Source organism: Paracoccus sp. PAMC 22219, from assembly GCF_000787695.1.
GTDB lineage: Bacteria > Pseudomonadota > Alphaproteobacteria > Rhodobacterales > Rhodobacteraceae > Paracoccus.
In genome coordinates, this window is the sequence record NZ_BBPH01000074.1 from 1 (window position 1) to 43225 (window position 43225).

Here is a 43225-nt window from a genome sequence, read left to right on the forward strand (position 1 = left end):
GGAACTCGCGCAGCGCGCGGTCCATGCGGCGGATCGCCTGGTCGGGCGTCTGCGCCCAGGCCGTGACCTTGACCAGCAGCGAATCATAGTATCGCGTGATGACCCCCCCCGAATAGGCCGTGCCGCCGTCCAGACGGATGCCCATGCCGGTCGCCGAGCGATAGGCGGTGATGCGCCCGTAATCGGGGATGAAGTTGTTCTGCGGATCCTCGGTCGTCACCCGGCATTGCAGGGCGTGGCCCGACAGGGTGATGTCGCCTTGTGTCGCGTGGCCGGTGGCGTCGGCCAGCGTCTCTCCCTCCGCGATGCGGATCTGGGACTGCACGATGTCGATGCCGGTGACCTCCTCGGTCACGGTATGCTCGACCTGGACGCGGGGGTTCACCTCGATGAAGTAGAACTGCTGGTTGTCCATATCCATCAGGAATTCGACGGTCCCGGCGTTCTGGTATCCCACCGCCTGCCCGATCTTCAGCGCCAAGCCGCAGACCTCGGCGCGCTGTTCCTCGGTCAGATAGGGGGCGGGGGCGCGTTCCACGACCTTCTGGTTGCGACGCTGGACGGTGCAGTCGCGCTCATACAGGTGATAGAGACCCCCATGCGCGTCGCCCAATAGCTGCACCTCGACATGGCGGGCGCGCAGGATCATCTTTTCCAGATAGCCCTCGCCATTGCCGAAGGCGGCCTCGGCCTCGCGGCGACCCTCGCGGACCTTCTCGACCAACTCGGCCTCGCTGTTGATCGGCCGCATGCCGCGCCCGCCGCCACCCCAGCTGGCCTTCAGCATCAGCGGATAGCCGACCTCGGCCGCCTCCTTCTTGATGGCGTCGAAATCCTCGCCCAGAACCTCGGTCGCGGGGATGACCGGCACGCCCGCCTCGATCGCCACGCGCCGCGCGCTGGCCTTGTCGCCAAGTGCGCGCATGGTGTCGGCGCGCGGGCCGATGAAGGTGATGCCCGCCGCGGTGCAGGCATCCACGAAATCGGGGTTTTCCGACAGCAGGCCGTATCCCGGATGGATCGCATCCGCGCCCGACAGTTTCGCCACGCGGATGATCTCGGGGATGGACAGATAGGCCGCGACCGGGCCCAGCCCCTCGCCGATGCGATAGGCCTCGTCCGCCTTGAAGCGGTGCAGGCCCAGCTTGTCCTCCTCGGCATAGACGGCGACGGTCTTCTTGCCCAGCTCGTTGGCCGCGCGCATCACCCGAATGGCAATCTCACCCCGGTTCGCGATCAGGATTTTCTTGAACATGGCCGGGGCTCCCTTGAATGTGATGGCGGCATCCTACGCGTGCCGCGTTGCAGCGCAAGTGGTGGCGATAACAGCCCGCGACATCGCATCCGGGCGATGTTCCGCCTTCGTTCCCAGATGGAACTTGCTTTCCGCCCAAGCGTCCCTATCTGTTGCAGTCGGTCAGAGGGGCACACATGGAACAGAAGTTCATCGAGGTGCGCGGCGCGCGCGAACACAACCTGAAAAACGTCGACATGGACATCCCCCGCGATCAGCTGGTGGTGATCACCGGCCTGTCGGGGTCGGGCAAGTCGTCCCTGGCCTTCGACACGGTCTATGCCGAGGGGCAGCGCCGCTATGTCGAAAGCCTGTCGGCCTATGCGCGCCAGTTCCTGGACATGATGGGCAAGCCCGATGTCGACCATATCAGCGGCCTGTCCCCCGCGATCAGCATCGAGCAGAAGACGACCTCCAAGAACCCCCGCTCGACCGTGGGCACGGTCACGGAAATCTACGACTATCTGCGCCTGCTGTTCGCGCGCGCCGGCACGCCATATTCCCCCGCGACCGGCCTGCCGATCGAGGCGCAGCAGGTCCAGGATATGGTCGACCGCACCATGGCCCTGCCCGAAGGCACGCGCGCCTATCTGCTGGCCCCCATCGTCCGCGACCGCAAGGGTGAGTACAAGAAGGAGCTGCTGGAGCTGCGCCGCCAGGGCTTTCAGCGGGTCAAGATCAACGGCACCTTCCACGACCTGGACGATGCGCCGACCCTGGATAAGAAGTTCCGCCACAACATCGACATCGTCGTCGACCGCATCGTCGTGCGCGAGGGGCTGGAGACGCGGCTGGCCGACAGCCTGCGCACCGCGCTGAACCTTGCCGACGGCATCGCGCATCTGGAACTGGCGCAGGAGGAGGGGTCCGAGGGCGAACCGGAACGCCTGACCTTCAGTGAGAAATTCGCCTGCCCCGTCAGCGGCTTCACCATCCCCGAGATCGAGCCGCGCCTGTTCAGCTTCAACGCGCCCTTCGGTGCCTGCCCGGTCTGCGACGGCCTTGGGGTGGAGCTGTTCTTCGACGACCGCCTGGTGGTCCCCGACGCCGCTCTGTCCGTGGACAAGGGCGCCATCGTGCCGTGGGCCAAGACCAAATCGGCCTATCTGACCCAGACGATCAACGCGCTGGCCAAGCATTACGGCTTCGACAAGAAGACCGCGTGGAAGGACCTGCCCGACAACGTCCAGCAGATGTTCCTGCGCGGGTCGGGCAAGGACGAGATCAAGTTCCGCTTCGACGACGCGGGCCGCGTGTATGAGATCAGCCGCGTCTTCGAAGGGGTGATTCCCAACATGGAACGCCGCCTGCGCGAGACCGACAGCGCCTGGGTCCGCGAGGAATTCGAGCGGTACCAGAACAACCGCCCCTGCGGCGCCTGCAATGGATACCGCCTTAAGCCCGAGGCCCTGGCGGTCAAGATCGCCGGCGACCACGTGGGCCGCGTGGTGCAGCTGTCGATCCAGGAGGCGCTGGACTGGGTCACCGACGCGCCCAACCACCTGTCGAAACAGAAGACCGAGATCGCCGCCGCGATCCTCAAGGAGATCCGCGAGCGTCTGGGCTTTCTGGTCAACGTCGGCCTGAACTATCTGACCCTGTCGCGCGCCGCGGGCACGCTGTCGGGCGGCGAAAGCCAGCGCATCCGTCTGGCGTCCCAGATCGGCAGCGGCCTGACCGGCGTGCTCTATGTGCTGGACGAACCCTCCATCGGTCTGCACCAGCGCGACAACGACCGCCTGCTGACCACGCTGATGAACCTGCGCGATCAGGGCAACTCTGTCCTGGTGGTCGAGCATGACGAGGATGCGATCCGCCACGCCGACTATGTCTTTGACATGGGGCCGGGGGCGGGGGTGCATGGCGGCACGGTCGTCAGCAAGGGCACGCCTGCGGAAATCGCCGCCGATCCGAACAGCCTGACCGGCCAGTACCTGTCGGGCAAGCGCGCGATCGAGGTCCCCGAGACCCGCCGCAAGGGCAACGGCAAGAAGATCACCGTGGTCAAGGCGACCGGCAACAACCTCAAGGACGTGACGGCGGAATTCCCGCTGGGCCGGTTCGTCTGCGTGTCGGGCGTGTCGGGCGGCGGCAAGTCGACCCTGACCATCGAGACGCTGTTCAAGACCGCATCCCTGCGCCTGAACGGTGCCCGACAGACCCCGGCACCCTGCGAGACGATCCGGGGGCTGGAACATCTGGACAAGGTCATCGACATCGACCAGCGCCCCATCGGCCGCACGCCGCGGTCGAACCCGGCGACCTATACCGGCGCCTTCACCCCCATCCGCGACTGGTTCGCGGGCCTGCCCGAGGCCAAGGCGCGCGGCTACAAGCCCGGCCGCTTCAGCTTCAACGTCAAGGGTGGCCGCTGCGAGGCGTGCCAGGGCGACGGCGTCATCAAGATCGAGATGCATTTCCTGCCCGACGTCTATGTCGAATGCGAGACCTGCAAGGGCAAGCGCTATAACCGCGAGACGCTGGAGGTGCAGTTCAAGGGCAAGTCCATCGCCGACGTGCTGGACATGACCGTGGAGGACGCGCAGGAATTCTTCAGCGCCGTGCCGCCCATCCGCGAAAAGATGGACGCGCTGATGCAGGTGGGCCTGGGCTATATCAAGGTCGGCCAGCAGGCCACGACCCTGTCGGGCGGCGAGGCGCAGCGGGTCAAGCTGTCCAAGGAGCTGTCGCGCCGGTCCACCGGCCGCACGCTGTACATCCTGGACGAACCCACGACCGGTCTGCATTTCGAGGATGTGCGCAAGCTGCTGGAGGTGCTGCACGAGCTGGTCGATCAGGGCAATTCGGTCATCGTGATCGAACACAACCTGGACGTCATCAAGACCGCGGACTGGATCATCGACATCGGCCCCGAAGGCGGCGACGGCGGCGGCGTGATCGTGGCCACCGGCACGCCGGAAGACGTGGCATTGGTCGAGGCCAGCCATACCGGGCGCTATCTGGGCCCCATGCTGAACCCCGCCCGCAGCCGCGCCGCGGAGTAGGGCGGGGGCTTTGAAAGAAAATCGCCGGGGGTGCGTTTTTTCCTCTTGCACCCCCCGGCGGGCTTTCGTAAATACCCGCTCACCGAAGGCGAGACGGTCAAACGGATCGCCGGAAGTACTGGAGTGCGGGCGTAGCTCAGGGGTAGAGCATAACCTTGCCAAGGTTAGGGTCGGGCGTTCGAATCGCCTCGCCCGCTCCAAAAACAAAAGGCCAGACCTTCGAGTCTGGCCTTTGTCATTTCAGCGCCGCGTCAGGCGATGCGTCCATAAATGGTCATCGACACTGCAAACGCTCGAGCTGTCGTCCGGCACCCGCGCCGATCCGTCCGCGCGTTCGGCAGGCCCGGATTGACCTGCGGACGCCGCAACGCCCAAACCGCATCACACGTGACATGCCCACCGGTGACCCCGGCGACGCCACCGTGCGGTCCGTCAGGGCGATCACAGTCACCCGGATACAGTCGGACCGCGGCAGTCATGGCGCAGGCGGTCACCCGGACCGCCTGCGCAACCACGCTAGCCGTCGATGCGGATGCGGGCGTTCTGCGGGTCGTGGGGGCTGTCCTCGGTCACCACGGCGTCATACAGCTCGCGGAACATCCGCACCTGCAGCCGGGTGCCCGGCGCGGTCAGGTCGGGGCGGACATAGCCCATGCCGATCTGCTTGCCGAAGGCGCCGAATACCCGCCCGAGGTCAGACGCCCGACCTTGACCCCGTCCAGGAACAGCGCCTCGCGGCCCCAGGGATCGGCATCCGCCGGCCCGTTGATCAGCAGCGTGACGCAGGCCGACCGGATGCCATTGGCCTGCATCGCCGCCTTGCCGCGGAAATCCTTGCCCAGATCGACGAACCGGTCCAGCCCCGCCTCCAGCGGCGTCGCATCGCGGCCCAGTTCCGTGCCGAACGCGCGGTACGACTTCTCCTGGCGCAGCCAGTTCTGCGCCCGCGCGCCGACCAGCTTCATCCCCGACGGTTCTCCGGCTTCGATCAGCTTGTCGAACAGGTGGTTCTGCATCTCGATCGGGTGGTGCAGCTCCCATCCCAGCTCGCCGGTATAGGCGACGCGGATGGCCATGACCGGCACCATGCCCAGCTCGATGGTGCGCATCGACAGCCACGGGAACCGCTTGTTCGACAACGCGGTCGCAGGCTCGGCATCGCGGATCATCCGCGCCAGGATCGCACGGCTTTCCGGCCCCGCCAGCGCGAAGACGCCCCATTGCGTGGTCACGTCCTGCACATGAACGTATGCGCCCCCGTCCGCCATGAAGTCCTGCGCCGATTTCAGCAGGTTGTCGCGGTCGTAATCGGTCCAGGCCCCGGCGCTGACCAGATAGTAATCCTGCTCTCCGCGCCGCACGATCGTGTATTCGGTCCGCACGGTCCCCGCATCGGTCAGCGCATAGGTCAGGTTGATCCGCCCTACCTTGGGCAGCTTGTTGGTGGTCAGCCAGTCCAGAAACGCCGTCGCCCCCGGCCCGGTGACGGTGTGCTTGGCGAATGCCGTCGCATCGACCAGCCCCGCCGTCTGGCGTACGGCCTCGGCCTCGGCTTTGGCGTATTGCCACCAGCCGCCACGACGGAAGCTGCGGCTGTCATGGTCGTCGAACCCTTCGGGCCCGTAGTAATTCGGGCGCTCCCATCCGTTCACACAGCCGAACTGCGCCCCATGCGCCGCCTGCCGGTCATAGGCAGGCGACGTCCGCAGCGGGCGGCAGGCGGGCCGTTCCTCGTCGGGATGGTGCAGGATGAAGACATGATCATAGGCCTCCTCGTTCTTGCGGGCGGCGTATTCCGTGGTCATCCACGACCCGAACCGGCGCGGGTCCAAGCTCGCCATGTCGATCTCGGCCTCGCCCTGGGTCATCATCTGCGCCAGGTAATGGCCCACGCCGCCGGCAGCGGTGATGCCAAAGCTGAACCCCTCGGCCAGCCACATGTTGCGCAGGCCCGGCGCGGGTCCGACCAGCGGGTTGCCGTCGGGGGTATAGCAGATCGGGCCGTTGAAATCGTCCTTCAGACCCACCGTCTCCGACGTTGGAATCCGGTGGATCATCGCCATGTACTCCTCCTCGATCCGCTCCAGATCCAGGGGGAACAGGTCGGCGCGGAAGCTGTCGGGCACACCGTATTCAAACCGCGCGGGCGCGCCCTTCTCGTACGGGCCCAGGATCCAGCCGCCGCGCTCCTCGCGGACATACCACTTGGCGTCCGCATCGCGCAGGACCGGATGTTCGGGGTTCCCCTCGGCGCGCCAGCGCATCAGCGCGGGGTCGGGCTCGGTCACGATGAACTGGTGCTCGACCGGGATGGCGGGGATCTTGATCCCCAGCAGGCCTGCCGTGCGCTGCGCATGGTTGCCGGTCGCGGTCACCACATGTTCGGCATGGATGTCATAGACCTCTCCGGACGGGATCAGGTTGCCGCCGCGATCGACCATCTTTTCCACCGTCACGACCCATTCGGACCCGGTCCAGCGATAGGCGTTCACCTGGATCTTGCGCTCGATCCGGGCGCCGGCCATGCGCGCGCCCTTGGCCATGGCCTGGGTCACGTCGGCGGGGTTGATATAGCCGTCGGTCGGGTGGAACAGCGCGCCCTTCAGATCCTCGGTGCGCACCAGCGGCCAGCGCTCCTTGATCTGCGACGGCGTCAGGAACTGATGCTCGATCCCGATGGTCTCGGCGGTGGCGGAATACAGCATGTATTCGTCCATGCGCGCATCCGTCTGCGCCATCCGCAGGTTGCCGCAGCGGGTAAAGCCCGCGTTCAGCCCCGTCTCGGCCTCCAGCCCCGCATACAGCTTGACCGAATAATCGTGGATGTGGCTGGTCGCGTAACCCATGTTGAACAGGGGCAGCAGCCCCGCCGCATGCCAGGTCGACCCGGCGGTCAGCTCGTCGCGCTCGACCAGCAGCGTGTCCCAGCCCGCGCGCGCCAGATGCAGCGCGATGCCGCATCCGACCGCGCCCCCGCCCACGACCAGAACCTTCACATGCGACGTCATCGCGCTCTCCTGTTGAACCCGTTTCGACTGTGATGCCCCATCGGTGAAACGCCGCGTCAAAGGCCCCCGACATCTGCGGGCGAAAAACGACATAGCCTTGCCCAGACCCGCCCCCGTCGCTAGGTTGCGGCCCACGCCAACAAGGGGGCACCATGGACATCTGCCGCAGCACCGACGCCATGCGCGCCTGGCGCCGGGACGCGGGCCGCACAGCCCTGGTCCCCACGATGGGCGCGCTGCATCAGGGCCACCTGACGCTGGTCGCGCGCGCCCGCGACTGGCTGGACGGGCAGGGCGGTGGCCGGGTCGTGACCTCGATCTTCGTGAACCCTGCGCAGTTCGGCCCGAACGAGGATCTGGACAAATACCCCCGGCAGGAGGCGCAGGACCTGGACCTGCTGCGCGATGCGGGCTGCGACGCGGTGTTCCTGCCGCAGGCCTCCGACATCTGGCGCCCCGGCGCGCAGACCCATGTGCAGGTGACCCAGCTGGGCGGCATCCTGATGGGCCGCCTGCGCCCCGGCCATTTCCGCGGCGTGGCGACCGTGGTGACCAAGCTGTTCAACATCGTCCAGCCCCAGGCCGCGGCCTTTGGCGAAAAGGACTATCAGCAGCTGACCCTGATCACCCGCATGGTCGACGATCTGGACATCCCCGTGACCATCCTGCCGGTGCCCACGGTGCGCGAACCCGACGGCCTGGCCATGTCCTCGCGCAACCAGCGCCTGACGCCCGAGGACCGCGCGGCGGCCACGGTGCTGGCCCGCGCGCTGGACCATCCCGCGGCCTCGGTCAGCATGGGCACGCCCGTCAGCCTGCTGCGCCGCCAGATCCGCGCGATCATCTCCTCGGAACCGCGCGCCGAGATCCGCTCCATCGACATCCGCGACGCGGGTGACCTGTCGCGCATCGCCGTCGTCGGCGGTCCGGTGGCGATCCTGCTGGCCGTCCGCTTCGGTGACGTGCTGCTGATCGACCAGCGCACCGCCCATCCCTGACCCGCGCGGCCCCGCGCAATTCCTGAAAGGCCGATCCATGTCCGCGCAAGCCCCCGTCCGCCGCGTCACCGTCCCCCAGATCGCCGACCGCAAGGGTGCTGTGCCCATCGTGGCGCTGACCGCCTATACCGCGCCGATGGCGGCGCTGGTCGATGCCCATGCCGACGTGATCCTGGTGGGCGATAGCCTGGGCATGGTGGTCCACGGCCTTCCCTCGACCATCGGCGTCACGCTGGAGATGATGATCCTGCACGGCCAGGCCGTCATGCGCGGATCGAACCGCGCCATGGTGGTGATCGACATGCCCTTCGGGAGTTACGAGGAATCGCCGGAACAGGCCTTTCGCAACGCCGCCCGCGTGATGGGCGACACCGGCGCCGGCGCCGTCAAGCTGGAGGGGGGGGCCCGCATGGCCCCCACCATCCGCTTTCTGGTCGAACGCGGCATCCCGGTCATGGCCCATATCGGCCTGACGCCGCAGGCCACGAACACGATGGGCGGCTTCAAGACCCAGGGCCGCGACCCCGCCACCTGGCCCGCCCATGTGGCCGACGCCCGTGCCGTGGCCGATGCCGGCGCCTTCAGCGTCGTGGTCGAAGGCGTGATGGAGGCGCTGGCCGACCAGATCACCGATGCGATCGGCGTGCCCACCATCGGCATCGGCGCCTCCGCCCGCTGCGACGGCCAGATCCTGGTGCTGGACGACATGCTGGGCCTGTCGGGGCGCGTCCCCCGCTTCGTGCGAAAGTTCGGCGATCTGGGCCCGCAGGCCGACCAGGCCATCGCCGCCTACGCCGCCGCCGTCCGCGACCGCAGCTTCCCGGCCGAGGCCGAGCTCTACCGCTAGGGCCTCTCCGTTGCCCAAATACCCCTGATCCGGCCCGCCCCGCCGCGCAACGCCCGCAAGCGGTGTACAGCCTGTGCACATGCGGTGTCTGCCCGGTGGACCCGCCGTGCGGCCGCATCGCCAGCAATCACTGGCCGATCCGGCCCCGGCGACCGCGCCCGTTGCGCGGTGCCGGGATGCAACGCCCGCTCAGCCGTTGCGCGCGTCGAAATCCGCGGTGGCGGCCAGGCGCGACAGCGCCAGCGGAATGACCAGCAGCACCGCCAGCGCGACATAGATGCTTCCCAGGCTGAAGTGCTCGGCCAGGAAACCGATGCTGCCCGGTGCCAGCAGGATGCCGGAATAGCCCATCATCGTGACCACCGACAGGCCCATGCCCGCGGCCAGCCCCGGCACATTCCCCGCCGCCGAAAAGGCGATCGGCACCATGTTCGCGATGCCGATGCCCGCCAAGGCAAACCCCGCGATCGCAGGTCCCGGCGCGCTGGAGATGCCCGCCAGCGCCAGCCCGGCCATCGCCACGGCGGCACTGACGCGCAGCGTGGTGACCGCGCCGTACCGCCGCCGCAGCCCGTCGCCGAGGAACCGCATCGCCGCCATCGTGCCCGCGCAGGCCGCGAAGCCCAGGCCCGCGACGCTCAGCGATGCGCCCATCTCGCGTTGCAGATAGACGGCGGCCCAATCCAGGATCGCGCCTTCGGGGATCATCGCCGCCAGCGCCATCAGGCCGATCAGCCAGGGCAGGGGGCTGCGCGGCAGGCGCAGCGGCGCCTTGGGCGCGCCCACTTCGGGTGCGTCCTCCAGCAGGCGGGACAGCGCCCAGACCAGCACCAGCGCAAAGACCGCGGTGATGACTGCGGCATGGGCCAGTTCCCCGAATCGCTGGATCAGCCAGCCGCCCGCGGCGGCCCCCGCGAATGCCCCAAGGCTCCAGAACCCGTGACAGGACGACATGATCGCCCGGCCGCGCGCGCGTTCCACGCGACCGCATTGGCGTTCATCGCCACATCCATGCCGCCGACCATGCCGCCGAACAGAACCACCGTCGCCGCGACCGCCCAGTAGCTCGGCGCAAGCGAGATCCAGATCATCGACGGCGCCGCCAGCCATGCCGCCAGCCGCACTGCACGGGCGGACCCGGCCCGCGCGACCATCGCGCCGAACAGGGGCATCACGCAGATCGAGCCAAGGCCCAGCCCCAGCACGATCACCCCGGCACTGGCCTCGGTGATACCAAGCCGTTCCATCAGCACCGGAATTTTCGGCGCCCAGCTGCCCACCAGCAAGCCGTTCACGAAGAACAGGGCCGACACGGCCCACCGCATCGTCATCACAGCATCGACGGCACGACCAAGTCGGGCGGGCGATGCCCGTCGGCAAAGGTCTTGATATTGATGATGACTTTCTCGCCCATCTCGGCTCGGCCCTCGACCGTGGCCGACCCCATATGCGGCAGCAGGACGACGTTGGGCAGCTCGCGCAGGCGGGGGTTGATCTCGTGCCCATGCTCGAACACGTCCAGACCGGCACCGGCTATCTCTCCGGCGCGCAGCATGCGGGTCAGGGCGTTCTCGTCGATGACCTCTCCGCGCGATGTGTTCACGATCACGGCGGACGGCTTCATCAGCTTCAGCCGGCGGGCGTTCAGCAGGTGAAAGGTCGACGGCGTGTGCGGGGCGTTCACGCTGACGATGTCCATGCGCGCCAGCATCTGGTCCAGGCTTTCCCACCAGGTCGCGCCCAGGGCTTCCTCGATCTCGGGGCGCAGGCGCTTTCTGTTGTGGTAATGAACCTGCATGCCGAAGGCGTTGGCGCGGCGCGCGACCGCCTGGCCGATGCGGCCCATGCCCAGAATGCCAAGCCGCCGACCGCCCACGCGCCCGCCCAGATGGGCGGTGGGCGACCAGCCCTGCCAGCGCCCGGCCTGCATCTCGGCCAGGCCTTCGGGGATCTTGCGCGTCACGGCCAGGATCAGCGCCAGCGTCATGTCGGCGGTATCCTCGGTCACGACGCCGGGGGTGTTGCTGACCAGCACGCCGCGCTGTCGGGCCGACAGCACGTCGATATGATCCACGCCGGCGCCGAAATTGGCGATCAGCTTCAGCCGTTCGCCCGCGCGGGCCAGCATGGCGGCGGTGATCTGGTCGGTCACAGTGGGCACCAGCACGTCGGCATCCTGCATCAGCGACACCAACTGATCGGAGGTCATCTTGCGGTCGTCGTCGCGCAGGACCACGTCGAACAGTTCGGACATGCGGGTCTCGACGGCCTCGGGCAGGCGGCGCGTCACGGCGACGCGCAATCTGCTGCGGGGGGCTGCGGGGGTGGCGGGCATGGTCACCTCACTGTGTCAAAGCCTTGATCGGGCGCGTGCAGGCACGCCCTTCCCATCGGCGGACGCTTTTGGCAAACTGCCCGCGTTGAGGGGCAGGCACAAGACCCCAGAAGGGGCGTCGGCGCCCCGCACAGGACAGGAACGGACAACGCATGACGGCACGGCCAGGCAGGACGGGCGCAAGGGTGGCACTTGCGCTTGTGGCGATGATGGGGGCTGCCGCCCCGCAGGCGATGGCCCAAAGCGAACCGCAACAAAGCCAGGGCATGGCCGAACAGCGGGGTCCGGTGACCAATCTGCCGCTGCCCCGCTATGTCAGCCTGAAGGGAAACGAGGGCAATGCCCGCCGCGGCCCCAGCCTGTCGCACCGCATCGACTGGGTGTTTCGGCACGCGGGCATGCCGCTGCGCGTCGTCGCCGAATTCGGCCATTGGCGCCGGGTCGAGGACAAGGACGGGGCAGGCGGCTGGATCCACTATGCGCTGCTGTCGGGGGTCCGCACCGCCCTGGTCACCCAGGACATGCTGGAGCTGCGCGGCCGGCCGCATGTCGATGCCGACATCGTGGCGCGGGCCGAGGCCGGGGCCATCCTGCGGCTGAACGAATGCGAACCCGAATGGTGCCGCGTATCGGGCGGCGGTCAGCGGGGCTGGGTGCCCAAGTCGACGATCTGGGGCGTGGACGCGGGCGAAATCCGCGACTGATCCACAGGCCATTGCAACAATTCGCCGCGCTTTCGGTCCCCCGCGCCCGTTGACCCCGGACGGTCACGGGTCTAAACCGCACTCAGCCAACCCGTCGCGGGGTCAGCCGTGATCCCCGCGACCGACAAGGGGATCGTCACCCGTGCAAAACATTACGCAGGATTATCTGCCCGTCCTGGTCTTCGCGGCGATGGCATCGGCCCTTGCGCTGATCCTGCTGCTCTCCGCGTTCGTCATCGCCGTGCGCAACCCCGACCCCGAAAAGGTCAGCGCCTATGAATCGGGCTTCAACCCGTTCGATGATGCGCGGATGAAATTCGACGTGCGATTCTATCTGGTGTCGATCCTGTTCATCATCTTCGACCTCGAGGTCGCGTTCCTGTTCCCCTGGGCTGTCAGCTTCCAGGGGATCAGCGAGACCGCATTCTGGTCGATGATGGTGTTCCTGGGCGTGCTGACCGTGGGCTTTGCCTACGAGTGGAAGAAAGGAGCCTTGGAATGGGCGTGATGGCAGGGGCGAACACCGCCGGACCCGATCGCGAATACGCGACCAAGGCCCTGAACGCGGAACTGCAGGACAAGGGCTTCCTGCTGACGACGACCGAAGACATCATCAACTGGGCGCGCAACGGCTCGCTGCACTGGATGACCTTCGGTCTGGCCTGCTGCGCGGTCGAGATGATGCAGACCTCGATGCCGCGCTATGACCTGGAACGGTTCGGGACGGCGCCGCGCGCCTCTCCGCGCCAGTCGGACCTGATGATCGTCGCCGGTACGCTGACCAACAAGATGGCCCCGGCGCTGCGCAAGGTCTATGACCAGATGCCCGAGCCGCGTTACGTCATCAGCATGGGCAGCTGCGCCAATGGCGGCGGCTATTACCATTACAGCTATTCCGTGGTGCGCGGCTGCGACCGGATCGTGCCCGTGGACATCTATGTCCCCGGCTGCCCGCCGACCGCCGAGGCGCTGCTGTACGGCATCCTGCAACTTCAGCGCCGCATCCGGCGCACCGGCACGCTGGTGAGGTGACCATGGCGACCTATACCGATCCCGACGCGCTGGACCAGCTGGCCGAGCACATCAAGCTGCGCCGCCCGAACGAGGTCATCGGCACCGACGTGGCCTTTGGCGAATTGACCGTGACCGCCACGGCCAGCGGCGTCCTGGACCTGCTGGACTTTCTGCGCAGCGACAGCAGCTGCCGGTTCTCGACGCTGGTCGACATCACCGCCGTCGATTACCCGTCGCGCCAGCAGCGTTTCGACGTGGTCTGGCACTTCCTGTCGATGTACCAGAACCACCGCATCCGCGTGAAGGTCGCCATCCGCGAGGATGAGATGCTGCCGACGCTGACCGCGATCTATCCCGCCGCCAACTGGTTCGAGCGCGAGATCTTCGACATGTTTGGGATCCTGTTCACCGGTCACCCGGACCTGCGCCGCATCCTGACCGACTATGGCTTTTCCGGCCATCCGCTGCGCAAGGATTTCCCGACCACCGGCTATGTCGAGGTTCGCTATGATGACGCCGAGAAGCGCGTGATCTATGAACCCGTGTCGCTGGTGCAGGAATACCGGCAGTTCGATTTCCTGTCGCCTTGGGAAGGCGTGCAATACGCCCTGCCCGGCGACGAAAAGGGGCCCGCGAAATGATGGACGGCGATATCCGCGCGAACAGCTATGACGACGGCAGCCACGACTTGGTGACCGGCGAACAGCGCATCCGCAACTTCAACATCAACTTTGGCCCGCAACACCCTGCCGCGCATGGCGTTCTTCGCATGGTGCTGGAGCTGGACGGCGAGGTCGTGGAACGCGCCGACCCGCATATCGGCCTGCTGCATCGCGGCACCGAAAAGCTGATGGAAAGCCGGACCTATCTGCAGAACCTGCCGTATTTCGACCGGCTGGATTACGTGTCGCCGATGAACCAGGAACATGCCTGGTGCCTGGCGATAGAACGTCTGACCGGCACCGTCGTGCCGCGTCGTGCCAGCCTAATCCGGGTGCTGTTCTGCGAGGTGGGGCGTATCCTGAACCACCTGCTGGGCCTGACGACCGGCGCGCTGGACGTGGGCGCCCTGACGCCGCCGCTGTGGGGTTTCGAGGCGCGCGAGGATCTGATGATCTTCTATGAACGCGCATCGGGTGCGCGCCTGCACGCGGCCTATTTCCGGCCGGGCGGCGTCCATCAGGACCTGACCCCGGACCTGCTGGACGACATGGAGAAGTGGTGCGACCATTTCCCCAACGTGCTGGATGATCTGGACACGCTGCTGACGGAAAACCGCATCTTCAAGCAGCGACTGGTCGATATCGGCATCGTGTCTGAACAGGACGCGCTGGACTGGGGCTTTTCGGGCGTGATGGTGCGCGGATCGGGCATGGCCTGGGACCTGCGCCGCAGCCAGCCCTATGAATGCTATGACGAATTCGACTTCAAGATCCCGGTCGGCACCAACGGCGATTGCTATGACCGCTTCCTGTGCCGGATGCAGGAGATGCGGGAATCGACCCGCATCATGCAGCAGGCGATCACCAAGCTGCGCGCCGAGGGTCCCGGAGAGGTCCTGGCCCGCGGCAAGCTGACCCCGCCCAAGCGCGGCGACATGAAGCGTGACATGGAAAGCCTGATCCACCACTTCAAGCTGTACACCGAAGGCTTCCGCGTTCCCGCCGGAGAGGTCTATGCCGCCGTCGAGGCGCCGAAGGGCGAATTCGGCGTCTATCTGGTCAGCGACGGCACCAACAAACCCTATCGCGCCAAACTGCGCGCGCCGGGGTTCCTGCACCTTCAATCCATGGACTGGATGTCCAAGGGCCATCTGCTGGCCGACGTCCCGGCCCTGATCGCCACCCAGGATATCGTCTTCGGAGAGGTTGACCGCTGATGCTGCGCCGCCTGCACCCCGTCCAGCCGGACAGTTTCGAATTCACGCCTGCGAACCTGGAATGGGCCCAGGCGCAGATCACCAAGTACCCCGAAGGTCGCCAGCAATCGGCGATCATTCCCGTCCTGTGGCGTGCCCAGGAACAGGAAGGCTGGCTGTCGCGTCCCGCCATCGAATATTGCGCCGGCCTGCTGGGCATGGCCTATATCCGGGCGCTGGAGGTGGCGACATTCTACTTCATGTTCCAGCTGCAACCCGTTGGGACTGTTGCGAACATCCAGATCTGCGGCACCACGACCTGCATGATCTGCGGGGCGGAAGACCTGGTCGCGGTCTGCAAGCGCAAGATCGCGCCGACGCCGCACACCCTGTCCGCCGACGGCAAGTTCAGCTGGGAAGAGGTCGAGTGCCTGGGCGCCTGCGCCAACGCGCCGATGGCCCAGATCGGCAAGGATTACTATGAGGACCTGACGCCAGAAAGCCTCGAGGCGCTGATCGACCGCATGTCCGCCGGAGAAGTTCCGGTGCCCGGATCCCAGACCGGCCGCTTTGCGTCCGAACCCGTCAGCGGCCTGACCAGTCTTGCCGACCTGAAAGGGCAGGAGGGGCACAACGCAAGCGTCCAGCTGGCCTCCGATCTGGGCGAGACGCTGAAGCGCATCGACGGGACTGAGGTGCCGATCCTGACCAGGTGGCGCCGGAAACCGCAGGCTGCTGTCGATGACCAGACCGGCATCGATACCGCACCCGAACACGAACCGCGCCCCTCGGACGGCACGCCTGTCGATTCGACCGGCGTGACCGAGCAGGAGGCGCAGGCCAGTTCCGCCGCACGCCCGGTTTCCAAGCGTGAACCTGCGGACGTGCGCCAGGACGACAAGGACCGCGACTGACCGCAACCGAACGACCCGCAGAAAGGACGCCCGCCATGACACCCGCCAGCAGAACCACCGGAGCCGTCACGGCGCTGCTGGTCTTTCTGGGCATCGGCCTGTTCGGGCAGGTGGGCTGGCTGGCCGCGCTTGTGCTGGCGCTGATCGCGGGCGGGCTGCTGGGCCTGATGCTGGGCTGGCTGGGTGACGACGGCGGCGTTGTCATGGACGGATCGGGATGGGATGCGATGCCGCTGCCGCCCCGGCCGGTCCCGCAGGCCCCCGTCCCGATGGCCGCGCCCGAGATCGCGCCGTCCGGGGACGCCGTTCCGCCGGTCGCCGTCCGGGAGATGCCCGATGCCACGCGCAGCATCTATGCGGGCGGGCCGGACGATCTGCAGGCCATCAAGGGCATCGGGCCCAAGGTTCGGCAGGCCCTGGAACAGGCCGGCGTGACGCGTTTCGCGCAGATCGCCGCGTGGGACGATGCCGACGTCGATCGCATGGCGGCCGGGATCGGTCGCGCCGCGTCGCGCATCCGGAACGATGACTGGGTGGGGCAGGCGCGCGCGCTGGCCGCACGCCGGCAGGAGGCGGGGTGATGGCAGACCCCGCGCAGGACGCCCGCCAGATGCGGTTGGTCGCGATCGTGATCGCGGTCGCCATGCTGGGCTGGCTCGCCATTCAGGCGATCGGGCGGCACTATGACTGGGCGGCGCAATGGGCCTTTCTGGCCGACCTTGCCGCCATTGGCGCTTTTGTCTGGTCGCTGATCGTGACCTGGCGTATCTGGCGGCGCAGGAATGCGTGACGCCGGGAATAAAGGACGTATCGGATGCTGAAAGACCAGGATCGCATTTTCACCAACCTTTATGGCATGGGCGACCGCAGCCTGGCCGGCGCGCAGAAGCGCGGCCACTGGGACGGGACCGGCGACATCATCGGCCGCGGGCGCGACAAGATCATCGAACAGGTCAAGGCCTCGGGGCTGCGCGGGCGCGGCGGCGCGGGTTTTCCGACCGGTCTGAAATGGTCCTTCATGCCCAAGGAATCGGACGGGCGGCCCAGCTATCTGGTGATCAACGCCGACGAATCCGAACCGGCGACCTGCAAGGACCGCGAGATCATGCGCCATGATCCGCACACCCTGATCGAGGGGGCGCTGATCGCCGCCTTCGCGATGAACGCGCATGTCTGCTACATCTACCTGCGCGGTGAATACATCCGCGAGAAGGAGGCCCTGCAGGCCGCCATCGACGAATGCTATGATGCGGGGCTGTTGGGCGCGAATGCGGCCGGGTCGGGCTGGGATTTCGACCTGTACCTGCATCACGGTGCCGGTGCCTATATCTGCGGCGAGGAGACCGCGCTTCTGGAAAGCCTTGAGGGCAAGAAGGGGATGCCGCGGATGAAGCCGCCGTTCCCGGCTGGCGCGGGCCTTTACGGCTGTCCGACCACGGTGAACAACGTTGAATCGATCGCGGTCGTGCCCACGATCCTGCGGCGTGGCGCGGAATGGTTCGCGGGCTTTGGCCGTCCTAACAACGCCGGCGTCAAGCTGTTCGGTCTGACCGGCCACCTGAACGCCCCCTGCGTGATCGAGGAAGCCATGTCGATCAGCATGAAGGAGCTGATCGAGAAGCATGGCGGCGGCGTGCGCGGCGGCTGGAAGAACCTCAAGGCGGTGATTCCCGGCGGCGCCTCCTGCCCGGTGCTGACCGCCGAGCAGTGCGAGAATGCCATCATGGATTATGACGGCATGCGCGAGCTGAAATCCAGTTTCGGCACCGGCTGCATGATCGTGATGGATCAGTCGACCGACATCATCAAGGCGATCTGGCGGCTGTCGGCGTTCTTCAAGCACGAAAGCTGCGGGCAGTGCACGCCCTGCCGCGAAGGCACCGGCTGGATGATGCGCGTCATGGCGCGCCTGGTGTCCGGCGAGGCCGAGGTCGAAGAGATCGACATGCTGCTGGACGTGACCAAGCAGGTCGAGGGTCACACCATCTGCGCCCTGGGCGACGCGGCCGCCTGGCCGATCCAGGGCCTGATCCGCAATTTCCGCGGAGAGATCGAGGATCGCCTGATCGCCAAGAAGACCGGGCGCATGGGCGCGCTGGCCGCGGAATGATCGCAGGCGCGGCATATCACGATCCCCGCACGGGGTCGTGTCGGGCATTGCGCCCGGCGGGTGATTACGTGGGGACACGTGATCACCGAAAGGATGCCGTGATGAAACGACCCCTGCTTGCCGCCATCGCCCTGACTCTTCTGGCCGCCCCCGCCGCCGCGCAGGCGCCGCTGAGCCAGGAGACCTATATCAACGACCGGCTGGTCCAGGCCCGCGTGGCCGACATGCTGCGCCGGGGATGCCCCGACATCAGCGCCCGCATGATCCGCGCCTTCAGCGAGGCGCGGGCGCTGAAACGCTATGCCCTGGATCAGGGCTATTCCGAGACCGAGATCGAGACCTTTCTGGACAGCCGCGAGGATCGCCGACGCATCTATGCCGAGGCAGACCGCTATATGGTCCAGAATGGCGTCGTGAACGGACAGCCGGAAACCTTTTGCCGCCTTGGGCGGGACGAAATCGCACGGCAGACGGTCGCAGGATCGCTGCTGAGTGCCAGATAAGGAAGTCATCATGGCCGAATTGCGGACAATCAAGATCGACGGAACCGAGATCCAGGTCGATCCCAACCTGACCTTGATCCAGGCCTGCGAGCAGGCCGGGATCGAGATCCCGCGCTTCTGCTATCACGAACGGCTGTCCATCGCGGGCAACTGCCGGATGTGCCTGGTCGAGGTCGTGGGCGGCCCGCCCAAGCCTGCCGCCTCCTGCGCGATGCAGGTCAAGGACATGCGCCCCGGTCCCGACGGCGCACCGTCCGAGATCCGCACCAACAGCCCGATGGTCAAGAAGGCCCGCGAGGGCGTGATGGAGTTCCTGCTGATCAACCATCCGCTGGATTGCCCGATCTGCGATCAGGGCGGCGAATGCGACCTGCAGGACCAGGCGATGGCGTATGGCGTCGACTTCAGCCGCTATCGCGAGCCCAAGCGCGCGTCCGAGGAGCTGAACCTGGGTCCGCTGGTGGAAACCCACATGACCCGCTGCATCAGCTGCACCCGCTGCGTGCGCTTCACGACCGAGGTCGCGGGCATCACCCAGATGGGCCAGACCGGCCGCGGCGAGGACAGCGAGATCACCAGCTATCTGAACCAGACGCTGGCCTCGAACCTGCAGGGCAACATCATCGACCTGTGCCCGGTGGGCGCGCTGGTGTCCAAGCCCTATGCCTTTACCGCCCGCCCGTGGGAGCTGACCAAGACCGAGACGATCGACGTCATGGACGCGCTTGGCAGCGCGATCCGCGTAGACACCAAGGGCCGCGAAGTGATGCGCATCCTGCCGCGCAACCATGACGCCGTGAACGAGGAGTGGATCAGCGACAAGACCCGCTTTGTCTGGGACGGCCTGCGCCGCCAGCGTCTGGACACGCCCTATCTGCGCGAGAACGGACGCCTGCGCGCCGCCACCTGGCCCGAGGCGCTGACCGCTGCGGCCCGTGCGATGCAGGGCGGCAAGGTCGCGGGTCTGGTCGGCGATCTGGCCTCGGTCGAGGCGGCCTACAGCCTCAAGACGCTGGTCGAAGGTCTGGGCGGTTCGGTCGAATGCCGCACCGACGGCGCGCGCCTGCCGGCTGGCAACCGCTCGGCCTATGTCGGAAATGCGGTGATCGAGGATATCGATACTGCCGCATCAATCCTGCTGATCGGCACCAACCCGCGCGACGAGGCGGCCGTTCTGAACGCCCGCCTGCGCCGGGCCTGGGCGCGCGGCGCGCAGGTCACGGTGGTGGGTCCGGCGGTCGATCTGACCTTCGACTACGACCATGCGGGCACCGACCGCGCGGCGCTGTCCGCGCTGCTGGACAAGGCCGAACAGTCTGACGATGCCGGCGTGATCATCATCGGCCAGGGCGCCCTGCGCGAGGCCGACGGAGAGGCCGTGCTGGCCACCGCGCAAGCGCTGGCACAGGCGACCGGGGCCCGTCTGCTGGTCCTGCACACCGCCGCCGCCCGCGTGGGCGCGATGGATGTGGGTGCCGTGACCGAGGGCGGACTGTCCGCCGCGATCGACGGGGCGCAGGTCGTCTTCAACCTGGGCGCCGACGAGGTCGAGATCGCCGCGGGTCCGGTGGTCATCTATCAGGGCAGCCATGGCGACCGGGGCGCGCACCGCGCCGACATCATCCTGCCCGCCGCCTGCTATACCGAGGAGATGGGCCTGTTCGTGAACACCGAAGGCCGTCCCCAGCTGGCCATGCGCGCGAATTTCGCGCCGGGCGAGGCCAAGGAGAACTGGGCGATCCTGCGCGCCCTGTCGGCGGAACTGGGCCAGACCCTGCCTTGGGACAGCCTGGCGCAGCTGCGTCGCGCGCTGGTCGAGGCGGTGCCGCATCTGGGCCAGGTCGATCAGGTCGTCGAAAGCGACTGGCAGCCCTTGCCGATGCGCGACCTGGGCCAGGCGGCCTTCGTGAACCCGGTCCGCGATTTCTACCTGACGAACCCGATCGCACGTAGCTCTCCGCTGATGGGAGAGCTGTCGCGCATGGCTGCGGCGCGCCATATGCCCGCGTTGGCTGCGGAGTAAACGGATGACCCCCACTGTTCGGACAAGCGTTTCGATGGCGGCCCTGATCGGGGCTACCCTGGCCCTGTCGGGCTGCATGCAGACCTCGACCGGTGGGGGCACGGAGGCACGCTCTCCGAAGGCGGCGTCCGTTGCGGGCGGCGACAGGCTGGGCCGCGCCCGGATCTCGACCCAATCGGGAGAGATCCTCATCCTGGAGGAGGACGGGACCATCACCACGATGGATCTGGACAGCCAGGGTGGCCGCGACGCCTTCGCCGTGACCGAGGCCGATCTGGCGGCGCTGAACCAGAACCTGGACCTGGATTTCGCGGGCCTTGTCGCCCCGAACCGCCCGCGCGAAAAGACCGCCCAGCAGAAGGCGCTGGAGGAATTCGCCGCCCGGACCCAGCCCGCACTGCCGGTGCTGGCCGCAGGCACAGAGATCGCGCCCGAGTCCTTCATCGCCGTTCAGGTCGTGCCGCTGAACCAGGGCGCGGGCGCCGATCTGGTCGAGGTGACCGCCAATCTTCAGCAAGGGGTGGACGCCGATATCGCGTTCTCGTATGCCACCTGCGCATTGGCCGGTTGGGCCCGCGACAACGGCAACCCCTACGGTCGGCACGTCCGCACGCTGCAGGCCGAACGGAACGGCAAGCTGCTGATCGGATCGGCCTTCCTGCTGTCGGACAGCAAGCCGATGGGATTGCGGGTGATGGAAACGGAAGAGACCTTGCGCGAATGCGACGCACGCGGCATTCCAACGGCGTAAGGCAAAGGGACTGGCATCATGGCTGATTTTTGGGCATCCTCCTGGGGCATCGCGCTGATCCTGCTGGCGCAGGGCCTGGCGCTGATCGTCTTCGTGATGCTGTCGCTGGTCTACATGGTCTATGGCGACCGCAAGATCTGGGCGGCGGTGCAGATGCGCCGCGGCCCGAACGTGGTCGGTCCCTGGGGCATCCTGCAGACCTTTGCCGACGCGCTGAAATTCGTCGTCAAGGAGATCGTCGTTCCGGCGGGCGCGGACAAGTTCGTGTTCTTCCTGGCGCCGTTCCTGTCGATGATGCTGGCCCTGCTGGCCTTCGTGGCGATTCCCTTCGCGCCGGGCTGGGTGATGGCCGACATCAACGTGGGCGTCCTGTTCATCTTTGCGGTCTCCTCGCTGGAGGTGTACGGCGTGATCATGGGCGGATGGGCGTCCAACTCGAAATTCCCGTTCCTGGGTTCGCTGCGTTCGGCCGCGCAGATGATCAGCTATGAGGTCAGCTTGGGTCTGATCATCATCGGCATCATCATCTCGGCCGGATCGATGAACCTGACCGATATCGTCAACGCGCAAGCGGGCGCGGGCCTTTTGTCGTGGTTCTGGCTGCCGCATTTCCCGATGCTGGTGCTGTTCTTCATCAGCGCGCTGGCGGAAACCAACCGCCCGCCGTTCGATCTGCCCGAGGCGGAATCGGAACTGGTCGCAGGTTTCATGACCGAATATTCCTCGACCCCCTATCTGCTGTTCATGGCCGGCGAATACATCGCCATGTGGCTGATGTGCGCGCTGATCAGCCTGCTGTTCTTCGGTGGCTGGCTGTCGCCCATCCCGGGCCTGCCGGACGGGGCGATCTGGATGTTCCTGAAGATGGTCTTCTGGTTCTTCATGTTCGCCATGGTGAAGGCCATCGTGCCACGGTACCGCTATGATCAGCTGATGCGCATCGGTTGGAAGGTGTTCCTGCCGCTGTCCCTGGGCTGGGTCGTGATCGTGGCTTTCCTTGCGAAATTCGAAGTCTTCGGGACCTTCTGGGCCCGTTGGGCAGGAGTGTAAAAGATGGCTTTCGACGTCGTCCGCGCCACCAAGTACTTCCTGATGGTGGATTTCATCAAAGGCTTCGGCTTGGGCATGCGCTATTTCTTCGCGCCCAAGGCGACCATCAACTATCCGCATGAAAAGGGTCCGCTGTCGCCGCGTTTCCGCGGCGAGCATGCGCTGCGCCGCTATCCCAACGGCGAGGAACGCTGCATCGCCTGCAAGCTGTGCGAGGCGATCTGCCCCGCACAGGCGATCACGATCGATGCCGAACCGCGCGACGACGGTTCGCGCCGCACCACGCGCTATGACATCGACATGACCAAGTGCATCTATTGCGGCTTCTGCCAGGAGGCCTGCCCGGTCGACGCCATCGTCGAGGGGCCGAATTTCGAGTTCGCCACCGAAACCCGCGAGGAGCTGTTCTACGACAAGGAAAAGCTGCTGGACAACGGCGCCCGGTGGGAATCGGAAATCGCGCGCAACCTCGCGATGGACGCGCCCTACAGATGACCGATCCCTTCACCAAGATGTTCCAGCAGATGCTGGCCCAGGGACAGGAGATGGCGCGGACCTTCAATCCCGCGCTGGAGCATTTCGACCTCAAGGCGGTCGAGAAGATGTTCCCGACCATGCCCGCCGACATGCTGGAAATGTGGTTTGGCAAGACCTTCAACCGCGACGGTCTGGATGCGCGCACCCGCCTGCTGGTGACGATCGCCGCGATGACCGTTCAGGGCGCCCTGGCCGAACCGCAGATGCGCATGACCATCCGCCACGCGATCGAAGCCGGCGCCACCCCGCGTGAGATAGCCGAGGTGATCTATCAGATGGGCATGTTCGGCGGCCTGCCCGCGATGCAGAAGGCGCTTGAGATCGCCCAGGGCGTCTTTACCGAATCCGAGGGGAGCCCCCAGCCATGATGACATTCGCATTCTACCTGTTCGCCATCTCTGTCTGCACGGCGGGCTTCATGGTGGTGCTGGCGCGCAACCCGGTGCATTCGGTGCTGTGGCTGATCTTGGCCTTCCTGTCGGCGGCGGGCCTGTTCGTCCTGCTGGGCGCGGAATTCGTGGCGATGCTGTTGATCATCGTCTATGTCGGCGCGGTCGCGGTGCTGTTCCTGTTCGTCGTCATGATGCTGGACGTGGACTTTGCCCAGCTGAAGGGCGAATTCGCGCGCTATCTGCCGCTGGCGGGTCTGATCGCCATCGTCCTGCTGGCGCAGCTGGCCATCGCCTATGGCGCATGGGAAAGCAGCGACCAGTCGGCGACCCTGCGGTCCGTGCCGATGTCGGCAGAGGTCCAGAACACCAACGCCATCGGCCTGCTGCTGTATGACCGCTACATCCTGCCGTTCCAGCTGTCGGGACTGATCCTGCTGGTCGCGATGATCGGGGCGATCACGCTGACCATGCGGCACCGCACCAACGTCAAGCGCCAGGACGTGATCGCGCAGATGCACCGCGACCCGGCCAAGGCCATGCAGCTGCGCGACGTCAAGCCGGGGCAGGGGCTGTAAGCCTCCGCCCCAGCCAACGGAATATCAACGGGTGAGAGAGCCCGGAGGGACTGAACTGATGATCGGATTGACACATTACCTGGTCGTGGGCGCGATATTGTTCGTCGCCGGGATCTTCGGCATCTTCGTGAACCGCAAGAACGTCATCGTCATCCTGATGTCGATCGAGCTGATGCTGCTGGCGGTCAACATCAACTTCGTCGCCTTTTCGGCCCATCTGGGCGATCTGGGCGGCCAGATCTTCACCATGTTCATCCTGACCGTCGCCGCCGCCGAGGCGGCCATCGGCCTGGCCATCCTGGTCGTCTTCTTCCGCAACCGTGGCACGATCGCGGTGGAAGATGTCAACGTGATGAAGGGGTAGGGTCATGGCTCAGTTCATTCTTTTCGCGCCCCTGCTGGGTGCGCTGATCGCGGGCTTCGGCTGGCGCCTGATCGGAGAGCGCGGCGCGCAGATCCTGACGACCGCCATCCTGTTCGCCGCAGCGGCCCTGTCCTGGGTCGTCTTCCTGACCCTGGGCGAGCCGCAGAGCATCCCGGTCATGGACTGGATCGTCTCGGGCGACTTCACCAGCGAATGGGCGATCCGGCTGGACCGCCTGACCGCGATCATGCTGATCGTGATCAACTCGGTCTCGGCGCTGGTCCACCTCTACAGCTTCGGCTACATGGCCCATGACGAGAATTTCGGCGACGACGAGCCCTATCGGGCGCGCTTCTTCGCCTATCTGTCGTTCTTCACCTTCTCGATGCTGATGCTGGTGACGTCCGACAATCTGCTGCAGATGTTCTTTGGCTGGGAAGGCGTGGGCGTCGCGTCCTATCTGCTGATTGGTTTCTACTTCAAGAAACAGTCGGCGGGCGCGGCCGCAATGAAGGCGTTCATCGTCAACCGCGTCGGCGACTTCGGTTTCCTGCTGGGCATCTTCGGCATCTGGTGGCTGACCGGATCGATCCAGTTCGACGAGATCTTCGCCCAGGTCCCGATGCTGGCCCAGACCGAGATGACCTTCCTGTGGCGCGACTGGAACGCGGCCAACGTGCTGGCGATCCTGCTGTTCATCGGCGCGATGGGCAAGTCGGCCCAGCTGTTCCTGCACACCTGGCTGCCTGACGCGATGGAAGGCCCGACCCCTGTGTCGGCGCTGATCCACGCCGCGACGATGGTCACGGCAGGCGTCTTTCTGGTCTGCCGGATGTCGCCGCTGTTCGAATTCGCGCCCGAAGCCAAGATGTTCATCGTCTATATCGGCGCGACCACCGCATTCTTCGCGGCGACCGTCGGTCTGGTCCAGAACGACATCAAGCGCGTGATCGCCTATTCGACCTGTTCGCAGCTGGGCTACATGTTCGTGGCGGCGGGCGTCGGCGTCTATTCGGTCGCCATGTTCCACCTGTTCACGCATGCCTTCTTCAAGGCGATGCTGTTCCTGGGGGCCGGTTCGGTGATCCACGCGATGCACCATGAACAGGACATGCGGAACTATGGCGGGTTGCGGAAGAAGATCCCGCTGACCTTCGCCGCGATGCTGATCGGCACGCTGGCCATCACGGGCGTCGGCATCCCGCTGACCCATATCGGCTTTGCGGGCTTCCTGTCCAAGGATGCCGTGATCGAAAGCGCCTTTGTCGGCAGCACCTATGCCTTCTGGATGCTGGTGATCGCGGCGCTGATGACCAGCTTCTATTCCTGGCGGCTGATGTTCATGACCTTCTTCGGCACGCCGCGGGGCGATCATCATGCGCATGACCACGCGCATGAAAGCCCCCGCGTGATGACCGCGCCGCTGGTCGTGCTGGCCTTTGGTTCGATCTTCGCGGGCATGATCTGGTACAACAGCTTCTTCGAGGAAGAGGGCGTCCAGCAGTTCTTCGGCATGCCCGTCGTCGAGGCCAGCCATGAGGCAGCCGAGCCCGATGCTGCTGGCACGGCGACGGCCGAGGCCGCCCCGGCGGAGGCCGGCCATGCCGCGGCAGAGCCCGGCGAGGGCATCCGCACCGAAGGTGTCGTCGTGGGGCAGGGCGCGATCTACATGCACCCCGACAACCACGTGATGCACGATGCCCACTATGTCCCGGCCTGGGTCAAGGTGTCGCCGTTCGTCGCGATGCTGATCGGGTTCGGGCTGGCCTGGCTTATGTACATCCGCCGTCCCGAGCTGCCCGGCCAATTGGCCGCCCAGCAGCGGGGCCTGTACCAGTTCCTGCTGAACAAGTGGTATTTCGATCAGGCATATGACGCGATCTTCGTGCGTCCGGCCCGCTGGATCGGCCGCAAGCTGTGGACGGCCGGTGACGGAGCCGTTATCGACGGCGCCATCAACGGACTGGCCCTGGGAATCATCCCGCGCCTGACCCGGTTCGCTGGACGGGTGCAGTCGGGCTATCTGTTCCACTACGCCTTCGCGATGGTTCTGGGCATCGTGGGCTTGCTGATCTGGGTGATGATGCGGGGCGCGCAATAACATGACGAACCTTCTTTCGATCATCACCTTCCTGCCCATCGTGGCGGCGGGCATTCTGGCCCTGTTCCTGCGCGGCGACGACGCCGCATCGCAGAAGAACGCCAAGTGGCTGGCCCTGATCGCGACCAGCGCGACGTTCCTGGTGTCGCTGTTCCTGCTGTCGGGGTTCGACCCGGCGAACACGGGCTTCCAGTTCGTCGAGGATCACGCCTGGATCATGGGCCTGCGCTACAAGATGGGCGTGGACGGGATCTCGGTCCTGTTCATCATGCTGACCACCTTCCTGATGCCGCTGACCATCCTGTCTGCGTGGGACGTCAAGGTGCGGGTCAAGGAATACATGATCGCCTTCCTGGTGCTGGAAGGGCTGATGATCGGCGTCTTTGCGGCGCTGGACCTGATCCTGTTCTACCTGTTCTTCGAGGCCGGCCTGATCCCGATGTTCCTGATCATCGGTATCTGGGGCGGCAAGAACCGCATCTATGCGTCGTTCAAGTTCTTCCTGTATACCTTCATCGGATCGGTTCTGATGCTGGTCGCGATGATCGCGATGGCACGCACCGCGGGCACGACCGACATCACCGAGCTGCTGGCCTTCGACTTCCCGTCGCAGACCATGGCGGTGATGGGCTTCAGCGTCGTCGGCGGCATGCAGACGCTGCTGTTCCTGGCCTTCTTTGCCAGCTTCGCGGTCAAGATGCCGATGTGGCCGGTCCACACCTGGCTGCCCGACGCGCACGTGCAGGCGCCGACCGCGGGGTCCGTGGTGCTGGCGGCGGTGCTGCTGAAGATGGGCGGCTATGGCTTCCTGCGCTTCAGCCTGCCGATGTTCCCGGTCGCGTCGGACCTGCTGCAGCCGCTGGTGCTGTGGATGTCGGCCATCGCCATCGTCTATACCTCGTTGGTGGCGCTGGCGCAGTCGGACATGAAAAAGCTGATCGCCTATTCGTCGGTGGCCCACATGGGCTATGTGACGATGGGCATCTTTGCCGCGAACCAGCAGGGGCTGGACGGGGCGATCTTCCAGATGCTGTCGCACGGCTTCATCTCGGGCGCGTTGTTCCTGTGCGTGGGCGTCATCTATGACCGCATGCACACGCGGGAAATCGATGCCTATGGCGGGTTGGTGAATCGGATGCCGGTCTATGCGCTGGTGTTCATGTTCTTCACCATGGCGAACGTCGGCCTGCCGGGAACCTCCGGGTTCGTGGGCGAATTCCTGACCCTGATGGGCGCGTTCCACGCCAACACCTGGGTGGCCTTCGTCGCGGCGACCGGCGTGATTCTGTCTGCGGCCTATGCGCTGTGGCTGTACCGCCGCGTCACCATGGGCGCGCTGATCAAGGAAAGCCTGCGCACGATCACCGACATGACCCCGCGCGAGCGCTGGATCTTTGCGCCGCTGATCGCCATGACCCTGATCCTGGGCGTCTATCCGCGCCTGGTCACCGACATCACCGGCCCCTCGGTCCAGGCGCTGCTGGTGAATTACAACGACGCGCTGCCTGCTGATGCGGCGACGGGCGACCTGGCCTCGGCCACCGCCAGCCATTGAGGAACGCACGATGACCGGTTTGGATATCTCCACCATTCTGCCCGAGCTGCTGCTGGCGATCTATGCGCTGGCGGCGCTGCTGGCGGGGGCCTATCTGGGCAAGGACCGGATCGCGCGGCAGATCCTGTGGGCCAGCGTCGCGGCCCTGCTGGTCGCGGCGATGGTCGTCGGCATGGCCGACCGCCCGCAGCAGAGCGCGTTCTTCGGGATGTTCATGGACGACGCCTTCGGCCGCTTTGCCAAGGTCACGATCCTGCTGTCCGGCGCCGCCGTCCTGGCGATGAGCGCCGAGTATATGGAACGCCATCGCCTGATGCGTTTCGAATACCCGATCCTGATCGTGCTGGCGACGATCGGCATGATGGTGATGGTGTCGGCGGGCGACCTGCTGTCGCTGTACATGGGGCTGGAGCTGCAGTCGCTGGCGCTTTATGTCGTGGCCGCCATGCGCCGCGAAAGCGTCAAGTCGTCCGAGGCCGGGTTGAAGTATTTCGTGCTGGGCGCGCTCAGCTCGGGTCTGCTGCTCTATGGCGCGTCGCTGGTCTACGGCTTTGCCGGCACGACGCAGTTCGCGGGCATCCTGCAGGCCGTTCAGGCGGGCAGCCTGCCCTTGGGCCTGCTGTTCGGTCTGGTCTTCCTGCTGGTCGGTCTGGCGTTCAAGGTATCGGCCGTGCCGTTCCACATGTGGACGCCCGACGTCTATGAAGGCTCTCCGTCGCCGGTGACCGCGTTCCTCGCGACCGCGCCCAAGGTCGCGGCGATGGCGCTGATCGCGCGGCTTATGTTCGACGCCTTCGGCAACGTGCCGGGCGATTGGGGCCAGATCATTGCGGCCTTGGCGGTGATGTCGATGTTCCTGGGTTCGATCGCGGGCATCGGTCAGCGCAACATCAAGCGTCTCATGGCCTATTCGTCCATCGCGCATATGGGTTTCGCATTGGTCGGCTTGGCCGCGGGCACCGCCTATGGCGTGCAGGCGATGCTGATCTACATGGCGATCTATGCGGTCATGAATGTCGGCAGCTTTGCCTTCATCCTGTCGCTGGAGCGTGACGGCCGCCCGATTACCGATCTGGAAAGCCTGAACCGCTTTGCCAGCGCCGAGCCGCTGAAGGCGATGGCCGTCCTGCTGCTGATGTTCAGCCTTGCGGGCGTGCCGCCGCTGGTCGGCTTCTGGGCCAAGTACGGCGTGCTGACGGCGGCCGTCGACGGTGGCATGGCGTGGCTGGCGATCGCCGGGGTGATCGCGTCGGTGATCGGCGCGTTCTATTACCTGCGCATCGTCTTCTACATGTATTTCGGCGCCGAGACCGAGGGCGTGACCAGCCGCATGGGTGGCGTGCAATACGCCGCCCTGCTGGTGCCGGCCTTTGCCCTGCTGCTGGGGTCGATCACGCTGCTGGGCATCGACGACGCCGCGGCGCTGGCCGCGCAGTCGCTGGTCGGTGAAGCCACGGTTGCGGGTGAATAACCCGCCGGCCACATGGCCCCAGGGCGTGGCGCGCCACGTTCTGGACCGCGTGGACAGCACCAACGCCGAAGCCTTTCGGCTGGCCCCGGCCCTGACCGGGCCGGCCTGGATCATGGCCCGCGAACAGCAGGCCGGTCGCGGCCGTCGTGGCCGCGCCTGGACCGACCCTCCGGGAAACTTTGCCGCAACGCTGGTCATGCGCCCGCAGGGGGCGGCGGCCGATGCAGCGCGGTTGTCCTTTGTCGCGGCGTTGGCGGTGCATGATGCGCTGCGCGATCTGTGCGGGCCGGCACTGAACCTGTCGCTGAAATGGCCCAACGACGTGCTGCTGAACGGAGGCAAGCTGTCGGGCATCCTGCTGGAAAGCAGTGGGGCAGGCGGCCAGGTCGCGGTCTTGGCCATCGGCATCGGCGTCAATCTGGCGCAGGCGCCAGAGGCGGCGCAGGTCGAACCCGGCGCGCTGCGTCCGGTTAGTCTGGCCGGGGAGACCGGCCTGACCGTCACCCCTGACGACCTGCTGGACGCGCTGGCCGTGCGGTTCGACGAGGGCGTGCGGCAGATGGCGGCCTATGGCTTTGCGCCCATCCGGGCCGCTTGGCTGACCCGCGCCGCAAAGCTGGGAGAGACGATCACCGCCCGCACCGGCACCGCCGAGATCACCGGACGGTTCGACGGCATCGACGAGACCGGCGCCCTGATCCTGACCGGCCCGCGCGGCCGTCAGGCGATCTCCGCCGCAGACATCCATTTCGGGGGCTAGACCCATGCTGCTGTGCATCGATACCGGCAACACGAACACCGTCTTTTCGATCTGGGAAGGCACGCGGTTCCTGGCCCATTGGCGCATCCGCACCGATCACCGTCGCACGGCGGATGAATACTATGTCTGGCTGTCCACGCTGATCGCGGTGCAGAAATTCGAGTTGCAGATCGATGCCTGCATCATCAGCGCCACGGCGCCGCGTGTGGTCTTCAACCTGCGGGTGCTGTGCAACCGCTATTTCGATACGCGGCCGCTGGTGGTGGGCAAGCCCGACTGCCTGCTGCCGGTGGCGCCGCGCGTCGACGCGGGCACGACGGTCGGGCCGGACCGGCTGGTGAACACGGTCGGCGCCTATGACCGGCACGGGCCGGACCTGATCGTGGTCGATTTCGGCACCGCCACCACCTTCGACGTGGTGGCCGTGGACGGCGCCTATATCGGCGGCGTCATCGCGCCGGGCGTGAACCTGTCGCTGGAGGCGCTGCACATGGGGGCCGCGTCCCTGCCGCATGTCGATGTGACCATGCCCGCGACGGTGATCGGCACGAATACGGTTGCATGTATCCAGTCAGGCGTGTTCTGGGGATATGTGGGGTTGGTCGACGGTATCGTGGGAAAGATCCGCGCCGAGCGCGACCGCCCGATGAAAGTCATAGCCACTGGCGGGCTTGCGCCACTGTTCGATCAGGGGTTCGACCTGTTCGATGCGATTGAAGACGATTTGACGATGCACGGGCTTCGGCTCATTCACGACTTTAACAAGGAGATGGGAAATGGCTGAACGCCTGATCTATCTGCCGCTCGGCGGAGCGGGCGAAATTGGTATGAACGCCTATGTCTACGGATACGGCCTGCCCGGCAAGGAGCGGTTGATCCTGGTGGACCTGGGTGTCACCTTTGGCGACATGGAGGGCAGCCCGGGGATCGACCTGATCATGCCCGACCTGACCTGGCTGGAAAAGAACCGCCACCGTCTGGAGGCGATCTTCGTCACCCACGGGCACGAGGACCACATCGGTGCCATCGCGCATCTGTGGAAACGGTTGGACGTGCCGATCTATGCCCGCCGCTTTACCGGGACGTTGGTGCGCCTGAAGATGGAGGAGCACGGCCTGCCGACTGAGGTGGTCAACATCACCGAGCCGCGCCCCGCCGTGACCAATATCGGCCCGTTCAGCGTGCAGTTCGTGCCGATCAGCCACTCGATCCCGGAAAGCAGCGCGCTGATCATCGACACGCCCGCGGGCCGTGTCGTGCATACGGGCGACTTCAAGATGGACGTGACCCCGGTGGTGGGCGACGCCTTCGACCCGGTCGGCCTGTCCCAGATCGCGGCCGAGGGCAAGGGCGTCAAGGTCCTGGCCTGTGACAGCACCAACATCTTCTCGACCCATCCCGGTCGGTCCGAGGCGGTTCTGGCGACCCCGATCCTGGAATGGGTCATGGCGCAGCAGAACATGGTCGTGGCCACGACATTCGCCAGCAACATCGCGCGTCTGAAGACGCTGGCCGATGCGGCCCGCGCGTCGGGACGCAAGGTCTGCCTGCTGGGCCGCGCGATGCGGCGGATGGTCAGTGTAGGCTTTGATTCGGGCATCCTGAAGGATTTCCCCGACACGATCGGTCCCGAGGAAGCCGCCAAGCTGCCCCGCAACAAGGTCCTGCTGCTGGTCACCGGCAGCCAAGGCGAACGCCGTGCCGCCAGCGCGCAGCTGTCGCGCGGCCGGTATCTGGGTCTGTCGCTGAAGGAAGGCGACAGCTTCCTGTTCAGCTCCAAGACCATTCCCGGCAACGAGAAGTCGGTCGGCCGGATCATGAACGCCTTTAGCGAGGCGGGCGTGGACGTTTGGGACGCCGATGACGGTCTGTACCACGTGTCGGGCCATGCGAACCGTCCCGACATCGAGGCGATGCACGATCTGCTGAAGCCCAAGGTCGTGATCCCGATGCATGGCGAGCACCTGCACCTGCGCGAGCACGTGATGCTGGCCCGTGCCAAGGGCATGACGGCAGAGATCGTGACCAACGGCACGATGCTGGACTTGACGGGCGATCGTCCCAAGGTTTGCGACCAGGTCGAGACGGGTCGTCTGTACTTGGACGGCAACCAGCTGATCGGCGCGATGGACGGGGTCGTGCGCGACCGCATCCGCATGGCGCTGAACGGCCACGCGATGGTCAGCGTGATCGTGGACGAGGACGACAATGTCCTGCCCGATGCTTGGGTCGAGCTGATGGGCCTGTCCGAGCGCACTCGCTCGGGCGGCGAGTTGGCCCGTCAGATCGAGGCCGAGCTGTCCGAGTTCCTGGAGCGTGCCGATGCCCGCACCGTGCGCGACGACGGCAAGATGGATGAGGCGATCCGCAAGATCACCCGCCAGGTCGCGATGGAGGAGATCGGCAAGAAGCCCGAGGTCACCGTCAGCATCAGCCGCCTGATGGCCGACTGACCACGACCCGGCTTGCGTCCCGCGACGGGCCGGGGGGCCAGCCCCCCGGACCCCCCGTCGTCCCAAGGGACCGCAGCGCAGGCTTGGCCATATCGCAGGGGGTCCGGGGGGTGCGAAGCCACCCGGGCACCGCGGGACGCAAAGCGGCGCAGGGGGCTTGAAACCGCGGCGCGCTTGCGGCAATGCCCAGCATCATGAACGACACATCCGAATCCGGCTTTGATCCGAACCCGCCCCGCCGCAACTTCTATGGTCGGCGGCACGGTAAGACCCTGCGGCAAAGCCAGAAGGGCTATCTGTCCGAGGACCTGGGCGAGTTGCGTCCCCGCGGCATCACCCTGCAGGACAATCCGGACCGCGCACAGGTCGATCCGGCGACGATCTTCGGCAATGACCGCCCGGTCTGGCTGGAGGTCGGCTTTGGCGGCGGCGAACACATGGTCCACATGGCCGCCACCTATCCCGACATCAACATCATCGGCTGCGAGCCGTTCATCAACGGCGTCGCGATGCTGTTGGGCAAGATCCGTGCGGCCGGCGTCACGAATGTCAGCGTCCATCCGGGCGATGCGCGCGACCTGATGGATGTGCTGCCCGATGCCAGTATCCAGCGCGCCTTCCTGATGTATCCCGACCCCTGGCCCAAGGCCCGGCACCACCGGCGACGGTTCGTCACGCCCGAACATCTGCGGCCGTTGGCACGGGTGATGCAGCCGGGCGGGATCTTTCGCGTGGCCAGCGACATCCCCGACTATATCCGCCAGACCCGCGAGGAGGTGCCGCCCGCAGGGTTCGAGACGGTCGACGACACGAACCAGGCCTGGGACGACTGGATCAGCACCCGGTATGAGAAAAAGGCCCTGCGCGAGGGGCGCCCGCCCCATTACGTCACCTTTCGCCGCCTGTAGCAGAAGGCCCGCCGAAGCGGGCCTTTCTTATTCCACGGTGACGGATTTTGCCAGGTTCCGGGGCTGGTCGACATCAGTGCCCTTGGCGACGGCCGTGTGGTAGGCAAGGTACTGCATCGGCACCGCATAGAGGATCGGCTGGAACACCCCGCCGCCCGTGGGCAGGGCCAGGCTTGCAGTGATGCCGTCGCCCGCAGCAGCGATCCCCGCCGCGTCCGAGATCAGCAGCACCTGGCCATGGCGCGCCATCACCTCCTGCATGTTCGAGATGGTCTTGTCGAACAGCGCGTCATGCGGCGCCAGTACCACCACCGGCACGTCGCCGTCGATCAGCGCGATGGGGCCGTGCTTCAGCTCTCCGGACGCATAGCCCTCGGCGTGGATATAGCTCAGTTCCTTGAGCTTGAGCGCACCTTCCAGCGCGACCGGGTACAGCGCGCCGCGGCCCAGATACAGCACGTCGCGGGCCTGGGCCAGCCAGTCGGCCTGGTCGCGGCAGGCATCCGACAGGGCCAGCGCCTGCGCCAGCAGGCCCGGAATGGCGCGCAGATCGCGCAGATGGGCGTCCAGCCCCGCATCGTCGATCCGGCCGCGATCATGCGCCGCCTTGAGCGCCAGCACGGCCAGTACGGCCAACTGACAGGTGAAGGCCTTGGAGGACGCCACGCTGACCTCGATCCCGGCCAGCGTGGGCAGGGCCATGTCGGCGTCCCGCGCGATGGCGGACGTGCCCACGTTCACCAGCCCCACGGTCCGCGCAACCTTGCCGCGGGCATAGTGCAGGGCGGCCAGCGTGTCCGCGGTTTCACCGGACTGGCTGACGGCGACGAACAGGCTGCGATCCGACAAAGGCGGCTCGCGATAGCGGAACTCGGACGCGACATCGATGTCGCAGGGCAGGCCCGCCAGCTGTTCGAACCAGTATTTCGCGACATGGCCCGCCAGATGCGCGGTACCGCAGCCGACCAGGGTCACCCGGTCGATGGCGGCAAAATCCAGCCCGTCGGACAGCACGATCCGGTCACCCTTGATGTAATGGGTCAGCACGTCGCCGATCACCACGGGCTGTTCGGCGATCTCCTTGGCCATGAAATGGCGGTGGCCGGCGCGGTCGATCACCGTTGCGCCGACATCAATGCGGGCGGTGGGGCGGTGCGCCTGGTGGCCTTCGGCGTCCCAAATCTGCACGCCCGCGCGGGTCAGGACGGCGTGATCGCCATCCTCCAGATAGGTGATGCGGTCGGTGAAGGGCGCCAGCGCGACCGCGTCGGAACCCAGGAACATCTCTCCATCGCCATGGCCGATGGCCAGCGGGCTGCCCTTGCGGGCCGCGATCAGCAGGTCGGGTTGATCCTGGAACAGGAAGGCCAGCGCAAAGGCACCGTGCAGGCAGGCCAGCGTGGCGCGCGCGGCCTCCAGCGGCGACAGGCCCTGGTCCAGGTGATGCGCGGTCCACAGCGCCACGGTTTCCGTGTCGGTCTGCGATTCGGGCGTGATGCCCAGGTCGGCCAGTTCGGCGCGCAGTTCGCGGAAATTCTCGATGATGCCGTTATGGACGACGGCGACGGGGCCGGACTGGTGGGGATGGGCGTTGACCTCGGTCGCGGCGCCATGGGTGGCCCACCGGGTGTGGCCGATGCCCGCGTGTCCGGTCAGCGGCTGGTGGACCAGCCGGTCCGACAGGTTCACCAGCTTGCCGACCGCGCGCCTGCGGTCCAGCCGCCCCGCGCTGTCGACGGTCGCCACACCGGCGCTGTCATAGCCGCGATATTCCAGGCGCTTGAGCGCATCGACCAACTGCGGAGAGACCTCGTGGTTGCCCAGGATTCCGATGATGCCGCACATCAGCGCGCCTCCTTCTTCAGCCGCAGCGCCGCCATCAGGCGGGCCGCCAGACCCGGTTTCGTGACCTGACGCGCCCGGCCGATGGCCAGCGCGCCGTCGGGGATGTCCTCGGTGATGGTGCTGCCCGACCCGGTCATCGCATCCGCGCCGACATGGACGGGCGCCACCAGCATGGTGTCGCTGCCGATGAAGGCGCGCGGGCCGATGGTGGTGCGATGCTTGGACACGCCGTCATAGTTGCAGGTGATCGTCCCTGCGCCGATGTTCGTGTGCTCGCCCACATGGGCGTCGCCCAGATAGGTCAGGTGGCCGACCTTGACGCCTTCGTCCAGGACAGCGTTCTTGATCTCGACGAAGTTGCCGACATGCACATCCGCGCCCAATTCGGCGCCGGGGCGCAGGCGGGCAAAGGGTCCGACGGTCGCGCCCTCGCTGACATGACAACCCTCGAGGTGGCAGAAGGGCAGGATCTCGGCCCCCGATTCCACCGTCACGCCGGGACCGAAGACCACGTTCGGCCCGATCACCGCATCGCGCCCGATGACCGTGTCCAACGCCAGAAAGACGCTGCCGGGATCGGTCAGGGTCACCCCGTCCTCCATCAGGCTTGCGCGGGCGCGGGCCTGAAAGGCGGCTTCGGCGGCGGCCAGTTCGGCGCGGGTGTTGATGCCAAGCGTCTCGGCCTCGTCGCAGATCACCACGTCGGCGCGGCGTCCCTCGGCACGGGCCAGGGCCACCAGGTCGGTCAGATAGTACTCGCCAGCGGCATTGTCGTTGCCCAGGCCCGCGATCAGACGGCGCAGCAGGTCGGCCTGCAGCGCCATGACGCCGGAATTGCACAGCGCGATGTCGCGGGTCGCGGCGTCGGCGTCCTTGAACTCGACGATGCGTTCCAGCCCGCGGTCGGTCACGACCAGCCGGCCATAGCGGCCCGGATCATCGGCCTCAAAGCCCAGCACGACCAGGTCGGCGGGGTGGGCGGCCAGTTCGTCCAGCGTATCCTGGGCGATGAAGGGGGTGTCGCCGTAAAGGATGATCACCCGACCCTCGAACCCCTCAAGGCTGGGCAGGGCCTGGCGCACGGCGTGGCCGGTGCCCAGCTGTTCGGCCTGCAGGACGGTCGCGGCCTCCGGGTCCAGCTTTGCCACCGCGCGGGCAACGGCCTCTGATCCGTGGCCGGTCACGACGACGATCTGTTCCGGCTGCAGGTTGCGCGCCGAACGCAGCGCGTGGCCGACCAGCGGCACCCCGCCAAGCCGGTGCAGGACCTTGGGCAGGTCCGACTGCATCCGGCTGCCCTGTCCTGCCGCCAGAACCACCACCGCCACTGCGCTTTCCGACATGCCCGACCCCATCGCCTGTTTGCTTTTTCTATCCGGCGTTCTAATCGGGGCGGGACGCGCTGGAAAGGCCCGGCGCGGTCACCTTTGTTTTCCAAACGTTTCCACAGGGGATGGCGCATGGCGGGTACGGTGGTCTTCGATCTGGACGGAACGCTGGCGGACACGTCCGGCGATCTGGTCGCGGCGGCGAATGCGTGCTTTCGCGCACGGGGCCTGGGCGACCTGCTGGACCCGGTCGCGGATGCGCTGATCGCATTCCACGGCGGGCGGGCGATGCTGCGGGCGGGTTACGGCCGGATGTCGGGCGACACGCTGCTGCCGCCCGGCGCCGAGGATGAGGATTTCGACAGCCTGCTGGGCCACTATGGGGCGGCCATCGCGGTTTACACGCGGCTGTATCCGGGGGTGGAGACGGCGCTGGACCGGCTTGCCGCCGACGGGCACCGCCTGGCCGTGTGCACCAACAAGCCCGAAGCGCTTGCCGAGACATTGCTGCGCGAACTGGGCATCCGCGATCGTTTCGGCGCGATGATCGGTGCCGACACGCTGCCGGTGCGCAAGCCCGATCCGCGGCCCTATCAGGCCGCGGTCGAGGGCGCCGGCGGGACCGTCGCGCGGTCGTTCCTGGTGGGCGATACCGAAACGGACCGCAAGACGGCGGCGGCGGCGGGGGTGCGCGTGGCGCTGGTCAGCTTCGGCCCCGAGGGCGAGGCGATCTCTCGCCTGGCGCCCGAGGTTCTGCTGGCCCATTTCGACCAGCTGCCGGCGATTGCCCGCGACTGGCTGAGCTGAGGGCCTACTCGGCCTCGTCGGCGGATTTCGCGTTCAGCTGGCCATAGTTCTGGGCGCCGATCGTTTCGAACAGGTGGATCTGCGTCTCCAGGAAGTCGATATGACCTTCCTCATCCTGGATCAGCTCCTCGAACAGCATCTTGCTGGGATAATCGCCGACGCTTTCGCAATGGTCGCGCGCCTCGATGTACAGCGTGCGGGCGTCATGTTCCGCGGCCAGATCGCTGTCCAGCGTCTCGCGCAGGTTCTGGCCGATTCGCAGCGGGTCCAGCCGCTGCAGGTTGGGATGACCTTCCAGAAAGATGATCCGCTGGATCAGCTTGTCGGCGTGGTTCATCTCCTCGATGGATTCGGCGCGCGACTTGGCCGCGATCTTGCCGAAGCCCCAATCCTCCTGCAGGCGATAGTGCAGCCAGTATTGGCTGACCGCCGTCAGCTCAGAGCGCAGTGCGGCGTTGAGATACTCGATGACCTTGGCGTCGCCCTTCATGGGTGGCATCCTTCTTGCTGTCTGTTCTGGCGCGCAAAATCGGCGGCGCGACGCCCAGCTTATCGCACGCGCGCATGGTGTCCAGAAACAGCGGCATGCAGCCCCCGCAATCAGCCCGCTTTCCCAACGCGTGATAGATCTTGCCCGGCGTGATGATGGTCTGGGCGTCCGCCGCCCGCATCCAGTCGATGGCGGCGCGGATGTCGTGATCCGAGATCATGGTGCAGTGGCAGACGATCATGGCGGGCTCCTGTCGGGCGGAGACTTACCAAATCGCTCGGACTTGTAAAGTCCGACGTTTTCGCTTTGGCATCACGCCTGCTTGACGCGGACGCGGGCGGGCCGCAAAACCCCGGCCATGAAGCTGTCCGATTTCGATTTCGACCTGCCCGCCCATCTGATCGCCACGCGGCCCGCCAAGCCGCGCAGTTCCGCACGCCTGCTGCTGGCAGAGGGTGGCACGATCGCTGATCGCCACGTGGGCGATCTGCCGCAGATCCTGCGCCCCGGCGACCTGCTGGTTCTGAACGACACCAAGGTCATTCCCGCCCGCCTGACCGGCACCCGCGCCCGCCAGACCCCGCAGGGCGAGGCCGTGGCCCGGATCGAGATCACGCTGCTGGAGCCCGCCGCCGACGGCTGGCAGGCGCTGGCCAAGCCCCTGCGCAAGCTGCGCGTGGGCGAGGTGATCCGGTTCGGCGACGCCCTGTCCGCCACCGTGGTCGAGATGACGGCAACCGGCCTGCGGCTGGTCTTCGACGCCACGGGCGATGCCTTCGACGCGGCGCTGCAGCAGGTGGGCGCCATGCCGCTGCCGCCCTATATCGCCGCGCTGCGGGCGCCCGACGATCAGGACCGCGACGACTATCAGACGGTCTGGGCCGCGCGGCAGGGTGCCGTGGCCGCCCCCACCGCCAGCCTGCATTTCAATGCCCCCCTGCTGCAGGCGCTGTCCGCGCAGGGCGTTCAGTTCGTGCACGTGACGCTGCATGTGGGGGCGGGGACGTTCCTGCCGGTCAAGGTCGACGACGTCACCACCCACCGCATGCATGCCGAATGGGGAGAGGTCTCGCCCGAGGCCGCCGCGGCGATCAATCGCGCCAAGGCCGAAGGCCGCCGGGTGATCCCGGTCGGCACCACCGCCCTGCGCCTGATCGAATCGGCCGCCCCCCAGGCCGGACGCATCGCGCCGTTCCAGGGCACGACCGACATCTTCATCTATCCCGGCTATCAATTCCGGGTGACCGACGGGCTGATGACGAACTTTCACCTGCCCAAATCCACGCTGCTGATGCTGGTCTCGGCGCTGATGGGGCCGGAAAAGATCAGGGAAATCTATGGACATGCGGTCCAAGGGGGCTATCGTTTCTTCAGCTATGGCGACGCGTCGCTGCTGATCCCCTGACGTCGCATTCCGGCTGGCAACGGGGCCCTGTCGGGCATAGGTCGGACATTCCGCCCCCACGCCCCTGAACAAGACGAGACCCGCGATGATTTCGGTGTTGCGCACCACTTGGCCGCTGCTGCTTGGCATCCTTCTGCTGATGGTCGGCAACGGCATGCAAGGCACCCTGCTGGGTATCCGCGGCGGGATCGAGGGCATCCCGACCTTCCAGATGTCCATCGTCATGGCCAGCTATTACGGCGGGTTCCTGCTGGGCAGCCTGACCGTCCCGGACCTGATCAAGAACGTGGGCCATGTGCGGGTCTTTGCAGCCTTGGGGTCGCTGATCAGCGCCGTGCTGGTCCTGTTCGCGGTCGAGCCACACTGGATCAGCTGGACGGTCCTGCGGTTCCTGATCGGGTTCTGCTTCTGCGGGGTCTATGTCACGGCGGAAAGCTGGCTGAACGCGGGCTCGACGAACGAGAACCGGGGGCAGGCGCTGTCGCTCTACATGATCGTGCAGCTGCTGGGGATCGTTATCGCCCAAGCCCTGCTGAACGTCAGCAGCCCCGCAGGCTATCTGCTGTTCATCATTCCGTCGGTGCTGGTGTCGCTGGCCTTCACGCCGATCCTGCTGTCGGCCCAGCCCGCGCCGCAGTTCCAGACGATCAAGCGGATGTCGTTCGCGAAACTGTACCGCGCCTCGCCCTTGGGCTGCGTGGGGATCTTCCTGATCGGGGGGGTATTCTCGGTCCTGTCGGGGATGTCGTCGGTCTGGGGCGCGCAGATCGGGCTGTCGGTGGCGCAGATCAGCCTGTTCGTGGCCGCGATCTATGCCGGGGGCCTGGTCCTGCAATATCCGATCGGGTGGATTTCCGACCGCTATGACCGGCGCAAGCTGGTGCTGGGCATGTCGGCGATCGGGGGCCTTTGCGGGCTGATCACCGTCGCGGCGCAGCCTGGCACCCTTGGCCTGGTCATCGCGGGGGCGATCATGGGCGGGGTCGCGAACCCGGTCTATGCGCTGCTGCTAGCTTATACCAACGACTATCTGGACCAGTCCGACATGGCGTCGCGTCGGCGGGCCTGCTGTTCATCTATGGCATCGGCAGCATGGGCGGTCCGATCATCACCGGCTGGTTGATGGGCGTCATCGGGCCGGACGGGTACTGGGTGTATATGGGCGTCCTGCTGGCGCTGCTGACGGCCTATGCCGGCTGGCGCACCACGCAGCGCCGCGCGCTGACCCCGGACGAACAGGGCAGCTTTGCCGTCATCACCCCCAACGCCACCCCCCTGGCCGTCGATGCGGTGCTGGAGGAGGCCCAGTCCGACGACCCTCAGCAGCAGCAGGCCAGCGCCTGACCGGCGGCTTGCTGCCTTGGGGCAAATGGTTTAACGCTGAACTATAATTCATCAGCGGGGGACCCGATGGCCCAGAATTTCGACTTGGTGGTGATCGGCGCAGGGCCGGGCGGCTATGTGGCCGCGATCCGGGGCGCGCAGCTGGGCCTCAAGGTGGCCTGTATCGAACGCGAGCATCTGGGCGGCATCTGCCTGAACTGGGGCTGCATCCCGACCAAGGCCATGCTGCGGTCCGCCGAGGTGTACCACCTGATGCATCGCGCCAAGGAATTCGGGCTGAAGGCCGACAGCATCGGCTATGACCTGGACGCGGTCGTGAAGCGGTCGCGCGGCGTCGCCAAGCAGCTGTCCGGCGGCATCGGCCACCTGTTCAAGAAGAACAAGGTGACGGTCATCATGGGCGAGGCCAAGCTGGCCGGCAAAGGCCGCGTGACCGTCAAGACCGACAAGGGGACCGAGGAGATCACCGCGAAATCCATCGTTCTGGCCACCGGCGCGCGGGCGCGCGAGCTGCCGGGGCTGGAGCCGGACGGCAAGCTGGTCTGGAACTACAAGCATGCGCTGGTGCCGCCGCACATGCCGAAAAAGCTGCTGGTCATCGGATCGGGCGCCATCGGCATCGAATTCGCCAGCTTCTTCAACACGCTTGGCGCCAAGACGACCGTCGTCGAGGTCATGGACCGCGTCCTGCCCGTCGAGGATGCCGAGATCAGCGCATTCGCCAAGAAGCAGTTCGTCAAGCAGGGCATGACGATCATGGAAAAGGCCGCGGTCAAGAAGCTGGACCGCAAGGGCGACATCGTCACGGCCCATATCGAGGTCGGCGGCAAGACCGAGACGCATGATTTCGACACGGTGATCTCTGCCGTTGGCATCGTCGGCAACACCGAAGGGCTGGGCCTGGAGGAGGCGGGGATCAAGGTCGACCGCACCCATGTCATCACCGACGAATACTGCCGCACCGGGGTCGAGGGCGTCTATGCCATCGGCGACCTGGCCGGCGCGCCCTGGCTGGCGCACAAGGCCAGCCACGAGGGCGTCATGGTGGCCGAACTGATCGCCGGCGGTCATCCGCACGCGATCAAGCCGGGATCCATCGCGGGCTGCACCTATTGCCACCCCCAGATCGCATCGGTCGGCCTGACCGAGGCCAAGGCCAAGGAACAGGGGCTGGACATCAAGGTCGGCCGCTTCCCCTTCATGGGCAACGGCAAGGCCATCGCCCTGGGCGAGCCCGAGGGCATGATCAAGACGATCTTCGACGCCAAGACGGGCGAGCTGCTGGGCGCGCACATGGTCGGCGCCGAGGTGACCGAGCTAATCCAGGGTTACGTCATCGGCCGCCAACTGGAGACGACCGAACAGGACCTGATGGAGACGGTGTTCCCGCATCCCACCCTGTCCGAGATGATGCACGAATCCGTGCTGGACGCATACGGGCGTGCCATCCACTTCTGATCGCGACGCGATCACGGTGACACAGGGGGGCGGTTTCGCCCCCCTTTCGCGTCAGTCGGCAGGGGTCAGCGTGGTGACACCCGCAGCGGCGGCACGGGCCAGGCCGGGGTCCAGCGACATGCCGATATATTCCCCACGACGCCACAGCCCCGCCAGATCGTCGTAATGCCGCGACAGCGGGTGGCCCGACTGCCCGGTCGAGGTGATGAACACCGAACTGTCCGGGTCCGCCAGGTCGATCACGCTGCGATAGCCCGCTCCGCCGACGGCCTGGAACGGGTCGTTGCCGGTGCCGATCATGCCGGTTCGGGCCACGGTGAACTCTCCGCCCGAGATCGACTGCGTGATGTTCATGATCCAGCCAAGCGCGGGCAGCGCGCCCAGGCCCGGATGCATGTGCTGTGCCTGATGCGCGTCGCCCCACCGCCAGCTGGTCACGTCGGGACCGTATTTGGCGGTCAGGTCCAGGATGGCGCGGTCCAGCGACTGGCGGGCGATGGTCGCGCAATCCTCGGTCGCGGCACTTTGGACCACGTCGCACCAGGCGGCGGCGCCGTCGCGGTCGCGGAACACCGCGTCGATGAAATGCGGCTGCAGGCGGATCAGGTCGTCGGCCACCGGTCCCAGCTCGTCCCGGACCAGACGATCCTGCAGCGCGCCCATCCAGGCGGCATAGATCAGCGGTTCCGGCAGATGCTCGTTCATGGCGCCGTCCCATTCGGCCAGCAGGGTCAGGGCGTCCTGACGTTGGCGCTCCGGGGTGCCGGGTGCCGCCGGATCCCCGGTGAACCACAGGTTGGCCCCCACCAGCGGCAGCAGCGCGCGGGCCGCCGGGCTGACCACGTCCAGCTGCGCCGCGATGAAGCTGTCGCGGGAATGCACCTCTCGGTTGCCCAGCAGGCCGGACAGGCGGTCCTGGCGCAGGCCGTCGGCATCCGCCTCCTCGGTCGCCAGGGCCAGGCCGTCCTGGGGGCGGCGGGCTTCGGTCGCCAGCGACACGGTGCCCTGCCAGGCGGTG

Annotated in this window: 39 protein-coding genes, 1 tRNA gene and 2 pseudogenes; 32 read left to right on the plus strand and 10 right to left on the minus strand. The window is 66.5% G+C overall.

The genetic code is table 11. The annotated features are described in order from the left end of the window. Nucleotides 1–1255: biotin carboxylase N-terminal domain-containing protein (locus TY51_RS08800; protein ID WP_042248476.1), on the minus strand; the 1255-nt coding region annotated here is incomplete at its 3' end. A gap of 176 nt (nt 1256–1431) precedes the next feature. Between TY51_RS08800 and uvrA the strand changes: the two genes are divergently transcribed. Further along, nucleotides 1432–4299 carry an excinuclease ABC subunit UvrA gene (gene uvrA, locus TY51_RS08805; protein ID WP_042248479.1) on the plus strand — a complete coding sequence of 956 codons (2868 nt, stop codon included), beginning with the start codon at nt 1432–1434 and terminating at the stop codon, nt 4297–4299. Nucleotides 4300–4424: 125 nt separating this feature from the next. Further along, nucleotides 4425–4499: transfer RNA gene (locus TY51_RS08810), tRNA-Gly, on the plus strand. Between the two features lie 316 nt (nt 4500–4815). Here the strand turns inward: TY51_RS08810 and TY51_RS08815 are convergent. Then, nucleotides 4816–7307: pseudogene (locus TY51_RS08815) on the minus strand (FAD-dependent oxidoreductase). Nucleotides 7308–7459: 152 nt separating this feature from the next. Between TY51_RS08815 and panC the strand changes: the two are divergent. Beyond that, nucleotides 7460–8305, plus strand: a complete 846-nt coding sequence (panC, locus tag TY51_RS08820) for a pantoate--beta-alanine ligase (RefSeq protein ID WP_042248482.1) — start codon at nt 7460–7462, stop codon at nt 8303–8305. A 37-nt stretch (nt 8306–8342) separates the two neighbouring features. Further along, complete coding sequence (gene panB / locus TY51_RS08825) at nt 8343–9152, plus strand: 3-methyl-2-oxobutanoate hydroxymethyltransferase (RefSeq protein ID WP_042248485.1); 810 nt, start codon at nt 8343–8345, stop codon at nt 9150–9152. A 189-nt stretch (nt 9153–9341) separates the two neighbouring features. On the opposite strand, the gene TY51_RS08830 is transcribed toward panB, so the two are convergent. Genes TY51_RS08830 through TY51_RS08835 form a run of 3 tightly spaced genes read right to left on the minus strand, consistent with a single transcriptional unit; the run spans nt 9342 to nt 11487 of the window. Beyond that, complete coding sequence (locus TY51_RS08830) at nt 9342–10133, minus strand: MFS transporter (protein ID WP_197054700.1); 792 nt, start codon at nt 10131–10133, stop codon at nt 9342–9344. Further along, nucleotides 10040–10483 (minus strand): hypothetical protein, encoded by a 444-nt coding sequence (locus tag TY51_RS22605; protein WP_197054701.1) that lies wholly within the window; start codon nt 10481–10483, stop codon nt 10040–10042. The genes TY51_RS08830 and TY51_RS22605 overlap by 94 nt, the downstream gene beginning before the upstream one ends. Beyond that, nucleotides 10483–11487 (minus strand): D-glycerate dehydrogenase, encoded by a 1005-nt coding sequence (locus TY51_RS08835; RefSeq protein WP_042248487.1) that lies wholly within the window; start codon nt 11485–11487, stop codon nt 10483–10485. The genes TY51_RS22605 and TY51_RS08835 overlap by 1 nt, the downstream gene beginning before the upstream one ends. A gap of 233 nt (nt 11488–11720) precedes the next feature. Between TY51_RS08835 and TY51_RS08840 the strand changes: the two genes are divergently transcribed. From TY51_RS08840 to trmB, 24 genes are all read left to right on the plus strand, one after another. Further along, nucleotides 11721–12191, plus strand: coding sequence for an SH3 domain-containing protein (locus TY51_RS08840; protein ID WP_231558978.1), 471 nt, complete (start codon nt 11721–11723; stop codon nt 12189–12191). Between the two features lie 190 nt (nt 12192–12381). Further along, on the plus strand, nt 12382–12699 hold the full coding sequence (ndhC, locus tag TY51_RS08845; RefSeq protein WP_373960563.1) for an NADH-quinone oxidoreductase subunit A: 318 nt from the start codon (nt 12382–12384) through the stop codon (nt 12697–12699). Further along, entirely contained in the window at nt 12699–13223 is a 525-nt protein-coding gene (locus TY51_RS08850) for an NADH-quinone oxidoreductase subunit B family protein (protein WP_176695081.1), read from the plus strand. The genes ndhC and TY51_RS08850 overlap by 1 nt, the downstream gene beginning before the upstream one ends. A 2-nt stretch (nt 13224–13225) precedes the next feature. Continuing rightward, nucleotides 13226–13846, plus strand: a complete 621-nt coding sequence (locus tag TY51_RS08855) for an NADH-quinone oxidoreductase subunit C (protein WP_042248509.1) — start codon at nt 13226–13228, stop codon at nt 13844–13846. Continuing rightward, the gene (locus TY51_RS08860; protein WP_042248511.1) at nt 13843–15084 is read left to right on the plus strand and encodes an NADH-quinone oxidoreductase subunit D; all 1242 of its coding nucleotides are present in this window, start codon (nt 13843–13845) and stop codon (nt 15082–15084) included. The genes TY51_RS08855 and TY51_RS08860 overlap by 4 nt, the downstream gene beginning before the upstream one ends. Next, entirely contained in the window at nt 15084–15977 is an 894-nt protein-coding gene (gene nuoE, locus TY51_RS08865) for an NADH-quinone oxidoreductase subunit NuoE (RefSeq protein ID WP_042248514.1), read from the plus strand. The genes TY51_RS08860 and nuoE overlap by 1 nt, the downstream gene beginning before the upstream one ends. Nucleotides 15978–16012: 35 nt before the next feature. Beyond that, a complete protein-coding gene (locus tag TY51_RS20240; protein WP_052649979.1) occupies nt 16013–16558 on the plus strand; it encodes a hypothetical protein in 546 nt (181 codons plus the stop codon). Continuing rightward, nucleotides 16558–16767, plus strand: a complete 210-nt coding sequence (locus TY51_RS08875; RefSeq protein WP_042248517.1) for a DUF5337 domain-containing protein — start codon at nt 16558–16560, stop codon at nt 16765–16767. Before TY51_RS20240 ends, TY51_RS08875 begins: the two co-directional genes overlap by 1 nt. Nucleotides 16768–16791: 24 nt before the next feature. Next, nucleotides 16792–18087 (plus strand): NADH-quinone oxidoreductase subunit NuoF, encoded by a 1296-nt coding sequence (gene nuoF / locus TY51_RS08880; RefSeq protein ID WP_042248520.1) that lies wholly within the window; start codon nt 16792–16794, stop codon nt 18085–18087. Nucleotides 18088–18188: 101 nt separating this feature from the next. Then, complete coding sequence (locus TY51_RS08885; protein WP_042248524.1) at nt 18189–18590, plus strand: DUF5333 domain-containing protein; 402 nt, start codon at nt 18189–18191, stop codon at nt 18588–18590. Nucleotides 18591–18600: 10 nt separating this feature from the next. Next, on the plus strand, nt 18601–20613 hold the full coding sequence (nuoG, locus tag TY51_RS08890) for an NADH-quinone oxidoreductase subunit NuoG (protein WP_042248527.1): 2013 nt from the start codon (nt 18601–18603) through the stop codon (nt 20611–20613). Nucleotides 20614–20647: 34 nt separating this feature from the next. After that, complete coding sequence (locus tag TY51_RS08895) at nt 20648–21364, plus strand: hypothetical protein (RefSeq protein WP_231558977.1); 717 nt, start codon at nt 20648–20650, stop codon at nt 21362–21364. Between the two features lie 18 nt (nt 21365–21382). Continuing rightward, the gene (nuoH, locus tag TY51_RS08900; RefSeq protein ID WP_042248533.1) at nt 21383–22414 is read left to right on the plus strand and encodes an NADH-quinone oxidoreductase subunit NuoH; all 1032 of its coding nucleotides are present in this window, start codon (nt 21383–21385) and stop codon (nt 22412–22414) included. 3 nt (nt 22415–22417) lie between these two features. Then, on the plus strand, nt 22418–22909 hold the full coding sequence (gene nuoI, locus TY51_RS08905; RefSeq protein WP_042248536.1) for an NADH-quinone oxidoreductase subunit NuoI: 492 nt from the start codon (nt 22418–22420) through the stop codon (nt 22907–22909). After that, nucleotides 22906–23319, plus strand: coding sequence for a carboxymuconolactone decarboxylase family protein (locus TY51_RS08910; protein ID WP_042248539.1), 414 nt, complete (start codon nt 22906–22908; stop codon nt 23317–23319). The genes nuoI and TY51_RS08910 overlap by 4 nt, the downstream gene beginning before the upstream one ends. Continuing rightward, nucleotides 23316–23918, plus strand: coding sequence for an NADH-quinone oxidoreductase subunit J (locus TY51_RS08915; protein WP_042248541.1), 603 nt, complete (start codon nt 23316–23318; stop codon nt 23916–23918). Before TY51_RS08910 ends, TY51_RS08915 begins: the two co-directional genes overlap by 4 nt. Before the next feature lie 58 nt (nt 23919–23976). Continuing rightward, nucleotides 23977–24282, plus strand: a complete 306-nt coding sequence (nuoK, locus tag TY51_RS08920) for an NADH-quinone oxidoreductase subunit NuoK (protein ID WP_042248542.1) — start codon at nt 23977–23979, stop codon at nt 24280–24282. A gap of 4 nt (nt 24283–24286) precedes the next feature. Further along, nucleotides 24287–26383: an NADH-quinone oxidoreductase subunit L gene (gene nuoL / locus TY51_RS08925; protein ID WP_042248544.1), complete on the plus strand. Its 2097-nt coding sequence runs from the start codon at nt 24287–24289 to the stop codon at nt 26381–26383. Nucleotide 26384: 1 nt separating this feature from the next. After that, nucleotides 26385–27938 (plus strand): NADH-quinone oxidoreductase subunit M, encoded by a 1554-nt coding sequence (locus TY51_RS08930; RefSeq protein ID WP_042248547.1) that lies wholly within the window; start codon nt 26385–26387, stop codon nt 27936–27938. Between the two features lie 10 nt (nt 27939–27948). Then, nucleotides 27949–29409: an NADH-quinone oxidoreductase subunit NuoN gene (gene nuoN / locus TY51_RS08935; RefSeq protein WP_042248550.1), complete on the plus strand. Its 1461-nt coding sequence runs from the start codon at nt 27949–27951 to the stop codon at nt 29407–29409. Further along, complete coding sequence (locus TY51_RS08940) at nt 29402–30169, plus strand: biotin--[acetyl-CoA-carboxylase] ligase (RefSeq protein ID WP_042248553.1); 768 nt, start codon at nt 29402–29404, stop codon at nt 30167–30169. Before nuoN ends, TY51_RS08940 begins: the two co-directional genes overlap by 8 nt. Before the next feature lie 4 nt (nt 30170–30173). Continuing rightward, nucleotides 30174–30953, plus strand: a complete 780-nt coding sequence (locus TY51_RS08945) for a type III pantothenate kinase (RefSeq protein WP_042248556.1) — start codon at nt 30174–30176, stop codon at nt 30951–30953. After that, entirely contained in the window at nt 30946–32622 is a 1677-nt protein-coding gene (locus TY51_RS08950; protein ID WP_042248559.1) for a ribonuclease J, read from the plus strand. Before TY51_RS08945 ends, TY51_RS08950 begins: the two co-directional genes overlap by 8 nt. Before the next feature lie 194 nt (nt 32623–32816). Beyond that, nucleotides 32817–33530 carry a tRNA (guanosine(46)-N7)-methyltransferase TrmB gene (trmB, locus tag TY51_RS08955; protein ID WP_042248586.1) on the plus strand — a complete coding sequence of 238 codons (714 nt, stop codon included), beginning with the start codon at nt 32817–32819 and terminating at the stop codon, nt 33528–33530. Nucleotides 33531–33557: 27 nt separating this feature from the next. Here trmB and glmS read toward each other — a convergent pair whose 3' ends face one another. Together glmS and glmU are read right to left on the minus strand one after the other, a co-directional pair. Continuing rightward, a complete protein-coding gene (glmS, locus tag TY51_RS08960) occupies nt 33558–35375 on the minus strand; it encodes a glutamine--fructose-6-phosphate transaminase (isomerizing) (protein ID WP_042248562.1) in 1818 nt (605 codons plus the stop codon). Beyond that, entirely contained in the window at nt 35375–36718 is a 1344-nt protein-coding gene (gene glmU / locus TY51_RS08965) for a bifunctional UDP-N-acetylglucosamine diphosphorylase/glucosamine-1-phosphate N-acetyltransferase GlmU (protein WP_042248589.1), read from the minus strand. The genes glmS and glmU overlap by 1 nt, the downstream gene beginning before the upstream one ends. Nucleotides 36719–36835: 117 nt before the next feature. Here glmU and TY51_RS08970 point away from each other — a divergent pair, with 117 nt between their 5' ends. Further along, nucleotides 36836–37510, plus strand: coding sequence for an HAD-IA family hydrolase (locus TY51_RS08970; protein WP_042248565.1), 675 nt, complete (start codon nt 36836–36838; stop codon nt 37508–37510). 4 nt (nt 37511–37514) lie between these two features. Here TY51_RS08970 and bfr read toward each other — a convergent pair whose 3' ends face one another. Then, on the minus strand, nt 37515–38000 hold the full coding sequence (bfr, locus tag TY51_RS08975) for a bacterioferritin (RefSeq protein WP_042248568.1): 486 nt from the start codon (nt 37998–38000) through the stop codon (nt 37515–37517). After that, nucleotides 37948–38241 carry a bacterioferritin-associated ferredoxin gene (locus TY51_RS08980; protein ID WP_042248571.1) on the minus strand — a complete coding sequence of 98 codons (294 nt, stop codon included), beginning with the start codon at nt 38239–38241 and terminating at the stop codon, nt 37948–37950. The genes bfr and TY51_RS08980 overlap by 53 nt, the downstream gene beginning before the upstream one ends. Before the next feature lie 117 nt (nt 38242–38358). On the opposite strand from TY51_RS08980, the gene queA reads away from it, so the two are divergent. The 3 genes and pseudogenes from queA to lpdA all read left to right on the plus strand — a co-directional run bounded on the left by queA (nt 38359) and on the right by lpdA (nt 42207). Next, nucleotides 38359–39405: a tRNA preQ1(34) S-adenosylmethionine ribosyltransferase-isomerase QueA gene (queA, locus tag TY51_RS08985; protein ID WP_042248574.1), complete on the plus strand. Its 1047-nt coding sequence runs from the start codon at nt 38359–38361 to the stop codon at nt 39403–39405. 85 nt (nt 39406–39490) lie between these two features. After that, a pseudogene (locus TY51_RS08990) lies at nt 39491–40749 on the plus strand (MFS transporter). Nucleotides 40750–40815: 66 nt separating this feature from the next. Further along, nucleotides 40816–42207 carry a dihydrolipoyl dehydrogenase gene (gene lpdA, locus TY51_RS08995; protein ID WP_042248577.1) on the plus strand — a complete coding sequence of 464 codons (1392 nt, stop codon included), beginning with the start codon at nt 40816–40818 and terminating at the stop codon, nt 42205–42207. Nucleotides 42208–42258: 51 nt separating this feature from the next. On the opposite strand, the gene TY51_RS09000 is transcribed toward lpdA, so the two are convergent. After that, nucleotides 42259–43225: penicillin acylase family protein (locus tag TY51_RS09000; protein WP_197054703.1), on the minus strand; the 967-nt coding region annotated here is incomplete at its 5' end.

Excerpts from the sequence above, each read along its gene's own strand:
- uvrA (WP_042248479.1), top strand. The coding sequence starts at position 1,432 with ATGGAACAGAAGTTCATCGAGGTGCGCGGCGCGCGCGAACACAACCTG.
- panC (WP_042248482.1), top strand. The coding sequence starts at position 7,460 with ATGGACATCTGCCGCAGCACCGACGCCATGCGCGCCTGGCGCCGGGAC.
- panB (WP_042248485.1), top strand. The coding sequence starts at position 8,343 with ATGTCCGCGCAAGCCCCCGTCCGCCGCGTCACCGTCCCCCAGATCGCC.
- TY51_RS22605 (WP_197054701.1), bottom strand. The coding sequence starts at position 10,483 with ATGACGATGCGGTGGGCCGTGTCGGCCCTGTTCTTCGTGAACGGCTTG.
- TY51_RS08835 (WP_042248487.1), bottom strand. The coding sequence starts at position 11,487 with ATGCCCGCCACCCCCGCAGCCCCCCGCAGCAGATTGCGCGTCGCCGTG.
- TY51_RS08840 (WP_231558978.1), top strand. The coding sequence starts at position 11,721 with ATGGCCCAAAGCGAACCGCAACAAAGCCAGGGCATGGCCGAACAGCGG.
- ndhC (WP_373960563.1), top strand. The coding sequence starts at position 12,382 with ATGGCATCGGCCCTTGCGCTGATCCTGCTGCTCTCCGCGTTCGTCATC.
- TY51_RS08850 (WP_176695081.1), top strand. The coding sequence starts at position 12,699 with ATGGCAGGGGCGAACACCGCCGGACCCGATCGCGAATACGCGACCAAG.
- TY51_RS08855 (WP_042248509.1), top strand. The coding sequence starts at position 13,226 with ATGGCGACCTATACCGATCCCGACGCGCTGGACCAGCTGGCCGAGCAC.
- TY51_RS08860 (WP_042248511.1), top strand. The coding sequence starts at position 13,843 with ATGATGGACGGCGATATCCGCGCGAACAGCTATGACGACGGCAGCCAC.
- nuoE (WP_042248514.1), top strand. The coding sequence starts at position 15,084 with ATGCTGCGCCGCCTGCACCCCGTCCAGCCGGACAGTTTCGAATTCACG.
- TY51_RS20240 (WP_052649979.1), top strand. The coding sequence starts at position 16,013 with ATGACACCCGCCAGCAGAACCACCGGAGCCGTCACGGCGCTGCTGGTC.
- TY51_RS08875 (WP_042248517.1), top strand. The coding sequence starts at position 16,558 with ATGGCAGACCCCGCGCAGGACGCCCGCCAGATGCGGTTGGTCGCGATC.
- nuoF (WP_042248520.1), top strand. The coding sequence starts at position 16,792 with ATGCTGAAAGACCAGGATCGCATTTTCACCAACCTTTATGGCATGGGC.
- TY51_RS08885 (WP_042248524.1), top strand. The coding sequence starts at position 18,189 with ATGAAACGACCCCTGCTTGCCGCCATCGCCCTGACTCTTCTGGCCGCC.
- nuoG (WP_042248527.1), top strand. The coding sequence starts at position 18,601 with ATGGCCGAATTGCGGACAATCAAGATCGACGGAACCGAGATCCAGGTC.
- TY51_RS08895 (WP_231558977.1), top strand. The coding sequence starts at position 20,648 with ATGGCGGCCCTGATCGGGGCTACCCTGGCCCTGTCGGGCTGCATGCAG.
- nuoH (WP_042248533.1), top strand. The coding sequence starts at position 21,383 with ATGGCTGATTTTTGGGCATCCTCCTGGGGCATCGCGCTGATCCTGCTG.
- nuoI (WP_042248536.1), top strand. The coding sequence starts at position 22,418 with ATGGCTTTCGACGTCGTCCGCGCCACCAAGTACTTCCTGATGGTGGAT.
- TY51_RS08910 (WP_042248539.1), top strand. The coding sequence starts at position 22,906 with ATGACCGATCCCTTCACCAAGATGTTCCAGCAGATGCTGGCCCAGGGA.
- TY51_RS08915 (WP_042248541.1), top strand. The coding sequence starts at position 23,316 with ATGATGACATTCGCATTCTACCTGTTCGCCATCTCTGTCTGCACGGCG.
- nuoK (WP_042248542.1), top strand. The coding sequence starts at position 23,977 with ATGATCGGATTGACACATTACCTGGTCGTGGGCGCGATATTGTTCGTC.
- nuoL (WP_042248544.1), top strand. The coding sequence starts at position 24,287 with ATGGCTCAGTTCATTCTTTTCGCGCCCCTGCTGGGTGCGCTGATCGCG.
- TY51_RS08930 (WP_042248547.1), top strand. The coding sequence starts at position 26,385 with ATGACGAACCTTCTTTCGATCATCACCTTCCTGCCCATCGTGGCGGCG.
- nuoN (WP_042248550.1), top strand. The coding sequence starts at position 27,949 with ATGACCGGTTTGGATATCTCCACCATTCTGCCCGAGCTGCTGCTGGCG.
- TY51_RS08945 (WP_042248556.1), top strand. The coding sequence starts at position 30,174 with ATGCTGCTGTGCATCGATACCGGCAACACGAACACCGTCTTTTCGATC.
- TY51_RS08950 (WP_042248559.1), top strand. The coding sequence starts at position 30,946 with ATGGCTGAACGCCTGATCTATCTGCCGCTCGGCGGAGCGGGCGAAATT.
- trmB (WP_042248586.1), top strand. The coding sequence starts at position 32,817 with ATGAACGACACATCCGAATCCGGCTTTGATCCGAACCCGCCCCGCCGC.
- glmS (WP_042248562.1), bottom strand. The coding sequence starts at position 35,375 with ATGTGCGGCATCATCGGAATCCTGGGCAACCACGAGGTCTCTCCGCAG.
- glmU (WP_042248589.1), bottom strand. The coding sequence starts at position 36,718 with ATGTCGGAAAGCGCAGTGGCGGTGGTGGTTCTGGCGGCAGGACAGGGC.
- TY51_RS08970 (WP_042248565.1), top strand. The coding sequence starts at position 36,836 with ATGGCGGGTACGGTGGTCTTCGATCTGGACGGAACGCTGGCGGACACG.
- bfr (WP_042248568.1), bottom strand. The coding sequence starts at position 38,000 with ATGAAGGGCGACGCCAAGGTCATCGAGTATCTCAACGCCGCACTGCGC.
- TY51_RS08980 (WP_042248571.1), bottom strand. The coding sequence starts at position 38,241 with ATGATCGTCTGCCACTGCACCATGATCTCGGATCACGACATCCGCGCC.
- queA (WP_042248574.1), top strand. The coding sequence starts at position 38,359 with ATGAAGCTGTCCGATTTCGATTTCGACCTGCCCGCCCATCTGATCGCC.
- lpdA (WP_042248577.1), top strand. The coding sequence starts at position 40,816 with ATGGCCCAGAATTTCGACTTGGTGGTGATCGGCGCAGGGCCGGGCGGC.